Origin of the sequence: Aeromicrobium sp. CF4.19, from assembly GCF_051262555.1 — a bacterium.
In the GTDB taxonomy this organism is placed as follows: Bacteria; Actinomycetota; Actinomycetes; order Propionibacteriales; family Nocardioidaceae; genus Aeromicrobium.
In genome coordinates this window covers 1-55163 of sequence record NZ_JBIMEU010000008.1, presented here as the reverse complement: position 1 = coordinate 55163, position 55163 = coordinate 1, and the positions used below count along the sequence as shown (strand labels likewise).

Genomic DNA, 55163 nt, shown 5'->3' with positions numbered 1-55163 from the left:
CGATGGTCTCGCCGTTGAACCCGACGATGTCGTCGCCCGGCTGGAGCCCCGCGAGCCGGGCCGGGGTGACGGGGTCCTCGTCGGTGCATGTCCGGCCCACCTCGGCGTCGGTGATGGCACAGTCGGAGACCGCCGCGACGGTGGTGGTCGGCTGCAGCATGCCGAAGCCCATGAGCACGACGGCGAACAGCACCACCGCGATGGCGACGTTGACCATGGGCCCGCCCGCCATCACGATGACCTTCTTCCACCACGGGAGCTTGTAGAAGAGCCGGTCGCGGTCCTGCTCGGTCACCGTCTCGTACTCGGCGTGCCGGGCGTCGGCCACGAGCTGGGTGAACAGGCCCGTGTTGGTGTCACGCACGACGGCCGGGTCCTGCTCCTTGGCCGGCGGCAGCATCCCGACGAGCTTGACGTACCCGCCGAGGGGTATCGCCTTGAGCCCGTACTCGGTCTCACCTCGGCGGGTGGACCACAGGGTGTTGCCGAACCCCACGAAGTACTGCGTCACCTTCACGCCGAACTTCTTGGCCGGGTAGAGGTGACCGACCTCGTGCAGGGCGATCGAGAGAATCACGCCGAGCACGAAGACGACGACACCGAGGGTGTAGATCACGGCGCCACCTCCGTCGAGGAGGAGCAAAGATACGGACGCGGCGCCGTGAGTCCCTGATGGCTCTCTCGCTGGCGCTCGCTCACTGCTGTCATCGCTGCTCCACGAGGTCTCGGGCGCGCCCACGGGCGCGGTCGTCGGCGGCCAGGACGGCCTCCAGCGACATCTGGGTGCGGGCGACGTCTGCGTCCGCCACGTGCTCGGCGAGGACGTCACCCACGACGTCGACTATGCCGAGGAAGTCCAAGTCGCCGTCGACGAAGGCCTCGACACAGACCTCGTTGGCGGCGTTGAAGACCGCCGGGGCGGTGAGCCCGAACTCCCCCGCCTGCCGCGCGAGCCGGATGGCCGGGAACGCCTCGTCGTCGAGCGGGGAGAACTCCCAGGCCGTCGGGGCGGACCAGTCACAGGGTGGGCAGGCGCCCGGGACGCGCTCGGGCCAGGCCAGCCCGAGGGCGATCGGCAGCCGCATGTCAGGCGGCGAGGCCTGCACCATCGTGGAGCCGTCCACGAGCTCGACCATGGAGTGCACGACGGACGTGGGGTGGACCACCACCTCGATGCGGTCGAAGCCGATCTCGAACAGCAGGTGAGCCTCGATGACCTCCAGGCCCTTGTTGACCAGCGTGGAGGAGTTGATCGTGATGACGGGCCCCATGGCCCAGGTCGGGTGCGCCATCGCCTGCTCGGGCGTGACGTCGACGAGCTCGGCGCGGGTACGGCCGCGGAACGGTCCGCCGCTGGCCGTCACCACGAGCCTGGCGACGTCCTCGCTGCGCTCCCCACGCAGTGCCTGGGCGATCGCCGAGTGCTCGGAGTCGACCGGGACCAGCTGACCGGGCGCGGCCGCGTCGGTGACCAGCGACCCGCCCATGATGAGCGACTCCTTGTTGGCCAGGGCCAGGGTCGCGCCCGTCCCCAGGGCCGCCAGCGTCGGTCGGAGACCGACGGCGCCGGTCATCCCGTTGAGCACGACGTCACTCGGCGCGCGGGCCGCCTCGCAGGCGGCGTCCGGGCCGGCGACGAGCCGCGGGATCCGATGGTCTCCCTCGGACCAGCCCCGGCGCTGGGCCTGGGCGTACAGCGCCAGCTGCACGTCCTGCGCAGCCGTCGCCCGTGCCACCGCGACGAGCGGCACGGCGTGGTCGATGGCCTGCTGGGCGAGGGTCCCGGGGTCCGAGCCGCCGGCGGCCAGCGCCGTCACCTCGAACCGGTCGGGGTTGGCCGCCACGACGTCGAGAGCCTGGGTACCGATGGACCCCGTTGAACCGAGGATGGCGACACGCTTTCGCATGCCGCCATCCTCTCTCATCGGGGTCGGATGAGTGTCCCGCCCACTGACCCCGAGCCTGTGGGGTGCTACTTCACCTCGGAGCGGAGCAGTCGCCAGATGCCGAAGGCGAGCGGCAGCACGAGCCAGAGGAAGCCGCTCGTGGCGATCTGGCCCCACTCCTCACCCGTCGGGCTGAAGTCACCGGTGAACAGTGGCGTCTGCGCCGTGTTGAACTCGATCCAGGGCGCGAGGTCGCCGAACCAGTCCACGAGCGAGCCGACGATGCCCACGACGATCGGCAGCACGAGCGAGTAGACGAAGTACGCCACGATCGCCGCCGCGGTGTTCATCAGCAGCATCGCGAAGGCGAAACCGATGAGGACCACGATCACGTTGGTCACGAAGAACGTGAACATCATCTTCCCGTCGAGGGACCAGGAGACGTCGGCCCCGCGCACGGACCCGGCCAGGATCGTCCCGAGAGCACCGAGGGCGAGCGCCAGGATCATCACCCCGATGGTGATGATCAGGCTGGCCACGAGCTTGGCCACCACGACGCGTGAGCGCCGGGGCTCCAGGGTGAACGTGACCAGGCCGGTGCGCTGTCCCCACTCCGACGTGACGAGCATGATGGCGATGATCGGCAGGAAGTAGCCCAGGGTGCCGCCCATGGCCGAGACGAAGAACTCGAAGTCCTGGGCCCCGTTTCCCGCAGGGACGAGGAAGGCGACGACCAGCATCACCAGGGCGCACAGGCCGAGGATGGAGAAGCTGAACCAGCGACCTGCGCGCGTGTCGAAGGACTTGCGGGTCTCGACGGCGATCAGTCGCGTCATCGGCACGCCGGGACGGTCGGTGTCGATGGTGGTGTGTGGAGTGGCGGTGGCGCTCATGCCACGCCTCCTTCCGGGGTCAGGGCGTCGCGTTGGGTGGTTGAGGTGAGGTTGAGGAACATCTCCTCCAGGCCTGCACCGTCGGCCGCGCGGAGCTCGACGAGGGCGACCCCCGCCGCAGCTGCTGCTCGTCCGACCTGTTCCGGCGTCGCCTCGGTGGCGAGTCCCTCACCCGAGGGCGTCGCCGTGATGCCGGCGGCCGTGAGGCTGTGGGCCAGGGCCGACGGGTCAGCGGCCCGGACGAAGGTGCCCGCGGAGGTGAGCAGCTCCTCCTTGGTGCCCTGCGCGACGATCTTGCCGTTGCCGATGACGATGATCTCGTCGGCGATGATCTGGATCTCGTGCAGCAGGTGCGAGGACAGCAGCACGGTGCCGCCGCGGTTGGCGTACTCGCGCAGCAGGCTTCGCATCCAGTGGATGCCGGCCGGGTCGAGACCGTTGGCCGGCTCGTCGAGGACGAGGATCTTGGGGTCGCCGAGCAGCGCGTGGGCGATGCCCAGGCGCTGGCGCATGCCGAGCGAGTAGTTGCGCACCCGTCGCCTGGACTCCTTGTCCGAGAGGCTGACGAGATTGAGCATGTCCTCCACGCGTGAGGCCGGCAGACCCATCGTCTTCTGGCCGATGGTCAGGATCTCCCGACCGGTGCGGCCGGCGTGCTGGGCGGAGGCGTCGAGCAGGACGCCGACCTGGGTGCCGGGGTTGGGGACGTCGCGGTAGTCGACCCCGCCGATGGTGGCGGTCCCGGACGACGCGATGGTCAGTCCGGCGATGACGCGCATCGTCGTGGACTTGCCCGCGCCGTTGGGTCCGAGGAAGCCGGTGACCGTTCCCGGTCGGCAGGTGAAGGTGACGTCGTCGACGGCGCGGAAGCCGCCGTACGACTTGGAAAGGTGTTCGACCTGGATCATGGCTCCAGCCTGCCGCAGGTGGGCCGGTTGCACATCCACCCGGCGTCGGTGTTTCGTCAGCCGAAAGAATGATCTTCCAGCGTCCTTCGGGCGAGGACAGGGTGGCGACCCTCCCCCTACGCTGACGGCGTGCCTCCCACCGCGCCACCGCCATTGACCCCGTGGGGGACCACGTGGCGCTACCTCCTGACGCTCGTCATCGCGGCCATCGCCTGGTCCGAGCTGGTGGTCTGGCAGTGGTCGGAGCACCGGTGGTGGTTCTGGCTCGACCTGGTTCTCGGCCTCACCGGCTTCGTCCTCATGTGGTGGCGCCGCAGCCACCCGATCGCGGTCACGACGGTCGTCACCATGCTCACCGCCGTCTCCGGCTCGGCGGGGGGTCCGGCCACGCTCGTGCTGTTCTCCCTCGCCACCCGGCGCCGCTGGCGCGAGATCCTGCCGATGGCCGTCCTGGGCTTCGTGTGCGGTCTGGCTCTCCTGCGGGCCGGTCAGACGGACGAGCCCGAGGTCATCATCGTGACGACGCTGGCGGCCGTCATCGGCGTGACCGTCGGTTGGGGCATGTACGTCGGGTCGCGCCGGGAGCTCCTGACCACGCTGCGCGAGCGCGCCCTGACGGCCGAGACGGAGCAGGCCTCCCGAGTGGCCCAGGCGCGGACGACCGAGCGCTCGCGCATCGCCCGGGAGATGCATGACGTGCTGGCGCACCGCATCTCGCTGGTCACGATGCACGCAGGGGCCCTGACGTACCGCAAGGACCTCTCGTCGGAGCAGGTGCAGGAGACCGCCGGCGTCATCCGCGACAACGCCCACGAGGCGCTGACCGAGCTGCGCGAGGTGCTCGGCGTGCTGCGCGAGGACGCCGGTGACGCCCGGCCCGAGCTTCCCCAGCCGGACGCGTCGGACCTGACCTGCTTGGTCTCGGAGGCCGAGGACAGTGGCATGCACCTGCAGGTCTCGATCGAGATCGACCTGGACGAGGTGCCGCCCGGGGTCGGGAGGACCGTCTACCGCGTCGTCCAGGAGGGACTCACCAACGCCCGCAAGCACGCCCCCGACACCTTGGTCTCGGTGCGCCTGTCCGGCTCCGCCGGCGATGCCCTCGTCGCGGAGGTCCGCAATCCCCTCCCCATCGGCGCCTCGCTCGGTGCGCCGGCGTCCGGCCTGGGGCTGGTGGGACTGCGCGAGCGAGCCGAGCTGGCCGGCGGGCGCCTGCACCACCAGGTCGACGCCGGCGAGTCCTTCGTCCTGCGGGTCTGGCTACCGTGGCTGCCATGACACGCGTCCTGATCTGTGACGACGACGCGCTCGTGCGCGCCGGGCTGGGGCTCATGCTCGGCGGCGAGACCGACATCGAGGTCGTCGGAGAGGTCGGGGACGGGCGCGCTGCGCTCGACGGCGTGCTCGCAGGGGGCGTGGACCTCGTCCTCATGGACCTGCGCATGCCCGTCATGGACGGCATCGAGGCCACGCGCGCGATCGTCGACATGGACGTGGACGTCAAGATCATCGTGCTGACGACCTTCGACGCCGACGAGTACGTCGTCCGGGCCCTGGCGGCCGGAGCCCACGGCTTCCTGCTGAAGGACACCGCGCCCCAGCAGATCGTGGCCTCGATCCGCACCGTGGTGGCCGGGGAGCCGGCGCTGTCGCCGGAGATCACCCGGCGACTCATCGAGCAGGTCACCGACGCCTCGGACGTCGACGACCCCCGGGCGCAGCGTGCGAGCGCGCTCGTCACGACCCTCACCGACCGTGAGCGTGAGGTCGCCCTGGCCATCGGGCGTGGTGCGTCCAACGCCGAGATCGCGGCCGCCCTGCACCTCAGCCTCGCCACGGTCAAGGCACACATCTCCCACCTGTTCACCAAGCTCGGGACGACCAACCGGGTCCAGGTCGCGATCTGCATGCACGAGGCCGGCCTGCTCTGAGCACCGATGCGACCTACCGTGGTGGCATGACCTCCCCCGCACTCGACGTCCTCGACACCGTCCTCGACAAGGCCGTGCTGCCGGGGTACTCCGCCGTCGGCATCCGGCTGCGCCAGCGCTGGTGGCCGGCCGACCCGCCCGAGGATGCCCTCGTGGGCCGTCGCGTGGTCGTCACCGGTGCGAGCGGAGGGCTCGGTGAGGCCGCGGCCCTGGAGCTGGTGCGCCTCGGCGCAACGGTCCACCTCGTCGGTCGCACCGCGGAACGGCTCCGAGACGCCGCGGGCCGTCTGCGCGCTGCCGTCCCGGGTGCCGCCGTGCAGGAGGACGTCTGCGACGTCTCGGACCTGGCCGCGGTCCGCGCCTACGCCGAGCGTCTGCGCGGTGCCCACGAGACGCTCGACGGGCTCGTCCACGGGGCCGGGGTGATGCCTGCGGAGCGGACCGAGTCCGCCCAGGGGCACGAGGCGACACTGGCCACGCACGTCCTCGGTCCGCTGCTCCTGACCCGAGAGCTGGCACCGCTGCTGGAGCGCTCGGACGACGCCCGAGTCGTCGTGGTGTCCTCCGGCGGCATGTACACCGCTCCCCTCGATGCGAAGATCGCCGACGACCTGCAGTACCGACAGGGCAGCTACGACGGCGTGCGGGCCTACGCCCGGACCAAGCGGCTGCAGGTCGTCCTGGCCGAGGAGCTCGCAGCCGAGCTCACCTCGGCGGGTGTCGCGGTGCACAGCATGCACCCCGGCTGGGCCGACACCCCCGGCATCACCGACTCCCTGCCGCGCTTCGCGCGACTGATCGGACCCGTCCTGCGCACCCCGGCCGAGGGTGCCGACACGATCGTGTGGCTCGTCGCAGCACCGGGACCGGGCCGGCGCACCGGTCTCTTCTGGTGTGATCGCCGGCCCCGACCCACCGCCTACCTACCGGGCCGAGGCGAGGATCGGGACGCCCGCCGGCGCGCCTGGGCCGCCTGCGACGCGGCGGTGCGCACCGGGTCGTGACGGGTGGGTCGTGAGGCTCAGTCGAAGGTGACGGGACGTCCGGCCAGCAGGGGGACCACCACCTGACCGTGGCGCTCCTGCGCCGCGGCACGGAAGCCGGGCTCGTCATCGGCCAGGGCGCCCGCCGGGTCGGAGCCACCGGCGCGTCGCAGGGTGGCGAGGTCGAGCGGCTCCTGGCCCTCGATCGTGACGGTGACGACGCCGTCCACGACGATCACTCCCAGGGGCCCGCTGCCACCAGGGACCGCCCCCAGCCGCAGGCAGGCGCAGACGACGGTGACGAGATCCGGGCTCGGCGGCAGGTCGACGGCGACGCGTCCCCCGACAGCGAGGCCGAGCACCTGCAGGCCACCGGCCACCGCGGCGGTGCGCTCCAGGAGTCGTGCGAACGTCATCGTGGCACCGCCGACGTCGACGGCCGGTGCGTCGGCGCGTCCTGCGACGACGTGCTGATCCAGCATCGCGAAGCCCAGGGACGGCATCAGCGGCCCTTGAACACGGGCGCACGCTTCTCGGCGCGGGCTGCCGCTCCCTCGCGCACGTCCTCACTCGCCCAGACCGCCTCGAAGCTCGCGGCGATGGCCTCATCGTCCTCGCGCGAGCCGTTGAGCACCAGCTTGTTGTGGGCCAGGGTCAACGGGGCGAGCTCGGCGATCTCGTGCGCCCAGGCCAGCGCGTCGTCGAGAGACCCCGGACGATCGGCGAGACCGCAGGCCAACGCCTCCTCGCGGCCCAGCATCTGCGCGGCCAGCATCATCCGACGGGCAGGACCGGCCCCGGCGAGCTTTCCCAGCGTCCGGATCGTCCAGGCGTCGACGGCCATGCCGTTCCGGGCCGTCGGGACGCCGAACCGGGCGGTCTCGTCGGCCACCCGGAGGTCGCAGGCGATGGCCAGCTGCGTCCCGGCGCCGATGGCGGGGCCGTTGACGGCGGCGACGACCGGCACCGGCACCCGGGTGAGGTGGTGCAGCATCCCGTAGAGCGCCTCGAGGAATCCCCCACTCGCAGAGCTCGCGGGAGGTGCCCCCACGGTCGCGTAGACGCCACCGAGGTCGGCGCCGGAGCAGAAGGCCGAGCCCTGGCCGGTGACGACGACCGCCCGAGCACCGTCCTCGACGACGCCATCGACGGCTGCGTGGATCTCCCGGCAGAGCTCCAGGTCCAACGCGTTGCGGCGCTCCTCACGCCGGAGCTCCAGCAGGGCCACCGCGCCGTCGCGCCTCACGTCGAGCATCCGCCCAACCTATCGGGCCGATCGACTGCGTGACCCAGGTCACCCATCCTCGTTGGAGAGGCATGCCGCTCTCTCGCCGCGCCCTGCTGCAGACCGGAGCGGCCGTCGGCGGTGCCACCGCCCTCGGCCTCGTCCCGTCCGTCAGCCTCGCCTCCCCCACGTCGGCCGCCGGGACGACCCTCACCACTCGCCTGGTGCGCGGGGCGCCGGGGTCCTTGGGCTACCGGCCGATCGTCACGGCCGCCGGTGAGCCGCACGTGGTGCGAGCCGACCTCGGCGGGGTGGCCGACGCCGCCCGCACGACCACCCGACAGGCGCTGATGGGCTTCACGCACCTCACCGACATCCACATCATCGACGCCCAGTCGCCCCTGCGCGTGGAGTTCCTGGACCGGCTCGAGGACCAGTACGACCCCGCCGACCCCACGCTGGGGGGCCTGCTGACATCGAGCTATCGACCCCAGGAGATGCTCTCCGCGCAGATCAGCGACGCGATGGTGCAGGCGGTGAACCAGGTGCGCCATGGCCCGGTCACGGGGGCGCCCCTAGCCTTCGCGATCCAGACCGGCGACAACTCCGACAACTGCCAGTACAACGAGGTGCGCTGGAACATCGACGTCCTCGACGGCCGTGAGGTCCGGCCGGACTCCGGCAGCCGGAGCCGCTGGGAGGGCGTGCATGACAACCGGACCCGCGACAGCCACTACTGGCACCCCGAGGGCACCGGCAACGACACCTACCGCAGCCGGTTCGGCTTCCCGCGGGTCGAGGGGCTGCTCGACGCCGCACGTCGACCGTTCACCCCCCAGGGCCTGGACGTCCCGTGGTACTCGGTGTTCGGCAACCACGACGGTCTCGTGCAGGGCAACTTCCCCCAGACGCTGGCCCTGGGGTTCCTGGGGACCGGACCGCTCAAGGCCACCACCCTGCCGCCTGGGCTCTCCCAGGCCGACGTCCTCGCCACGCTGCGAGCGGCCGACCCGACGCTGCTCCTGGCCTCGGCGACGTTGCTCGCGGGCCGGCTGGTCACCACGGACCGGGACCGCCGCAGCCTGTCGCGCAAGCAGGTCGTCGAGGAGCACTTCCGCTCCGTCGGCGCTCCTCTGGGCCACGGGTTCACGGCGGAGAACCGCACGCGCGGCACTGCCTACTACACCTTCGACTCCGGGCCGGTGCGCTGTGTCGTGATGGACAGCGTGAACCCCAACGGCTACGCGGACGGCTCGTTGGACGCCACCCAGTTCGGGTGGCTCGAGGACGTCCTCGAGCGCTCGAGCGACAGGTACGTCATGGTGTTCAGCCACCACACGTCCGGCACGATGTCGAACCCGCTCGTCGCCACCGGCCTGGACCTGGACCCTCGCGTCCTGGGGCCGGACGTCGTCGAGCTCCTGCTCGCCCACCCCCAGGTCGTGGCGTGGGTCAACGGCCACACGCACAAGAACGCGATCACGCCACACCGCTCGGCCGACGGCGCGAGCGGCTTCTGGGAGATCAACTCGGCCTCTCACATCGACTTCCCGCAGCAGGCGAGGCTCATCGAGCTGGCGGACAACCGCGACGGCACGATCTCGATCTTCACCACGATGGTCGACCATGCCGCACCGGCGTCGCACGGCGGCTCGACCGGCACACCGGCCGCCCTGGCCTCGCTCGCCCGCGAGCTCGCCGCCAACGACCCACAGTCCGGTGCCACCTACAGCGGCACCACCGCGGACCGCAACACCGAGCTGCTCCTGCCCAACCCCCTCTAGACCGGGGCCGTCACCTGCTCCAGGACCGCGGCCACTCCGTCGTCGTCGTTGGAGGCGATCACCTCGTCGGCAGCGGCGAGGACCGTCGTGTGGGCGTTGGCGACGGCGAGCGAACGTCCGGCCCACTCGAGCATGGGCAGGTCGTTGGGCATGTCACCGCACGCCCAGACCTCCTCGGCACCGATCCCCCGCTCCTCGCACCAGGCGGCCAGGCCGGAGGCCTTGGTGACACCCGCCGCGGTGAGCTCGGCCAGACCGACGGCACCGGAGAACCCCAGCTCGGCCCGGCCGGCCACGACCTCGGTGACCCGCTCCAGGAAGGCGTCGTGGTCCAGGTCCGCTGCCCGCGCCAGGAGCTTGCCGGCAGCCGCGCCGTACAGCTCGCCAGTGGCGTACTCGTCCTCGTACCGGTCGACGAAGTGCTCCTCGCGCCGCTCTCCGTCGGCGCACTCCACCGCGAAGGCGATCGAGGGTATGGCCGCTCGCAGGTCGGCGGTGATCTCGTGCAGGGCGGCGGCAGCGAACGGCCGTGCCTCGACGACGTGACGCCGGGCCACGTCGTAGACGAACGCCCCGTTGCCGCACAGGGCGACGCCATGACCGCCCACGGCGTCGGCCAGGTCGTGCAGCCAGCGCGGCGGGCGCGCCGTGACGAAGACGACGTCCAGACCGGCCTCGTCCGCGGCGGCGATCGCGGCGCGGGTGCGCGTCGAGAGCGAGCCGTCGCTGCGCAGCAAGGTGCCGTCGAGGTCCGTGGCGAGCAGCGCCGGACGCCTCATGCGTCAGTGGCCGCCAGCTGGCCGCAGGCGGCGTCGATCTCGTCACCTCGCGTGTCGCGGATGGTGGTGCTGATGCCCTTGGCCTCGAGGCGCCGCACGAACTCGTCGGTGTCGTCGTCGCGCGAGCGGGTGAACCGCGAGCCCGGCACCTCGTTGAGCGGGATCAGGTTGACGTGCACCCAGCCGCGTCCGCCGTGCTCGATGAGGACGTCGGCGAGCAGGTCGGCTCGCCACGCCTGGTCGTTGACGTCGCGCATCATCGCGTACTCGATGGACACCCGCCGTCCGGTGACGTCGAAGAAGTAGCGGGCGGCCGAGACGGCGTCCTCGACGCTGAAGCGCGTGTTGATGGGCACCAGCTCGTCGCGCAGCTCGTCGTCGGGCGCATGGAGCGAGAGGGCCAGCGTGACGGGCACGCCCTCGTCGGCCAGCTGACGCATGCGCGGGGCGAGGCCCACCGTGCTGACCGTGATGTTGCGCGCCGACATGCCGAGGCCGTCCGGTGCCGGCGAGGTCATGCGTCGCACCGCGTTGACGACGGAGCGGTAGTTGGCCAGCGGCTCGCCCATGCCCATGAACACGACGTTCGAGAGCCGGCCCGGGCCGCCGGCCACCTGACCGTTCGCCATCGCGGCGGCGGCATCGACGACCTGGTCGACGATCTCGCCGGTGCTCATGTTGCGTTGCAGGCCCCCCTGGCCGGTGGCGCAGAAGGGGCAGGCCATGCCGCAGCCGGCCTGGCTCGACACGCACACCGTGGCCCGCTCGGAGTAGCGCATCAGCACCGACTCCACGAGGGCACCGTCGAAGAGCCGCCACAGCGTCTTGCGGGTGGTACCGCGGTCGGCCTGCTGCGTGCGCACCTCGTCCAGCAGGGTGGGCAGCAGCTCGGCGGCGATGGCGTCACGAGTGGCCGTGGGCAGGTCCGTCATGTTGGCGGGGTCGCGCTCGAGGCGCGCGAAGTAGTGGTGGGCGACCTGCTTGACCCGGTAGGCCGGCTGGCCGAGCGCCGTGGCGACCTCGGCACGCTCCTCGGCCGAGAGGTCGGCGAGGTGGCGCGGGGGCTTCTTGCGCCCGCGTGGCTGCTCGAAGACCAGCGGCAGGGTCGTGCGGGCGTCCTCAGTCATCCCGCCAGTCTCCCAGACACCGCCACGAACCCCCGCATCCTGCAAGCACGGTCAGGGCCGGGGCGGGAGGGAGGCGACGAACTCCAGCTTGTCCAGCACCGGGTCGGGGATCACGAACGGGTACAGGTCGTCTGCGCCCATCGCCCGGTTGATCTGGTTGAGCGCCGTCGACAGCGGCACCCAGACCCCCCTCACGAGGTCGCGAAAGCTGCCGAAGGCGTCGGGGTCCACCGTGAGCAGCCCCTGGGCCCGAGCGGTGTCGATCGTCTCGGAGATGTGCATCCAGTGCGCGAACGTCTCGGCGAAGTCCTCGAAGGGGTGCATCGTGGCGTAGGTGCTGATGTAGGAGTTCTCCCAGCCGTCGGGAGGTCCCTGCGCGTAGTGCCGATCGATCTCGCCTGAGTAGCTGACGGTCTCGTCGCCGAAGAGCTCACGCGCCTGCTCGATGCGCTCGCCCGTCACCATCATCAGCTCCGCGTAGTGACCGACCTCGTGGCGGAAGTGGCCCAGCATCGTGCGGTAGGGCTCGTCGAGCTGCACCTGGACCTTGGCCCGGTGCGCCTGGTCCTCCTCGGCGAGGTCGATCGTGATGACGCCGTTCTCGTGACCGATCACGACGTTCTCGTGGACGCTGGAGAGCAGGTCGAAGCACAGGCCGGTCTCCCTGTCCTCCCAGCGCGGCGTGATCGGGACACGACGCGCGTCGAGCTCCATGACGAGCCGACGCTTGGCCGCCTCCGCGCCAGGGAACAACGAGAGGCCGAGCAGGTCGGCATCGGCGGGCCGGGTCCGGGTGAGGTCACAGCTGAAGCACTGGCCGCCCTCGCGCGGCGCGAGCCAGGTGCAGGCCGACAACAGGACGTTGACACACCGGTGCCAGGTGACGCCCCCGGCGTCGACGTAGGTTCCATCGGGGCCGAGGGGGACGATGTCGTGCTCGGCACGGGAGTAGCCGAGCTGGGTGCCGCAGGACACGCAGCGCGAGTTCTCGACGTAGAGCTGCTGGTCGCACACACGGCAGGAGAAGGCCTTCACCGGTGCAGTCTCACAGCCCGCCGCAACCGTCGCACGCCCAGCCTCAGAGCGGGACGACGTCGACACCGACCGACAGCGTCGAGCTCTCGGCCTCGGTGACGATCACACCCTTGACGGGCGGGACGTCCTTGTAGTCGCGCCCCCACGCCACGGTCACGTAGTGATCGTCGACGAGCTGGTCGTTCGTCGGATCGATCGCGAGCCAGCCGTCGTCGGGCACCCACACCGCCAGCCAGGCGTGCGAGGCGTCGGCCCCCACGAGCCGTTCGCGTCCCGGCGGCGGCTGCGTGAGGAGGTAGCCGCTGACGTAGCGCGCGGCCAGGCCGTGGGACCGCAGACCGGACAGCATCAGGTGCGCGAAGTCCTGGCAGACGCCCGCCCGAGCGGCCAGGACGTCATCGACCGACGACGACACGCTGGTGGCGCCGGGACGGTAGGCGAAGTCCTGGTGGATGCGGTGGGAGACCTCGTGCACCACCTCGCCCAGGGGCCGCCCGGGCTCGAGCGACGAGGCGACGTAGGCGTGGGCTCCCTCGGACAGGGCGACAGCCGGTGACGCCAGCACGTGGCCCTGCGCACGCCAGGCCTCCTCCACGTCCGGACGAGCAGCCGGCCTGGCCTGCTCCCACGCCACAGACAGCGCCGCGTCGTCGTGGACGGGACGTTCGACCTCCACGGTGCTGCGGGCGTCGACGGTGAGCTCGAGGTGCGGCTGGTCGACCTGGAACCAGGTGGTGATGTTGCCCTCGTGATCGACGTCGTGGGCGACGTCGCTCGGCTCCGGCCGGACCATCACCGACCAGCGCTCGACCCGTTGCCACGGCAGCTCCCTGGGGACGACGTGGGCCAGGCCGTGGCTCTCGGAGACCGCGGCGTCGTAGGTGTAGGTGGTGCGGTGGCGGACGTCGTACCTCATCAGCGCCCCACCCCCGACAGCCCGAAGGCCCGGATCGCCGGGCCGCTGCTCAGGTGCAGCTCACGGGCGGCCTCGACGAGCCGGTCCACCTGCCCGATCACCAGATCCAGGTGCCTGACCAGGTGTGGGCGTCCACCATCGTCCTCCTGCATCGACAACGCCTCCGCGTCGGCCCGCTCGATCTCCAGGAGCAGGTCCGCCAGCAGTCGCTCGGGCCGGGTCGAGCCCGTCGATCGGGGCATCGCCGCGAGGTGTGAGTCCACGGCAGCGAGGTTGAAGGCCACCGAGCGCGGGTTCTCTCCGTCGGAGACGAGCAGGTCGAGCAGGCTGGACAGGCGTACCGAGCCCCGGTACCGCCGTCGGTGGGTGACCGCGCTCTCGGCAGCGAGCAGGACCATCTGGTGAACGTGCCGGTCGACGTCGTCACCATGGCTCCTGCTGACCGTGGACCGCAGCAGCTGGCACACCTGCAGGACGCGCTCCGTCGCGCGGCCCGCCTGCAGGCTGTGCCAACCGTGGTCGCGGACCATGTTGTCGGTGACGCCGTGCAGGGCCAGCAGGCCGGTGAGCGTCCGCTCCGCGCCTTCGGTGGTGGCGATCTCCTCCTCGCCGTCCAGCAGGAGCGCGGCCCGGTCGATCACCCCGAGGGCACGCCAGACGTCGGCCGAGAGCTGGTCGCGGACTCCTTGCGCGGCGCCGCGCAGGCCGGCGACGACGTGGGCCACCGAGCCCGGTCGCGACGCATCGACGAGCACCGAGCGCAGCTCCTCCTCGATGCCGGCCGCCTCCCCACCGGGGACTGCCTCCTCCATCGCCCCGCGGGCCACCAGGAGGGCACGACCGCCGGGGCTCTGCGGCCCGGCACGGTCGTCGCCGATGAGTCCCTGCACGGCGAGCGTCAGACGGACCAGACCCTCGGCCCGCTCGGCGTGCCGTCCCAGCGCGAACATCGTCTGCAGGATGCGCGGCACCGCTGCGGACGCGGCCCCGGTGATCGCCGGCGCGGAGAGCTCCACGAGGCCCTGGTCGCCGTCTCCCGGGTCTGCCTTGAGCACCCACACGTCCTTGCTGGCCCGCCTCCCGTCGTCGAGGCGTACCGATGCCAATCCACCCACCAGGGGCCGGTAGGCGCCGCCATGGTGCGTCGTGAAGGTGCGCAGTCGAACGGGCCGGGGCCACAGTCCGTGGCTCTCCAGGTGGGGCGCCTGCGAGAGCACGGGCCGCTCTTGCGCCACGAACCCCTCCGGGCGTCGCGAGACCACGTCCCACCGGCGACCCGGGTCCAGCGTGGCCAGGTCGACGCTGCCGTCGATGCTGCGCAGGACCACCTCGTCGCCGCGCTCACCCGCACGCTGCAGCGCGTCCGGATCGCTCAGCCAGGTGGTCTGGACCGACGGGAGCCGCAGGGGCTCGTCGAGCAGCAGCTCACAGGCCTGCGCGAGGAAGGGCAGGAGCCCGGGGTTCTCCAGCACGCCCGAGCCGAGTCCGTTCACGACGCGGACCGTGCCTCGACGCACCGCCTCGACCAGCCCCGGGACCCCGTGGCGCGAGTCGCCACGCAGCTCGAGAGGGTCGCTCGCCGTCCCGCCGATCCGGCGCAGGATGACGTCAACGCGCTCCAGCCGGTCGTGCACCCGGAGCCGGACCAGGCCGCCGGCGACCACCAGGTCGCTCCCTTGGACGAGCGGGAAGCCCAGGTTCGAGGCGAGGAAGGCCTCGTCGTAGGCCGACGGGGACGAGGAACCCTCGGTCAGCACGACGACCCTCGGGTCGTCGCCCCCCGCTGGTGCGGACTCCATCAGGGCCGTCCGCAGCATCTGCAGGTAGGGCGCCATCGCGTGCACCCCGGCGTCGCGGTACGCCGCCGGGAGCACACGGGCCACGACCCGACGGTTCTCCATCGCGTACCCGATGCCCGACGGTGCGTCCGTGCGGTCGGCCAGGACCTGCCACTCCCCCGACTCGGTCCGTCCGAGGTCGGCCGCCCCGAGCATCAACGGCCGCTCGTCGGCGACGGAAGGGCGCGCGAGGGCACGCACGAAGCCTCGATGGCCGAGCACCACGGCAGCCGGGACGACACCCTCCCGCAGCAGCCGAGCTGGTCCCTGCAGGTCCACGAGGACGGCGTTCATCAGCTCCGTGCGCTGGGCCAGGCCGACGTCCAGCCGGCTCCACTCCGCAGAGTCCAGCACGAGCGGGACGGGGTCCAGGTGCCAGGGCGTGGCCGCCCCGGCAGCCCGGGCAGCCACGACGCCGTCGTCCACCAGCAGTCGCTCGATGTCGCTGCGCGCGCGTCTCAGCTCGACGCCGCCCAGCCCGAGGGCGTTGGCCGACGAGCGCCACGCGGGACGCAGGCTGCCGTCAGCCGCGACGACCTCGTCGAAGGGTCCCTCGGCGTCCGCAAGGGTCGGTTGTGCGATCCGGGACGTGTAGTCCTGCAGGGTCGTCACGGGGACACCTTGGCAGACGTCGTCAGGCGACCGGCACGAGGTAGTACAGGATGAGCCACGCCACCGGCGCCACCGCGATGAGCGAGTCGAGCCGGTCCATCAGGCCACCGTGTCCGGGCAGCAGGTCGCCCATGTCCTTGATGCCGAGGTCGCGCTTGATCAGCGACTCCGAGAGGTCGCCGAGCGTTGCCATCACCACGGCTGCCACGCCGAGCACGACGCCCACCCACCACGATCCGTCCAGGGCGAGGACGACCAGGAGCACTCCGGCGACGACGCCGAACAGCAGCGACCCGCCGAAGCCCTCCCAGGACTTCTTGGGGCTGATCGACGGCGCCATCGGGTGGCGGCCGAGCAGAACGCCGGCGATGTATCCACCGGTGTCGGAGCAGATGGTCACGACGATGAAGGCCACGATCCGCAGGGGCCCGTCGTCCTCCACCAGCATGAGCAGCACGAAGACGCCCATGAGGTGCAGGTAGGCCAGGCTGAAGATGCCGGCGCTGGAGTCCCGCACGAAGCCGTTGGCGCCGTCGGACAGACGCCACACGAGCGTGCCGATGACCGTCAGCGCCATCGCGACGGCCGCGGTCTCCATGCCGCCGTAGAAGCCGCCGACGAGCATGAGCGTCCCACCCGTGACGACGGGGATGAAGGGGACGCGGATGCCGGCCGTGCGCAGCCCACGGGACAGCTCCCACAGCCCCACCCCGAGGGCGAGCACGACGACCAGGACGAAGAGGTCCTTGAGCAGGAACAGCGAGGCCAGGACCGTGGCCCCGAGGGCGAGACCCACCCCGATGGCGGCGGGCAGGTTCCGGCCCGCTCGGCTCTGCTTCTGCGCGACTGCCGGGTCGGACTCCCCTGCGGGGCCGTCCGTCGGGGCGTCAGACGGCAAGGAGCTCGGCTTCCTTGTTCTTGAGCATCTCGTCGATCACCTCGACGTGCTTCTTGGTCTGGGCGTCGAGCCGCTTCTCGGCACCAGTGTTCTCGTCCTTGGAGATCTCGGAGTCCTTCTCGGCCTTGTCGAGCGCCTGCTTGGCGCCGCGGCGCACACCGCGGACCGCGACGCGGCCGTCCTCGGCCTTGCTGCGCGCAAGCTTGATGTACTCCTTGCGACGCTCCTCGGTCAGCTCGGGCAACGAGACGCGCAGCACCTTGCCGTCGTCAGTGGGGTTCACGCCGAGGTCGGAGTCGCGGATGGCTCGCTCGATCGCGGGCTTGGCGGAGTCGTCGAACGGGCTGATGATGACCGTGCGGGGCTCGGGCACCTGGAAACCCGCGAGCTGCTGCAGCGGGGTCGGGGTGCCGTAGTACTCCGCCGTGATCTGGGCGAACATCGCGGGGTGGGCGCGCCCCGTGCGGATGGCCGCGAACTCCTCGCGGGTGTGCTCGACGGCCTTGTCCATCTTGGTGTCGGCCTCACGCAGGGTCTGGTCGATCACGGTGCAACTCCTGTACTCGTCTCAGGCCCGGCATGGACCAGCGTCCCGATCCTCTCACCCCGCAGGACGCGGGCGATGTTCCCCTCGCCCTCCATCCCGAAGACGATCATCGGCAGCTCGTTCTCCATGCAGAGGGCGAAGGCGGCCGCGTCGACGACCTTCAGACCCAGCCGCAGGGCGTCCTCGAAGGTGACCTCGTCCAGAAGGCGGGCGTCGGGATGGACGCGGGGGTCGGCGGTGTAGACACCGTCCACCCCGTTCTTGCTCATCAGGACGGCGTCGGCCTTGATCTCCAGAGCACGCTGCGCCGAGACGGTGTCGGTGCTGAAGTAGGGCATGCCCGCACCCGCGCCGAAGATGACGACGCGGCCCTTCTCCAGGTGCCGGATGGCGCGCCGCGGGATGTAGGGCTCGGCCACCTGGCCCATGGTGATGGCCGACTGCACCCGGGTCTCGATGCCCTGCTTCTCGCAGAAGTCTTGCAGGGCGAGGCAGTTCATGACGGTGCCGAGCATGCCGATGTAGTCGGCCCGCGAGCGCTCCATGCCCCGCTGGCTGAGCTCGGCGCCGCGGAAGAAGTTGCCGCCGCCGACGACGATCGCCACCTGGACGCCCGCGTGGGCCGCCTCGGCGATCTGCCGGGCGATCCCGTTGACGACGTCGGGGTCGATGCCCAGGCTCCCGCCACCGAGGACCTCGCCGGAGAGCTTGAGCAGGACCCGCTTGACCGCGGGCTCAGGGACCGGGTCGACGCTGGTGATCTCGTCCATGGCCTGTCGGGTCCCTTCGTCGGTGCGTTGCCTCGGGCGAGCGCCTCAGGCGCCGATCTCGATGTGCGCGAAGCGGGTCACGGTGACACCGGCCGCATCGAGCACGGCCTTGACCGTCTTCTTGTTGTCCTGGACCGACGGCTGCTCCAGCAGCGCGACGTCCTTGAAGAAGCCGTTGACGCGGCCCTCGATGATCTTGGGCAGTGCCTGCTCGGGCTTGCCCTGCTCGCGTGCGGTGGCCTCGGCGATCTCGCGCTCCTTGGCGACGACGTCGGCCGGGACCTCCTCGCGGACCAGGTAGCGCGGGCGCATCGCCGCGACCTGCATCGCGGCGCCGCGGGCGGCGTCGAGGTCGTCGCCGGTGTACTCCACGAGCACGCCGACGGCGGGGGGTAGGTCGCTGGCCCGGCGGTGCAGGTACGTGGCGACCTGACCGTCGAACGCGGCAACGCGGCCGAGCTCGAGCTTCTCGCCGATCACGGCGGCCAGGGCCGAGATGGCCTCGGCGACCGTCTGCCCGTTGTCGAGCGACTGCTCCGCGAACTCCTCGGCGGAGCCGGGCCGGGACGCGTCGGCCTTGGCGGCGAGCTCGTTGGCCAGGCTGATGAACTGCTCGTTCTTGGCAACGAAGTCCGTCTCGGAGTTGAGCTCGACGATCGCACCGCCGGAGCTGGCGACGAGACCGGCGGACGCCTCGCGCTCCGCACCCCGCTTCGCCGCCTTGGCGGCACCGGAGATGCGCAGCAGCTCGACGGCGCGGTCGTAGTCACCGTCGGCCTCGGTGAGCGCGTTCTTGGCGTCCATCATGCCCGCGCCCGTGGCGTCGCGGAGCTTCTTGACGTCTGCGGCTGCAATGGCCATGTCGTGATTACCTCAGATCTTGGTGTGGGGTCGTCAGGAGGTCTGGCCGGCGGCGGTGAAGCCGGCCTTCTCGGCCGCCTCGGTCGAGTCGAACCAGACCTCGGCCACGGTCTTGTCGAACCAGGGGCTCTCGGCGGTGTGGTACTTCTTCGAGCTGGCGTTGCCCTTGATCGTGAAGCCCTCGGGCGCCTCACCGTTCTCGAGCGCGGCGTGCGAGCCGGGGCCGTGCGGCGCCTCGGCAGCAGCAGCCTCAGGAGCGGCAGCCTCAGGAGCAGCCGCCTCAGCAGCAGCGGCCTCGGGAGCGGCCGCCTCGGGAGCGGCCTCGGCGGCGGCAGCCTCGACGGAGGCCTCCTCGGGCTTGGGCTCGGGGGCAGCCTCAGCGGCGGCCGGACCGACAGGGCCGGTCTGCTCCGCACCCTTGGACTCCAGCAGCTCGCGCTCCCACTCCGCCATCGGCTCCTCGGTGCCGAGCTCGGCACCGGCCTCGGCGTCGGCGGACTTGGCGCCGCTGCGAGCGATCAGGCCCTCGGCGACGGCATCGGCGACGACGCGCGTCAGCAGGCTGACCGAACGGATCGCGTCGTCGTTGCCCGGGATCGGGTAGTCGACGTCGTCGGGGTCGCAGTTGGTGTCCAGGATCGCGACGATCGGGATGCCCAGCTTCTTGGCCTCGTCGACCGCGAGGTGCTCCTTCTTGGTGTCGACGATCCAGACTGCGGACGGCGTCCGGCCCATGTCGCGCACACCACCGAGGGTGCGGTTGAGCTTGTCGTACTCGCGACGCATCTGCAGGAGCTCCTTCTTCGTGCGGCCGGAGCCGGCCACGTCGTCGAAGTCGATCTCCTCGAGCTCCTTCATGCGCTGGAGCCGCTGGTGCATCGTCTGGAAGTTGGTGAGCATGCCGCCGAGCCAACGCTGGTTGACGTAGGGCATGCCGACGCGCTTGGCCTGCTCCTGCACGGGCTCCTGCGCCTGGCGCTTGGTGCCGACGAACAGGATCGTCCCGCCACGGGCGACGGTGCTGCGGACGTACTCATAGCCCGCATCGATGTAGGCGAGCGACTGCTGCAGGTCGATGATGTAGATGCCGTTGCGCTCGGTCATGATGAAGCGCTTCATCTTGGGGTTCCAGCGGCGGGTCTGGTGCCCGAAGTGGACACCGCTCTCGAGCAGCTGGCGCATGGTGACGACGGCCATGGTCGGATCTCCTTGATGGGCACGCACGTGCCCGGTTCCTGGTTGTCGCGCCGTCGGTCGACGGCGCCCTGACGCCGGCGCTGCGCGGACCAACCCCAAGGGGACCAGGACCGTGCCCGTGTTCGGCTTGCGCGTCATCACGGAGGCAGGCGTGCGAATTTCGCGTCCGAGGACGCGATGTCCCCATCCTAGGCCAGTCGACGGGGAAAGCGGAAATCACGTCTCGTCCACAGCCGTCCCCGCCTCGACGTCCTGTCCACAGATCCGCCAGCAGGGCCTTCTTGGACCGGCCCTGCGCCGGTTGGCTGGGGCGCATGGTCTCGCTGCGCACCCGATCCGCCCCGCCCCTGCTCGCCGTCCTGATCGCGCTCGCCCTGGTGGCCGGCGGGATCGGGCCGGCCGCCGCGGCCGACGATGCGACGTGGTCGTGGCCGCTTGGAGAGCGCGACGTCGCCCGCGACTTCGACCCACCGGACACTCCCTACGGCCCGGGGCACCGGGGCATCGACCTGCCCGGGACGGTCGATGACGAGGTGCGGGCCGTGGCGCCGGGGCGGGTCACCTTCTCGGGCGTGGTCGCCGGGGTCGGAGTCGTGACGGTGTCCCACGGTGCGGAGCGCTCCACCTACCAGCCGGTCGTGGATCGCCGGGTCCGAGAGGGCGACGCAGTCGAACGCGGTGAGGTGATGGGCAGGCTGGACGGGCCGGGCTCTCACTGCGCGACCGCCTGCCTGCACCTGGGCCGCCTCCAGGACGAGGAGTACCTCGACCCTCGCGAGCGCCTCGGGGGCGACTCCCGGTTCCGTCTGGTCGATCCCGACGGGCCCCTCCCCCGCCCGGTCACCCACGGCGACGGCTCGTTGACACGCCCTGTCGGGGGGCCGGTGACCTCCGCGTTCGGGACGCGTGTCCACCCCGTCACGGGGGTTCGCAAGCTCCACGACGGCACCGACTTCGGGGCAGCGTGCGGCACCCCCGTGCGCGCCGCGGCGGAGGGCACCGTGATCGAGCGGTCCTCCCATGCCGCGTACGGTCTGCGGGTGGTGCTGGAGCACGACGACCGGATGCGCACGGCCTACACGCACCTCTCCGCCCAGTCCGTGCAGCCCGGCCAGCAGGTGAGTGCCGGTCAGGTGCTCGGCCAGGTGGGCACCACGGGCCTGTCCACAGGCTGCCACCTGCACTTCATGGTGGAGCGTGACGGCCGGCCCGTCGACCCGATGACGATGCTGTGACGCGTCGGCTCGCCGTCAGGCGCGGGGATGGGCCTGACGGTAGGCGGCTCGGAGCCGTTCGTTGGTGACGTGGGTGTAGATCTGCGTCGTCCCGAGCGAGGCGTGGCCGAGGATCTCCTGCACGCTGCGCAGGTCCGCTCCACCCTCCAGCAGGTGCGTCGCCGCGGTGTGTCGCAGGCCGTGCGGGCCGAGGTCGGGCGCACCCTCGACCACGGCCAGCCGCTCGTGGACCACGCGCCGCGCCGCCCGCTGGTCCAGTCGTGCGCCGCGGACCCCGAGCCACAGGGCCGGCCCACTCGCGTCGTGCACGAGCGCGGGTCGACCGATGGTCAGCCAGTCCTGCAGTGCCCGCGCGGCCGGGGACCCGAAGGGCACCGCCCGTTCCTTGCGACCCTTGCCCATGACGCGCACGAGCCGTCGCTCACCGTCGACGTCGTCGACGTCCAGCCCGCACAGCTCGCCGACGCGGATCCCGGTCGCGTACAGCATCTCCAGCAGTGCCAGGTCCCGTCGGGCGACGGGCCCGTCGTCGACGATGGCGGCGGTCGTGGCCGCCAGGAGGGCTCGCACGTCCTCGTGGCCGAGGGCGGAGGGCAGCTCTCGGTGCGCCTTCGGGTTGGCCAGCAGGGCGCCGACATCGACCTCGGCGCGGCCGGTACGGGCCAACCAGGCGGTGAAGACGCGGGTGGAGGTGGCCCGCCGCGCCAGTGTCGTGCGGGCGCGGCCCAGCGTCTGCTGCGTCGCGAGGTGGCTGCGCAGGGACCGCAGCGTCAGGGCTGACGGGTCGTTGATCCCCAGTCGCGCACCGTGGGCGGCGAGGCCGGTCAGGTCGGTCAGGTAGGCGCGGACCGAGTGCTCCGACAGGCCGCGCTCGTGCCGCAGGTGCTCCTCGAAGGCCGCCAGCACCCCGGCCCAGGCCTCGCTCACGTCCTCCACGAGCCCACTGTGCCCCTCGGGAGACCTCAGGCGAGGTCGGCACGCCGCGCAAGGAACCATCCGGTGTCGCTCGGCACGGCGAGTCCGCGGCGTTGCAGCAGGGCGAGCGCCCTGGCCGTCTCACGCCGGGCGAGGCGAGCCCGGCTCGCCACCTCCGCCGGGGTGGCGGCGATGCTCCACGTGAGCGTGTCCAGGACCAGTCGGGCCTCGGCCGGCAACCGGTCGAACTCCGTCCCGGCTCCGCCGGGCAGGGGCTCGGCCACGAGCCCGAGGCCGGCGAGCTCGGCGAGCACGTCCCGGCCCTGTGTCACCAGCACGGCCTTGCCCTCCCGCACGGCCCGGTGGGTCCCGGCGGACTGCTGCGACGAGACCGGGCCGGGGACCGCCATGGAGGCCCGGCCGAGCGCGTCGGCCCAGCGCAGCGTGTTGAGCGAGCCGCTGCGTTGGGCTGCTTCCACCACCACGGTGCCGCCGGCCAGGCCCGCGATGAGGCGGTTGCGGGACAGGAAGCGCGACTTGGTGGGCACCTGGCCCGGCGGCTGCTCGCTCACGACGAGCCCGTCCTCGACGATGCGCGAGAGCAGGGCGGCGTGGGCCTTGGGGTAGTCCAGGTCAGTCCCACAAGCCAGGACGGCCACGGTGGGTCGCCCGAGCGCGAGCGCTCCCCGATGGGCCGCGGCGTCGATGCCGAAGGCGGCACCGCTGATCACCGTGACCCCTGCGTCCGCTGCGTCGGCGGAGATCTCCGAGGCCACCTCGGCGCCGTAGGCCGTGCAGTCGCGGGCCCCCACCACGGCCACCGACCGCTCGCTCAGGCCGTCGAGCCGCCCGGCGCCCTTGACCCAGAGCCCGAGGGGAGCTCCGCCGGCGTCGTGGACCGGCTCGACATGGGCGAGGTCGTCGAGTGCTGCCGGCCACTCGCGCGACCCGGGCGTGACCCAGCGCAGCCCGTGCGTACGTGCCCTCGCCGTGGCCACGACGACCCGGTCCTCGACGTCGACCGAGCGCTCGCGCCAGGCCGGTGGCACCTCACTGCCGCCCCGCCTGATCGTGGCGAGCACCCTGCCGGGCTCCTGCGACTGCAGCAGCCGGTCCACGCGTGGATCGCCGGGCTCGACCACGAGGGAGAGGGCCAGGCGGTCGGTCCGTCCCGTCATGACGCCTCCTCCCCGAGGTCGCGCAGCCCACTGCCCAGGGGCGTGCCGCGGCGCAGGGCGAGGGCCAGCTCCACGTCGTCGGCCGACGGCCGCGCGTGGTCGCGCAGGTCCGCGATGCTCCACGCCACCCGCAGGATGCGATCAGCGGCGCGCGCCGAGAGCTTGCGGGCGGTGAGCTGGACCTCCACGAGGGAGCGTCCCTCGTCGCTCACCGGCCAGCGCTTGCGCAGCTCCACGCCGGGCACGTCGGTGTTGAGCGACCACGGGGTGTCCGCGAGCCGCTCTCGCTGACGCTCCCGGGCGAACGCGACGAGCGGGGCGAGCTCGGCGGTGGACCGGCTCGCACCGATGGCCTGGGCCAGGCCGGGGCGTGTGGGCGGGACGAGGGTGCGGTGGATGTCGATGCGATCACGCACGGGGCCGGAGATCCGGTCGCGGTAGCGCCGCCGCATGAGCGGTGTGCACTCGCACTGGTCCGCCACCGCTCCCCCGTTGCCGCACGGGCAGGGGTTGGCCGCGAGGACGAGCTGGAACCGCGCCGGGAACGCCGCCGTCTGTGCCGACCTCGAGACCACCACGTGCCCGCTCTCCAGCGGCTGGCGCAGGGCGTCGAGGACGTTGGAGGCGAACTCCGGGGCCTCGTCCAGGAACAGCACGCCCCGATGGGCCACGCTCAGTGCGCCCGGCTTGATGCCGCGCGTGCCACCTCCGACGATCGCGACGGCTGTCGCGGTGTGGTGGGGGTCCACGAACGGTGGCCTGGTCACCAACGGCGCGTCCGCCGGCAGCACCCCGGCCAGGGAGTGCACGGCGCTGACCTCCAGCGCCTGGGCGTGGTCCAGGTCCGGCAGCAGCCCGGGCATGCGCTGCGCCAGCATCGTCTTGCCGATCCCCGGGGGGCCGGTCATGAGCAGGTGGTGGCCGCCGGCCGCCGCCACGACGACGGCCGTCCGGCTGTCCTCCTGGCCGGCCACGTCGGCGAGGTCGAGGTCGCCGTGTCGACCCTCTCCGCCCCACGCGGCCGTGCCGGAGGAGTCGTCCAACGGCGGGACAGGCGGGTCGTCGGGCGCCGGCTCGCCCGTGAGCATCGCGAGGCAGTGCCTCAGCGACCGCGCACCGACGACGTCGATCCCGGGCACCAGCCGCGCCTCCGGTGCGTTCACCTCCGGCACGACGATCGTGCCGAAGCCGGCCTCGGCCGCCGCGAGCGTGGCAGGCAGCACGCCCCGGACGGCGCGCAGACGACCGTCCAGGGCGAGCTCCCCGACGTACGCCGCACCAGCCAGCAGGTCGCTGGAGATGACCCGCTTGGCGGCGAAGACGGCCAACGCCATCGCGAGGTCGTAGTGGGAGCCGCTCTTGGGCAGTGAGCTCGGTGCGAGGTTGATGGCGACCCGGTGGTCCGGCCAGGAGGTGCCGGAGTTGATGACGGCCGCCCGGACCCGCTCACGGGCCTCGCTCACGATCGTGTCGCCCAGACCCACGACGATCGTCCCGGGCATGCCGGAGCTGACATCGACCTCCACCTCGACCGCCCGGCCCACCAAGCCCTCGAGCGCCACGGAGTGCGCGATGCCGGCCATCAGGCGACCCCGCTGATGCGCTCGACGCAGGCGGCCCCGCGTCGTGGGACGGTCACCGCGACGACGTCGATCCTCAGGGCCGGCGGGGCGAGGTCGTGCACCTCGAGCCAGTGCGCCGCGAGCCGGCGCAGCCGCGCCGCCTTGCGCGGGGTCACCGCCTCCAGCGGGGTGCCGTGCGAGCGACCCGTGCGGGTCTTGACCTCGCAGACCACGAGCGTCGCACCCTCACGGGCGATGATGTCGATCTCGCCGTAGCGGCTGGTCCAGTTCCGCTCGATCACGGTCATGCCGAGGGACTCCAGGTGCGCCGCGGCGACCTGCTCCCCGTAGCGACCGAGGGCGTGGTTGCGTGCGTAGGTCATGCCCTCGAGCGTGCTCGTCGCGGCGCCCGGCCGACAGGGGCGAACGGCGAGGCTGTGGACAGCCCCGATCGGCCACCTCGCCTGTGGACGTCAGTCCGAGGAGCCCTGGGGCACCTTGACGTCGGAGTCGGCCAGCTCCTCGACGTTCACGTCCTTGAAGGTGAGCACCTTGACGTTCTTGGCGAAGCGCGCGGGCCGGTAGATGTCCCAGACCCAGGCGTCGGTCATGGTGACCTCGAAGTAGGCGTCACCGGTCTCCGAGCGCACCTTCACGTCGACCGCGTTGCACAGGTAGAACCGTCGGTCGGTCTCCACGACGTACTTGAAGATCTTCACGACGTCGCGGTACTCGCGGTACAACGCGAGCTCCTGCTCGGACTCGTAGCGCTCGAGGTCCTCTGAGCTCATCGCTGTCGTTCCTCCATGACTGTTCGGACGTTGACGTAGCGGAAGCGGTGCTCCGCGCACGGACCATGCTCCACGAGCGCGGCCTGGTGCGCACTCGTGTTGTATCCCTTGTGGGTCGCGAAGTCGTACTCGGGGTGGCGCTCGTGCAGGTCGGCCATCAGGCGGTCCCGGGTCACCTTGGCCACGACGGACGCCGCCGCGATGGAGGCGGCGACCCGGTCGCCCTTCCAGACCGCCAGTCCCGGGACGCCCAGCCCGTCCACCGGGAAGCCGTCGGTGAGCACGTAGCCGGGCCGGACCTGCAGCTTCCACAGGGCGCGGCGCAGCGCCGCGATGTTGGCCTTGTGCAGACCCGCCCGGTCACACTCCTGCGGCGAGACGATGACGACAGAGACGTCGACGGCACGCTCGTGGATGAGGCCGAAGCACTCCTCGCGCCGCTTCGGCGACAGGAGCTTGGAGTCCGCCAGTCCCGGCACGGGGCGCTCCAGCACCACCGCCGCGGCAACGAGCGGCCCGGCGCAGGCCCCCCGGCCGGCCTCGTCGACGCCGGCCACAGGATGCAGGCCACGGCGCTCCAGGGCTCGCTCGTAGCCGTACAGGCCGGCGTCGCGACGGACCGTGCGGCCGGGAGCGAGCCGTGTCACGGACTCGGGACGGACTCGAAGGAGTCGGGGCTGCGCTGGAAGCCGATCCGCTTCCACGGCCAGACCCGCAGCCACGCCTTGCCGACCACCGACTCCACGGGGATGAAGCCACCGCCGGGGTCGCCCTGGTGCACGCGGGAGTCCGCCGAGTTGCCCCGGTTGTCCCCCTGCACCCACAGGTATCCCTCGGGAACCTCGACGTCGAACTCCAGGTCGGCGTTGGCCGATGGGTCCAGCAGGTAGCGCTCGTCGATGGACTCGCCGTTGACCTGCAGGCGCCCTTCCTGGTCGCAGCACTCGACGCTGTCGCCCCCGACCCCGACGACCCTCTTGATGAGGTGCCCGCCGGTGGGGAACAGGCCGATGAGCTCCAGACCGCGCTGCACCGGGTTGGACGCGGACGGGGTCTGGGTGTCGTTCAGCCAGCCGCCCGGGTCGTCGAACACGACGACATCGCCGCGGTCCGGATCTCCGCCACCCCAGTAGGAGACCTTCTGCACCAGGATCTTGTCGTCGACGAGCATCGTGGGCTCCATCGACTCCGACGGGATGTAGAAGGCCTGCACGAAGAACGCCTTGACGACGACCGCCATGACCAGGGCCGTGACGATCAGCAGGATCGATTCCTGCCAGACGGGAAGCTGGCGCTTCTTGGCAGTCTCGCTCACCCGTGGAGCCTAGCCGCAGACACCCCAGGCGTCAGAGGAGACATGCGCGCGATGCCGAGGAGAAGCCTCAGACCTCGCGCTTCTCCTTGATCTTGGCGGCCTTGCCGCGCAGCGAGCGGAGGTAGTAGAGCTTGGCGCGTCGCACGTCACCGCGCGTGGCCACCTCGATCTTGTCGATGACCGGCGTGTGGACCGGGAAGGTGCGCTCGACGCCGACGCCGAAGCTGACCTTGCGGACGGTGAAGGTGCGCCCGACACCGGAGCCCTGGACCTTCAGGCAGACACCCTGGAAGACCTGGACGCGCGAACGGCTGCCCTCGACCACCTTGACGTGGACCTTGAGGGTGTCACCGGCGCGGAAGGCCGGGATGTCGTCGCGCAGCGCACCGGCCGCGATCTGGTCGACCACGTTGGTCATGATTGCTCCTCGCCGGTGCCACAGGTCACCCAACGGATGTCAGAAGTGTGTGAGGTGTTGGCGTCACGGGACCGTTCCCCTGTGGCAGAGCAGTCCGGCGCCAAGGAGCAAGTTTGCCACACGCGGGCACGGCCGACGAAATCGGCGCAGGCCCCGAACGCGCCGGAGGGGCACCCGCCCGAGCGGGTGCCCCTCCGGTGGTGCGGCGTCGACTCAGTCGAAGGCGTAGGCACTGCCGCCGTGGAGCGCGGAGTCCAGTCCGGCAACCTCCTCGTCCTCCTTGACCCGGAAGCCGATCGTCACGTCGATCACCTTGGCGATGACGAAGCTGACCGTGAAGGAGTAGACCGCGACCGCGACGACAGGGATCGCCTGGACGATGACCTGGTCGAAGTTCCCGCCGGTGAACAGACCGGTGTCGATGGCGAAGAAGCCGAGGAACATCGTGCCGATGACGCCGGCGACCAGGTGCAGGCCGACCACGTCGAGCGAGTCGTCGTAGCCGAACTTGTACTTCAGGTCGATGGCGAAGGCGCAGACGGCACCGGCCAGGAGGCCGAGCACGAGGGCCCACATGGGCGTCAGGGCGACGCACGCCGGGGTGATGGCCACCAGGCCGGCGACGGCACCGGAGGCGGCACCCACCGCGGTGGCCTTGCCGTCCTTGAAGTGCTCGACGACGATGAAGCCGATGATCGCGGCCGCGGGGCAGACGATCGTGTTGAGGAAGATCAGCGAGCCGGGGCCGATGTCGGTGGCGGCACCGGTGTTGAAGCCGAACCAGCCGAACCACAGGATCGAGGCGCCGATGAGCACCAGCGGCACGTTGTGCGGGACGGCCTCCTCCTTGGTGAAGCCCTCCGAGCGACGGCCGAGGACGATCGCCAGGGCCAGGGCTGCGGCGCCGGCGTTGATGTGGACCGCCGTGCCTCCGGCGAAGTCGATCACCGAGGCGCTGGAGCCGATGAGCTCACCGAGGTTGCCGATCCAGCCCGTCATGCCCTCGTCGTCGAAGGAGAAGACCCAGCCGGCGACCGGGAAGTAGACGAAGGTCGAGAACAGGCCCGCGAACAGCAGCCAGGGGAAGAAGCGTGCGCGGTCGGCGATGGCGCCGGAGATGAGCGCCGTGGTGATGATGGCGAAGGTCGCGCCGAAGGCGGTCGCGGTGAGCACGTTCGCGGCATCGACCGCTCCCTCACCACCGGCGAAGGCCACGGCAGCCGCGTCGGACTGACCGAAGTCGGAGAACGGGTTGCCGATGACGCGCGGCAGCCAGTCCTCCGAGCCACCGGTGAGCGTGGCCACGTTGGCGCCGTAGAGCACCCAAAGGACGGCGACGAGGCCGATGGCGCCGAAGCTGAGCATCATCATGGAGACGACGCTCTTGGCCTTGACGAGTCCTCCGTAGAAGAACGCCAGGCCGGGCGTCATGAAGAGAACAAGGGCTGCGCAGATGAGCAACCAAATGATGTCGGGGGTCATGAGAACCTCTCTGGAGTGACTGACGTGCGGCTCCGCCACGCTGCGGGCCGGGCGACTGCGCCGAGTCTGTCCGCGCGAGGTTCCCAGTGCCTTGCCGTCCGATCACGAACGCGTTACGCCCGACGAGGTCCTGTTAAAACGGTGTTACGCAAGCGTGGTCACTCATCATCGAGCAGGTCGGGGCGTCGCTGCGCCGTGCGCTCACGGGCCTGGTGGTGGCGCCAGCGGGCGATCGCGCCGTGGTCGCCGGAACGCAGGACCTCGGGGACCTCGAGCCCACGCCAGCTCGACGGCTTGGTGTAGACGGGGTACTCCAGCAGTCCGTCGGGGCCGTGGGACTCCTCGGTCAGCGACTCCGGGTTCCCCATGAATCCGGGGACGAGCCGCACGACGGCCTCGATGATGGCGAGCGCCGCGACCTCTCCCCCGTTGAGCACGAAGTCGCCGAGCGAGACCTCCTGCACCCGCCAGCGGCCTGCTGCATGGTCGATGACCCGCTGGTCGATGCCCTCGTAGCGTCCACAGGCGACCACCAGGTGGGACTCACCGGCCAGCTGCTCGGCGTCCCGCTGGGTGAAGGGGCGACCCGACGGGGTGGGCACGATGAGGACGGCGTCCTCACTCATGACGGCGTCCAGGGCGTCGCCCCACGGCTCGGGACGCATCACCATGCCGGCACCCCCGCCGTAGGGCGTGTCGTCCACGGTGCGGTGCCGATCGTGGGTGAAGTCGCGCAGGTCGTGCGTCGCGACGTCGATCAGGCCGCTCTGGCGGGCGCGTCCGGCCAGCGAGAGGTCCAGGACGTCGAGGTACTGCGGGAAGATCGAGACGACGTCGATGCGCAGCGTCATGGCCGCACCGTCACTGTGCCGTCTCGGCGCCGTCGGGATCGAGCAGGCCGGGCACGTCCGCCACGGTCAGCGTGCCGCCCGCCAGGTCCACCGCGGGCACGAGGGCGGAGACGAACGGCACCAGGACCTCCCGCCCGTCGGCGTCGACCGCGAGCAGGTCCTGCGCCGGCAGGTGGGTGATGGACCGGACGGTCCCGACCGGTTCGCCGGAGGTTCGCACGACCCGCAGCCCGATCAGCTGGTGGTCGTAGAACTCCTCCTCGCCGCTCGGCTCGTCGGCCTCGTCGACCTCCGCCTGCAGCACCAGCCCCGTGAGCTGCTCGGCGGCCGTGCGGTCATCGACGCCGTCGAACCGCACGACGAGCCGGCCGGAGTGCTGGCGACTGGTGACCACTCCCAGACGGCGGCCGTCCTCACCGACGAGCGACGAGCCCGGCGCGAACCTGCGCTCGGGCTCGTCGGTCCGGATCTCGACGGCGAGGTCTCCCTTGATGCCGTGGGCACGGCCGATGCGGCCGACGACGACCAGCACGAGCGTCTCAGCGCTGGCGGTCGACGTCGACGAAGTCGATCCGCGCCGGCTCGGTGGTGCCGGCGATGGCACTGGCAACCGTGCGGATCGCCGTGGCCGTGCGGCCCTGGCGCCCGATGACCTTGCCGAGGTCACCGGGATTGACGCGCACCTCGTAGAGATCGCCGCGGCGCGTCTGCTTGGTGCGGACGTCGACCTCGTCGGGGTTGTCGACGATGCCGGAGACGAGGTGCTCGATGACGTCCTGCGTCTGGGACGACACCGTCAGGCCTTGGCCTCGTCGGCCTTCGGCTCCTCAGCCTTGGACTCCTCAGCCTTGGGCTCCTCAGCCTTCTCGGCCTTGGGCTCCTCAGCCTTCTCGGCCTTGGGCTCCTCAGCCTTCTCGGCCTTGGGCTCCTCAGCCTTCGGCTCCTCCACCTTGTCGGCCTTCTTGGCCTTCTTGGTGGTGGCCGCCGCCTTGGGCTCGGCGTGGATCTCCTTCAGGGCGGCGTCGAAGAGCTCGGCCTTGGGAGTCTTGGCCTCGGGCTGCCTCAGGGTGGAGGTGCCACCGATGTCGCCGGTGATCTTCAGCAGCGCCGCGACGGCCTCGGTCGGCTGGGCGCCGACGCCGAGCCAGTACTGGGCGCGCTCGGAGACGACGTGGATCGTCGACGGCTCGGTCTTGGGGTTGTACGTGCCGATCTCCTCGATCACGCGACCGTCGCGCTTGGTGCGCGAGTCGGCGATGACGATGCGGTAGAACGGGGTGCGGATCTTGCCCATCCGCTTGAGGCGAATCTTGACGGCCACGAGTGTGGTGTCTCCTTGGTGCTCGTTGGTGATGACGCTCCGCTCCGCGTGGGGACACGGAACGGGCTGAGTCGCTGGGCCGGGCGCGTGTGGGTGAGAGGGTCCTCACGGGCTCCGGACGCAATGCGCCATTGTGCCAGAGGGCGACCGTTCCCTCCAACCCGGCGCCGTGATCACCTGGCCGTCGTGGCGACAGGTCAGAAGGAGCCGTGCCGTCCGGCTCCCGCGACGAAGCGCTCGGCGCCTCCCGCACCTTCCGCCGCGACGACCGGGACGCCCGCTCTCCCCTCCGCCCGAAGCGCCTCGCGCAGGGAGTGGTCCCACTGGGAGAGCGCAGAGGCACGGTCGACCCGCAGGCACTGCTGGGGGAACGCCGCGAGCTGCTCGGCGAGCGCGTGCGCGACCGCGAGGGAGTCCCCGATCGGCACGACCCGGTTCGCCAGTCCCATCTGCTGTGCCTCGTGCGCACCGACGGGGCGGCCGGTCAGGATCATGTCCAGGGCGTGCCCCTGCCCCACGATGCGAGGCAGCCGCACCGTGCCGCCGTCGATGAGGGGCACGCCCCAGCGGCGGCAGAACACGCCGAGGACGGCGTCCTCCTCGACGACCCTGAGGTCGGCCGTCAGCGCCAGCTCCAGCCCACCTGCCACGGCGTGACCCGCGATCGCCGCGATCACCGGCTTGCTCGGCTCGAGCCGCGTGGGCCCCATCGGCCCGGCTCCCCCGCCGTCGGGGTCGAGCTCGTGACGACGCGCCGGGTCGGACACGGCGGAGAGGTCCGCCCCTGCGCAGAACGTCCCGCCGGCCCCGTGCAGGACGGCCACGGACAGGGTGTCGTCGGCCTCGAAGGACTCGAATGCCTCCCGCAGCTCGGCCGCCATGGGTCCGTCCACCGCGTTGCGGACGTCCGGCCGGTCGAGCGTGATGGTGACGACGTCGTCGTCGACGTCGTAGTGCACGTGACTCATGGCCCCAGCCAAGCATGCGACGCGTTCCGCCGGGTGCCGACCGCTGCGTTCGAAGCACCCCTGCCCACTTCGCGGTCGTAGGCTGGATGGATGGGGACCGCGCGATGATCGCCGACCGGTGGGGTGTCACCGACGCCGAGGTGGCGCGTCCGTATCCGTGCGACGACCTGGTGCGGCGGCCGACCGTGCAGGCCTGGCGGGGGGTGACAGTGCATGCGTCGCCCGAGCAGGTGTGGCCCTGGGTGGCCCAGGTCCAGCTGGCGCCGTACTCCTACGACTGGCTCGACAACCTCGGCCGACGCTCCCCCGCAACGCTGCAGGGACTACCCGACCCGGCGGTGGGCGAACACTTCTCTCGCGCAGCCGGCAGGCCGGTGGGAAGAGTGCTGGCGGTCGAACCGGGCCACCACCTCACCGGACGGGTCGTCGGAGCCGGCATGTCCTACGTGCTGGTCGCCGACGGTGCCCGTACCCGGCTGCTGCTGAAGGTCGTGGCCGGTGGACCGCGGTGGACGGCGCCGCTGCTGTCCGTCGGCGACCTGGTGATGGCGCGCCGCCAGCTGCTCAACTTCGCCCGCCTGGCCGAGGCCCCAATCCCGGGCACCCGCAGTTCGTGACGCCGTGCGTCACCACGAACGCGTCGCAACGACGCATTCTTGAATCACCTGGAGGGCTTCCGACGTTGAGCGCCTTCTTGGCCGCGGCGATCGAGTGCTCGAGGCTCTGGAGCCTCAGGTGGTGGCGCCGGCGAACTGGGCGGCGTAGAGCCGGGCGTACGTCCCCCCGGCGGCCAAGAGGCTCTCGTGGGTGCCCTGCTCGACGATCCGACCGGCATCCATGACCACGATGAGGTCGGCCTCACGGATCGTCGACAACCGGTGCGCGATGACGAACGACGTCCGTCCGCGTCGCAGTCCGGCCATGGCCTCCTGCACCAGGGCCTCGGTGCGGGTGTCGACCGAGCTCGTCGCCTCGTCCAGGACGAGGATCGGCGGGTCGGCGTGGAAGGCGCGGGCGATCGTCAGCAGCTGCCGTTGGCCGGCGCTGACGCCTGAGCCGCCCTCCTCCACGAGGGTGTCGTAGCCGTCGGGCAGCGTGCGGACGAGGTGGTCGACGAGCGCAGCCTCGGCGGCGCGCACCACCGACGCCGGAGGCCCGTCGGCATCGTCGCCGGACCCGGTCGTCGTCAGCTCGTGGTCGGAGCCGTAGGCGATGTTCTCGCTGATGGTGCCCTTGAAGAGCCACGCATCCTGCAGCACGACGCCGAAGCACCCGCGAAGGTCGGCCCGGCTCATCGTGGCGACGTCGACGCCGTCGAGGGTGATGCGTCCGCCGTCGAGCTCGTAGAACCTCAGCAGCAGGTTGACGAGCGTGGTCTTGCCAGCGCCGGTGGGCCCGACGATCGCGACGGTGGAGCCGGGCTCCGCCGCGAGGTCGAGACCCTCGATGAGCGGCGCTTGCGTGTAGGAGAAGCTCACGCTCTCGAACGCCACCCGGCCGCGGACGTCGCCGGGTCGTGGCGGATCGATCGGGTCCGGCGACTGCTCCGGCTGGTCGAGCAGCGCGAGCACGCGTTCGGCCGAGGCGAGACCCGACTGCAACAGCGTGACCATGGACGCGATCTGCGTCAGTGGCTGGGTGAACTGCCGGGAGTACTGGATGAACGCCTGCACCTCGCCGATCGTCAGGCTGCCCGAGGCCACCCTGACCGAGCCGAGGACGGCGACGGCGACGTAGTTGAGGTTGGAGACGAGCATCATCAGCGGCTGGACGATGCCGGAGATGAACTGCGCCTTGAAGGCCGCCGTGAACAGTGCGTGGTTGCGGCGCTCGAACTCCTCGCGCACGTCGGCCTGACGTCCGAAGACCTTGACGATCTCGTGACCGGTGAAGACCTCCTCGACATGGCCGTTGAGTCGACCTGTCGCTCCCCACTGCGCCATGAACTGCGGCTGTGACCGCTTCATGACGGCCTTCGTCAGCACGAACGCGACCGGGATCGTCACCACCGCCACCAGGGCGAGGACCGGCGAGATCCAGACCATCATGGCGAGCGTGCCGAGGACCATGAGCAGGGACGTGACCAGCTGGCTGATCGTCTGCTGCATCGACTGCCCGATGTTGTCGATGTCGTTGGTGGTCCGCGACATGAGCTCCCCGCGCTCCTCGCCATCGACGAAGGACAACGGCAGCCGGTGCAACGTCGCCTCCACGTCGGTGCGCAGTCCGCCGACCATGCGCTGCACGACGAAGGTGGTCAGGCGTCCCTGCCACAGCATGAACGCCGAGCCGACCACGTAGAGCGCCACGGCGCCCAGGAGCACCAGGACGAGGGCGGAGTAGTCCATGCCCGCGCCGGGCGTGACGTCCGCTCCGGCCACGACGTCGGCCATCCGGTCCTGGCCGTCCGCGCGCAGCCCGGCCACGACCTCCTCCTGCGAGGCGCCCTCGGGCAGACGCGAGGAGAGGTAGCCGCGGAACACGATGTCGGTCGCGACTCCGAGGATGCGAGGCCCGGCGACGGACAGCGCCGTGCCCACGATGCCGAGGACGAGGATCGTCCAGACCGCCACCCGGTCACGCAGCAATCGGTGCGTGATGCGGCGCAGCGTTCCGCGGAAGTCACTCGGTGCCTGCGGTGGCGCCATGGCGGCCGCGGGTCCGCGCGCGCTCATCGAGCCTCCTCCTCGCTCAGCTGGGAGAGGACGATCTCGCGGTAGACCTCGCACGCGTCCATCAGCTCCGCGTGGGTCCCGGTGCCGACGATCTCGCCCGCCTCGAGCACGAGGATGCGATCGGCGTGACGGATGGTGGCGACCCGCTGCGCGACGGTGATGACCGCGGCGTCGCGGGTGATCGGCCGCAGCGCGGAGCGCAGGGCCGCGTCGGTGGCGTAGTCGAGTGCGGAGAAGGAGTCGTCGAACAGGTAGACCAGAGGCCGCTTCACCACGGCCCGCGCGATCGCGAGGCGCTGGCGCTGTCCGCCGGAGAAGTTCACCCCGCCCTGCGAGACCGGGGCGTCCAGTCCCTCCGGCAGCGTCTCGACGACGTCCCGGGCCTGGGCGACCTCCAGGGCCTCCCACAGCTCGCCGTCAGTCGCGTCCGGGCGTCCGTACCGCAGGTTGGAGGCCACCGTGCCGGAGAACAGGAACGCGTTCTGCGGCACCAGCCCGACCGCCTGCCAGACCGTCTCCGGCGCCATGGACCGGACGTCACGGCCGTCCAGAAGGACATCGCCCCCCGTGACGTCGAACAGTCTCGGCACGAGGCTGAGCAGCGTGCTCTTGCCACTGCCCGTGGAACCGATGACGGCCGTGGTCCCACCCGGCTCGGCCAGGAGGTCGACGCCGTGCAGAACGTCCTCCTCTGCCCCCGGGTAGGCGAACGTCGCGTCGCGGATCTCCACGACGCCGCGGGCGATCGGTGCGTCGTCGGCGTCGAGAGGGCGGCTGATGCTGGGCTCGGTGCGCACGACCTCGGTGATGCGCTCGGCCGCCACCTCGGCCCGGGGCCAGATCATCAGCAGGAAGGTCGCCATCATCACCGACATCAGGATGAGGACGAGATAGTTCTGGAAGGCGGTGAGCGTGCCGACCTGCAGGTCGCCCGTGCCCACGAAGTAGCCCCCCAGGCCGGTGGCCAGCACCACGGAGACGTTCATGATCAGCATGACCGTGGGGAACATCAGGGCCATCACCTTCCCGGCTGCGACGGCGACGTCGACGTAGGCCTGGTTGGCGCGGTCGAACCGGTCCATCTCGCGCTGCTCGGTGACGAACGCGCGGATGACCCGGATGCCCTGGATCTGCTCGCGCATGACGTCGTTGAGGTCGTCGATGCGCTCCTGCATGGACCGGAACAGCGGACGCAGGGCGCGCACGATGAACCCGACGCTCACGACGAGCACCGGCAGCACGAGCACGATGAGCCCGGAGAGCGTCACGTCCTGGCGCAACGCCATGACCACGCCGCCCACGGCCATGATCGGGGAGGTCACGAGGAACGTCAGCCCGAGGAAGGTCAGCAGCTGGACCTGCTGGACGTCGTTGGTGGCGCGGGTGATGAGCGTCGGTGCCCCGAAGTGGGCCAGCTCCTGGGCGGCGAAGCCCTCGACGGCGTCGAAGACGCGGGCACGCAGGTCCCGGCCGAGCGACATCGCGACCTTGGCCCCGATGTAGACCGCGACGATCGTGCAGATCGCCTGCACCAGCGTCACGAGCACCATGACGCCACCGGTCCGCCAGATCAGGGCGACGTCGCCCTTGACGACGCCGTCATCGATGATGTCGGCGTTCAGGCCAGGAAGGTAGAGACTCGCGACGCTCTGCGCCAGCTGGAAGAGCACGACGAGAGCGAGCGCCCCCCGATAGGGCGCCAGGTGTCGCCGCAGGAGCGGGATCAGCACCAGGACAGGCTACGTTGCGTTGCGCAACGACCGACGAGGCTCAGAGCAGGTCCCGGAGCTCCTTGGGGAGCTCGAAGTCGTCGGCCTTCTCCTCGAAGCCGAACGCCCCGGCGCCGGCGGCCTGCCCGCCCGACGCGCGCGCCTCGGCGGCCTCGCGCTCCTGCTGGGCGCGCTTGGCCGGGTTGCCCGAGCCCTTGCGGCCCTTCTTCTTCTTGGGCTGGGGCTTCTGCCGGGCGCCGGCCCGCTTGCCGGCGCCGCCGGGCATCCCGGGCATGCCGGGCATGCCACCCGCGCCGGGCATGCCGCCGCTCTTGGCCATCTGCTGCATCATCTTGCTGGCGTCGAAGAACCGGGTGATGAGCTGGTTGACGCCCTGGACCGTGGTGCCGGAGCCGGCACTGATGCGCTTGCGCCGCGATCCGTCGATCACCTTGGGGTTGTCCCGCTCGGTGGGCGTCATCGACAGGATCATCGCCTTGATCTTGTCGACCTCGCGCTCGTCGAAGTTGGCCAGCTGCTCCTTGTACTGACCCATGCCCGGAAGCATGCCCATGAGCTTGGACATCGAGCCCATCTTGGCCATGGCTTCCATCTGCTGCAGGAAGTCCGCCAGCGTGAACTGCCCACCCATGAGGCGTGCGGCGTCGGCCTCGGCCTGCTCGGTGTCGTAGACCTTCTCGGCCTGCTCGATCAGGGTGAGCATGTCGCCCATGTCGAGGATGCGCGAGGCCATCCGGTCGGGGTGGAAGACCTCGAAGTCCTTCAGCTGCTCACCGGTGGAGGCGAACATGATCGGACGACCGGTCACCTCTCGGACGCTGAGCGCAGCACCGCCGCGCGCGTCGCCGTCGAGCTTGGTCAGCACGACGCCGGTGAAGTCGACACCCTCGGCGAACGCCTCGGCCACCTGCACGGCGTCCTGGCCGATCATCGCGTCGATGACGAAGAGGACCTCGTCCGGATCGACCGCGTCACGGATGTCCGAGGCCTGCTGCATGAGCACCTCGTCGATGCCCAGCCGGCCGGCGGTGTCCACGATGACGACGTCGTGCAGCGTGCGGCGCGCCTCGGCCACGGCGTTGCGGGCGACCGCGACGGGATCGCCGAAGGTGCCCTCCTCGACGCCGCTGGTGTTGCCGGGCTCGGGAGCGAAGACGGTGACGCCGGCGCGGTCACCGACCACCTGCAGCTGCGTGACGGCGTTGGGGCGCTGGAGGTCGGCGGCCACCAGCATCGGGCTGTTGCCCTCCTCCTTCAGCCAGTGCGCGAGCTTGCCGGCCAGCGTCGTCTTGCCCGCGCCCTGCAGGCCGGCGAGCATGATGACGGTCGGCGGGTTCTTGGCGAAGCGGACACGACGGGTCTCGCCACCGAGGATGCCGATGAGCTCCTCGTTGACGATCTTGATGACCTGCTGGGCCGGGTTGAGGGCGCCACTGACCTCGACACCGGCAGCGCGGTCCTTGATCCGGCCGACGAAGGCACGAACGACGGGGACGGCGACGTCGGCGTCGAGCAGCGCGAGCCGGATCTCGCGGGCCGTCGCGTCGATGTCGGCCTCGCTGAGCCGGCCCTTGCCGCGCAGGTTCTTGAACGCCGACTGAAGTCGGTCTTGCAGGCTGTCGAACATGCGGAAAGGTACTCCGGGGCAGTCGTCGGATGGGCGTGTCCACCCTAGCCGGGCGGCGAAGCAGCCGGGCCCGGTGGATCAGGCCAGGAGCGCGTCGACGAACTCGTCAGCGTCGAACGGGGCCAGGTCGTCGGCACCCTCGCCGAGCCCGACGAACTTCACCGGGACGCCCAGCTCTCGCTGCACCGCGACGACGATGCCGCCCTTGGCGGTGCCGTCGAGCTTGGTCAGGACGACACCGGTGACGTCGACGACCTCGGCGAAGACCTGGGCCTGGCGCAGACCGTTCTGTCCCGTGGTCGCGTCGATGACGAGCAGCACCTCGGTGATCGGCGCCTGCTTCTCCGCGACGCGCTTGACCTTGCCGAGCTCGTCCATGAGCCCAGCCTTGGTGTGCAGGCGCCCGGCGGTGTCCACCAGGACGGTGTCCAGGCCCTCGCTGACGCCACGCTGGACGGCCTCGAATCCGACGCTCGCAGGGTCGCCGCCCTCGGGTCCGCGCACCGTGGGCACGCCGACGCGCTCGCCCCAGGTCTGGAGCTGGTCGGCGGCCGCGGCCCGGAACGTGTCCGCGGCCCCGAGCACGACGGATCGGTCCTCGGCCACGAGGACCCGCGCCAGCCGGCCGACGGTGGTGGTCTTGCCGGTGCCGTTCACGCCCACGACGAGCACGACGCCGGGCTTGCCGGCGTCACCGGTGGCCCTGAGCGTGCGGTCCATCGACGGACCGACGAGTGCCACCAGCTCCTCGCGGAGCGCGGCCTTGGCACGCTCGGGGTCGTCGATGCCCTCGACGCGCACCCGCGTGCGCAGGCTCTCGACCAGCTCGGTGGTGGGCCCCACCCCCACGTCGGCGGCGAGCAGGGTGTCCTCGAGCTCCTCCCACGCGGCGTCGTCGAGGTCGGCTCGACCGATGACCGCGAGCAGGCCCCGGCCGAGCGAGGAGTTGGAACGCGCCAGGCGGCCGCGCAGGCGGACGAGGCGTCCCCGGGGCGCCTCCGGCCGCTCGAGCGTCGTGGTGCCGGCCGGGCGAGGGTCCCCGTCCTCGTCAGCCCCGTCCTTGTCAGCCCCGTCCCGCTCGTCCGCGGGGGTCTCCTCGAACGGTGGCTCCTCGCCCTCGGAGTCCAGCTGGGGCTCGGGGTCCTCCGGATGGTCGAGGTATTCCTCGGTGATCTCGTCGAGCTCGCCGGGCGGCGGGAGCTCGGCCCGGCCGCTGCGTCGCACGAGCAGGGCACCACCGCCTCCCAGGACGACGACGGCGAGGGCGATGAGGGCGACGAGGAGCTCGGTGGTCACCCGACCACCCTAGGCACCCGGCGGCGGGCTCGCGAGGAGGTGCCCCGACGGCTCGCCGATGGGCAGGCGCCGCGCTCCGGCGAAGTGCGCCACGACGGAGGGTTGGTGGGTGATGACCACGAGCGAGTGCGACGGCACCAGTGCCGCCAGGTCCTCCAGCAGTGCGCTCGCCGTGGGCTCGTCGAGGTGCTCCGTGGGCTCGTCGAGGACGAGGACGTCGTGGTCGGCCAGCAGCATCCGGGCGAGGGCGAGGCGCTGACGCTCTCCCCCGGAGAGGCGGGAACCGCCCTCACCGACGGACGTGTCCAGCCCGTCGGGCAGGGAGTCGACCAGGGTGAGCAGACCCGCCCGCCCCAGCGCCGACCGGACCTCGGCCTCGGTCGCGGCGGGATCGGCGATCCGCAGGTTCTCGCGGAGCGTGGTGTCGAAGACCGGCTCGTCCTGGCCGAGGAGCCCGACGCGTCGACGGACGTCGACCCCAGCCATCGCCCTCAGGTCGGTGCCGCCGAGCAGGACCCGACCCGCGACGGGCTCGAGGAGCCGGGTGAGGGTGGCGGCGAGCGTGCTCTTGCCGGCCCCGCTCGGCCCGGTGACCAGCAGGACCCCACCGCTCGGGACCCGCGCCCGCAGGTTCGTCGCCACGGGCTCACCGCCCCAGCCGACCGCCAGGTCCTCGAGCACGAGGTCGGTCTGCGTGGGTGGCTGCGCGGGTCGGGCGGGCTCCACGACGGGCGCGTCGAGCTGGTCGAGTGCGGCCAGGCGCTGCTCCGCGTCCTCGACGGCCGGCCGGTGACGCTCCGCCTCGACGAGGTTCTCCAGCACCTCGGCCAGCCCGATGGGCGCGAGCACGAGCACGCCCAGCACCGGCGCCGGGACGTCGGAGGCCGCCGCCAGCAGGACGACCACGACCAGGCTCGCGGCGGTGCCCAGGAGGACCACGACCGTGCCGGCGCCCTGCGTCCAGGCATCGTGCCTGCTGCGCCGGGCGATGCCGTCGATGGCCCCGTGTGCCTGCTCGGCCCGCCCGCGGGACGTGCCGTAGGCCAGCAGGTCCGGGGCCACCCGGGCCAGCTCCGTGACGCCCGCGGCGAGCGTCGTGGGGCTCGCGACACGACGCACGAGCCGCGGCACGAGCCAGCGCACCACCAGCGCGACCACCAGGCACTGCACGGCGAGGACCAGGCCCACCACGGGCAGCAGCCACGACGTCACCCCCACCACGACGATCGCCGTGGCCGACCCGGAGACCCACGGGAGCTGCACCCGCAGCAGCCGGTCCTGGGTCCGCTCCACGTCGTGCACGACGCGCTGCACGACGTCCCCGTGGCGTGCCCCGGCGAGGCCCGCCGGCGCCGCACGGTCCAGCGAGCGGTACGCCGCGACCCGCGTCCGGATCGCGCGCTCCAGGGCGACGTCGTGGGTGACGAGCCGCTCGGCGTAGCGCAGCACCGCGCGGGTCACGCCAAACATGCGTACCGACGTCACGGCCACGAGAAGGTAGAGCACCGGGGGCTGCTCCGCCGCCCGGACCACGAGCCAGCCCGAGGTCAGCAGCAGCGCGAGGGAGCTCACCTGGGCACCCGCCGCGAGCCCTGCGCCCAGGAGCAGCCGGCGTGTCATGCGGGCACCTCCCCAGGAACATCGAGCACCGGGAGGTCGAGCACCGGGACCGCGAGCCGGATCTCCCGCTCGGCAACGTGCACGGCCTCCGGCCGGTGGGAGACCACCACCACCGTGACGTCGAGCCCGCACAGGACGCCCAGCACGGCGCTCTCCCGGCGGGCGTCGAGGCCGGCGGTGGGTTCATCGAGGAGCAGCAGGTGCGCACGTCCCGTCCGGACCCGCAGCAGCGCCCGCGCGATGCCGACGCGTCGCCGCTCCCCCGCCGACAGGCTGCTCCCCGCCTCGTCGACGACTCGACCCGGCGCGAGGGAGCTCACCTGGGCACCCGCCGCGAGCCCTGCGCCCAGGAGCAGCCGGCGTGTCATGCGGGCACCTCCCCAGGAACATCGAGCACCGGGAGGTCGAGCACCGGGACCGCGAGCCGGATCTCCCGCTCGGCAACGTGCACGGCCTCCGGCCGGTGGGAGACCACCACCACCGTGACGTCGAGCCCGCACAGGACGCCCAGCACGGCGCTCTCCCGGCGGGCGTCGAGGCCGGCGGTGGGTTCATCGAGGAGCAGCAGGTGCGCACGTCCCGTCCGGACCCGCAGCAGCGCCCGCGCGATGCCGACGCGTCGCCGCTCCCCCGCCGACAGGCTGCTCCCCGCCTCGTCGACGACTCGACCCGGCGCGAGGTCGCTCGCCCCGGCGTCGGCCAGCGCCGCGCGGACGGCCTCGTCGTCGGCCTCCGGGTCCCCCAGCAGCACGTTGTCCGCGATGGTGCCGGCCAGCAGGCCGGGGCGCTGCGGGACCCACGCGATGCCGCGCCGCCACGCCTCGACGTCGATCTGGTCCAGCTCCCACGCCCCGATCCGTACGTGCCCGCTCGTCGGGAGCACGAAGCCGAGCAGGACGTCCAGCAGCGTCGACTTGCCCGCACCCGACGCCCCGGTGACGGCCACGAACTCACCGGGCCGGATGACCTCCTCCTGCACGCGGAGCGAGGGTCGTGTGCGTCCGGGGTGGAGCACCTCGAGACGGTCCAGCACGATGTCAGCGCCCACGGGCACCGGACCCCAGCCGCTGGTCCGGCCGCCCTCGAGCAGGTTCAGGGCCTCCTGGGCCGCCGTGGCGCCGTCGACGCTGTCGTGGAAGCTGGCGCCGAGTCGTCGAAGCGGCAGGTAGGCCTCGGGGGCCAGCACCAGCACGAAGAGCCCCGTCTGCAGCGAGAGGTCGCCCTGCACGAGCCGTAGGCCGGTCGTCACCGCGACGATGGCCACCGACAGCGTCGAGAAGAGCTCGAGCACCAACGAGGAGAGGAAGGCCGTGCGCAGCGACTCCAGGGTCGCCCGACGATGCCGTTCCCCCGTCTCCCGCAGCCCACGCTCCTGGTCGCGGCCGAAGACCTTCAGCACCACGATGCCGTCGAGCACGTCGGAGAAGTGCCGTCCGAGCCGGCCGAGCTCGCCCCAGCGACGATCCAGCCGGTCGCGCGTCACCAGTCCGACGAGGACCAGGAAGACGACGACGAGCGGCACCGTCAGCACGACGATGACGGCCGAGAGCACGTCCACGACGGCGAGGGCCGCCACGACGACGACGGGCACGATGCCGACGAGCGCCAGCTGGGGCAGGAAACGGGCGACGTAGCCGTCCAGCTTCTCCAGTCCGTCACCGAGCAGTGCGCTGAACCGTGAGCTCTGCGGCGCCTGCCCCACCCGCCGAGGGTCCAGGAGGCGGTCGAGCAGGTCGTGCCGCAGGCCGGTCCGCACGGCGACGGCGGCACGGGCCGAGGTCACCGAGGCCCCCCAGGACAGCAGGCCTCGTGCAGCCACCACGCCACCGAGCAGGAGCGTCGCGGTGACGACCGGCGTCTGGGAGAACAACCCGGCCACGACCACCGCCACCAGCCAGGCCTGCGCCACGAGGAGGCCGGCCGTCGCCACGCCCAGCAGGACGCAGGCGAGCAGGAAGGCGCGCACGGCGCGGGAGCGGCGCAGCAGGCGCGGGTCGAGGGGTCTCATCGTCGCCCCGACTCGACCAGCACGTCATCGGGGATGTGGTGCGTCCCGATGCGCTTGCGGAACACCCAGTAGGACCAGGCCTGGTAGCCGATGACGACGGGCAGGAAGATCACGCCGGCCCACGACATGATCGTCAGCGTGTAGTCCGTGGACGACGCGTTCTGCGTCGTGAGGCTCCACGCCGGGTCGAGCGAGGAGACCATGACGTCGGGGAACAGGGCCCCGAAGAGCATGACCGTGACGGCCGCGATCGACAGCGCCGTGCCCGTGAACGCCCAGCCCTCGCGCCGGAACCATACGCACACCAAGCCCATGACGAACGCCACCGCGGCGGTGGCGCCTGCCGCCCACACCAGCGGCTCGCCGTCGCGCGCTGCGGTCCAGGTGATGAACCCGGTGACGATCAGGGCGGCCGGCACACCGGCGCGCAACGCCAGGACCCGGCTGCGGACCCTGATGTCGCCCACCGTCTTGAGGCCGACGAAGACGGCGCCGTGCACGAGGAACACCGTCAGCGTCGTGGCGCCGCCCAGCAGGGCGTAGGGGTGCAGCAGGTCGAGCAGGCTGCCGACGAACTCCTTGTCGGCGTCGATCGGCACGCCCCGCACCATGCTCGCCAGCGCCACACCCCACAGCAGCGCCGGGACGAGGGAACCGATCCAGATGGCACGGTCCCAGCGCTGCTTCCAGGCGACCTCGGGCCGCTTGACGCGATACTCCAGGCCGACGGCCCGCACGATGAGGGCGATCAGGATGAGGAACAGCGGCAGGTAGAACCCGCTGAACAGCGTGGCGTACCACTCCGGGAAGGCGGCGAACATCGCACCTGCGGCGGTGATCAGCCACACCTCGTTGCCGTCCCACACCGGTCCGATCGTGTTGATGAGGACCCGGCGCTCCTTCTCGTCGCGCGCCAGGACGCGGGTGAGCATGCCGACGCCGAAGTCGAACCCCTCCAGCACGAGGTAGCCCGTCCACAGGACGGCGATGGCGATGAACCAGACAGTCGTGAGCTCCATGGCGTGCTCCTAGTAGGCGTACGCCAACGGGGCGTCGGCGTCGTCGGGGATCTCGGGCGGGTCGGCATCGGGCAGGCCCTTGCGGACGTAGGTGATGAGCAGGCGCACCTCCACCACGGCGAGCGCGCCGTAGATGGCCGTGAAGCCGATGAGGGTGGTCGCGACCTCGGCCGTCGTGGTACCGGGCGAGACCCCCGCAGAGGTCGGCAGCAGGCCGAAGACGACCCACGGCTGGCGGCCCATCTCGGTGAAGATCCACCCGAAGGAGTTGGCCGCGAGCGGCAGCAGCGGCAGCACGAGTGCCGTGCGCAGCAGCCACCGTCCGCCGCGCGCCTGCAGCGACGGGACCCGCCCTCGCCGGGTGGCCCACAGCATCCAGGCGCCGCCGAGCATCGCCAGGCCGCCGGCGGTGATCATCATCCGGAAGGTCCAGTACGTGATGGGGATGTTCGGCGAGTAGTCGCCCGGGCCGTAGAGCTCGGTGTACTCGGCCTGCAGCGAGTCGATGCCGCGCACCTCGCCGTCCCACGTGCCGGTGCCGAGGTAGGAGAGCAGGTGGGGGACCTTCACCTCCATGATCGGCTCGCTGCCGTCCAGGGTTCCCACCGTGAGGAGCGAGAAGGGGGCCGGCCGGGCGTCCTCGTAGAGTCCCTCTGCCGCGGCCATCTTCATCGGCTGGACCTCGGTCATGACCTTGCCCTGGAAGTCGCCGCTGATCATGGTGCCGAGGCCCGCGACCAGCAGGACGACCGCGCCCAGCCGGGTGGAGGTACGAAAGGCGTCGGTGTCCTCAGCGGGAGCGTCCGGGCGCCTCAGCAGGTGCCACATCGAGATGCCTGCGATGAATGCGCCGCCCACCATGAAGCACGCGAACATCGTGTGCGGGAACGTCACGAGCACGACGTCGTTGGTGAGGACGGCCCAGAAGTCTGTGAGCTCGGCGCGCCCGGACTCGGTGTTCATCCGGTAGCCGACGGGGTTCTGCATGAAGGAGTTGGCGGCGAGGATGAAGTACGCCGAGAGCGCGGTGCCGATCGCCGCCAGCCAGATGGACGCCAGGTGCAGGGACGGCTTGAGCCGGTCCCAGCCGAAGATCCACAGGCCCAGGAACGTCGACTCCAGGAAGAAGGCGAGCAGGCCCTCGATGGCGAGCGGGGCTCCGAAGACGTCACCGACGAAGCGGGAGTAGTCGCTCCAGTTCATCCCGAACTGGAACTCCTGCACGATGCCGGTCACGAGCCCGAGCGCGAAGTTGATCAGGAAGAGCTTGCCGAAGCAGCGGGTGAGCCGCAGGTACTTCTCCTTGCCCGTGCGGTGCCACGCGGTCTGCAGCCCCGCGACGCCGAAGGCGAGCCCGATCGTGACCGGCACGAAGAAGAAGTGGTAGACGGTCGTGATGCCGAACTGCCACCGGGCGAGGTCGAGTGCTTCCATCGGACGCTCCTTCTACTACCTGAAGTAGTATCTACTACCGAGTGTAGGAGATGCCGACGGTCAATGCCACCGAGTCCTACATCACGTAGTAGATTGGTTCCATGACCAAGAGCTCCACGCCCAGGCACTCGACCCCCAGGCTCGGGGACCTCGAGCGCGCCGTGATGAACGTCCTGTGGGAGGCCCACGCACCCCTGTCGGTGCGCAACGTGCTCGACGCCCTGGCCGGCGAGCTCGCCTACACGACCGTCATGACGGTGCTCGATCGGCTCGGCGGCAAGGAGATGGTGGTGCGCGAGCGCGATGGGCGTGCCTTCCGGTACCTGCCGGCCCAGACGCGTGAGCAGGCGACCGCCGAGGTCCTCAACGCCGCGCTCGACGAGGCCGGGGGCGACCGCACGTCCGCCCTCGTGCACTTTGCCCGCAGCGTGGGCGCCGACGAGGCGGCCGCCCTGCGCGCCGCTCTCGAGGAGATCGAGGGTCGCCCCCCAGGTCACCACCCCGGGTCATGACCCCCGTCGCGCTCGGACTCATCGGCATCGCGCTGGCACTGCCCGTCCCGGCGCTGCTCGCCCGAGCACGGTGGCCGCTGCTCTCCCCCGCGGCCGGCATCGTCATGTGGCAGTCCCTGGCGCTCGCAGCCATCCTCGCGATGTCTGGCGCAGGGTTGTCCACGGCGCTGTGGCTGGTGAGCGACACCGAGCCGAGCCCGTGGCACATCGCCGCCCACGCGGCGGTGCTCGCCGTCGGCGTCCTGGTGTGGGCGCGCTTCTGGTGGGCGGCCTGGATGGTGTGGCGCGAGACGGCCCGACGCCGAGCCCGGCACCGCGAGCTCGTCGACCTGCTGAGCCAGCCGCACGGCGCCCTGCCGGCCGTGCGCATCATGGCGGCCGAGACGCCCGTGGCCTACTGCATCCCCAGCCACAAGGACTCACGGGTCGTCGTCTCCCAGGGAACCCTCGACGCCCTCGACGACGACTCGCTGCAGGCCGTGCTCGAGCACGAGCGGGCCCACGTCCGGACCCGGCACGACCTCGTCCTCGAGGCGTTCGGCGTGCTGCACCGCGCCTACCCCCGCGTCCTGCGGACCGACGCCCCACTGCGGCAGAGCCAGGTGCTCGTGGAGCTGATGGCCGACGACGCCGCCCGCCGCATCACGGGCGGTCCTCCCCTGGCCCGCGCCATCGTCGCCCTGGCCGGCAGCCGCACCCCGTCGGGGGCGCTCGGCGCCGGCGGGGAGGCGCTCGTGCGGCTGGAGCGCCTGGGCCAGCCGGATCGCACCACGTGGTGGGCGACAGCCTCGGCCCTCGCCATCTCGGCCGTCGTGCTCGTCGTCCCGACGGTCGCGCTCGCGGTCCCGTGGATGGTCCACGCGATCGACGTGCTCCTCGGCGGTTGACGGGCGTTCCCTAGGAAGCCGGCTCGGGGCCAGGCAGGTGCATCGGCGCCAGGCGGGCCGGGTGCAGCAAGGAGACGATCCCGATCATCCGACCGTCCTGCACGGTGCAGGCCATCACGCTGACCGGCTTGCCGCTGACCCAGGCCAGGATGCCGGGCTCGCCGTTGACCAGCACGCGTCGAGCGACGACCTTCGTCCTGTCTCCGCGACGCACCGCGTCGACAACGCCGGCAGCCCCGGTCTCCACCCGTATCCCGTGCGGGGTGTGCAGCTGCCACGTCAGGTCCGGGTGCAACACGTCCAGCAGAGCCTCGAAGTCGCCGTCACGTGCCGCAGCGAGGAAGGCGTCGACGACGGCGCCCTGCTCCTGGTGCCCGCCGGTCGGGCGGGGCACCCCCTGAACCTTCTGACGGGCACGGCTGGCGAGCATCTTGGAGGCGTCCGCGGACCTGCCGAGGATCTCGGCGATCTCGGCGAAGGTCACGGCGAAGACGTCGTGCAGCACGAACGCCAGTCGCTCGTCCGGGCGCAGGGAGCCCAGCACGACCAGCAACGCCACACCGACCGAGTCCGTCAGCTCCGCGCTGGCCTCGGGCGTCACGTCGTCCTCCGTCACCACGACGTCGGCGAACACGTCGCCGTAGGACGTCTCGGCCTTGGCACTTCGCGAGCGCAGCGCATCGATGCAGATGCGTCCCACGACGGTCGTCAACCAGCCCGCGACGTTGTCGATCGCGGCGACGTCCTGCCGGGACAGGCGCACCCAGGTCTCCTGCACGGCGTCCTCGGCGTCGGCGCGCGACCCGAGCACACGTGTCGCGATCGCGGTCAAGCGCTCGCGGTGCGCCTGGAAGACCTCGACCAAGGAGAGCTCGTCGGCCATCGAAGTTACCTTTCGCCGCGGTGGTCCGTCATGAGTATGACGAGCCCGCAGGGGCTGAGGTAACCACGCAGGAGCAGCCGTGAACATCACTCTCTGGATCATCGCCGCATTCATCGCCGTCGCCTTCACCGCCGGCGCCTCGAGCCAGATCCTGATGACGAAGGAGACGTACCGGTCCCTCGGAGCGAGCCAGCACTGGGTCGACGACTTCGAGCCGGGCCAGATCACGACGATCGCGGTGATCAAGCTCCTCGGGTGCGCCGGCCTGATCCTGCCAGGCGCGCTCGACAACGCTCCGGTCCTCGTGCCGATCGCTGCGTGCTGCCTGATGCTGGTGATGGCCGGCGCCGCGACCACGCGCTTTCGTCGCAAGGAGTGGAGGTACCTGCCCGGCGACCTCTTCTACCTGGGCCTGCTCGCGTTCCTCGCCTGGGGGCGCTTCGAGCTGCATCCGTTCTGACGAGCACCAGCCACAACGGCGGACCTGCCGCCTCGGCACACTGCGGCGGCTGACTTCTCAGTCCGACTCGATGACGCCCTTGATGGCCGCGAGAGTGGCGGGGATGCCTTCCCGGGCGAGCTGGGTCCGGTTCTCGATCTCGCCTGGAGCATCGTCGCCGAAGCGCTCGTGGAAGTAGGACTGCCCGGCCGCCGTGAACTCCCACGTCTCCGTGAGCTGAGTCGAGGAGCCATCGGGGCCGACAGGCTCGAGCACGTATCCCCACTGCACTCGCCCGGGCCCGACCGACCAGGCGAATCGCCGCCTCGGTTCCGCTGCGATGACCTGGGAGCGCGTCTCCCAGGTGCGATCCGGAAGCACGTTGCGACCGGTGAAGTGCGCCCCGACTCGAGGCCCGTCGCCCTCGTCCCACCAGCACTCCTGGCAGATCGGCGACCACTCGCCGGTGCGGGTCACGTCCGAGACCACCGCGTACACCGTGTCCGGGTCGGCCGCGATGACGATGCTGTCCGAGTACGTCCGAGGCGTGTGTTCCATGGCTTCATCGTGGCAGAGGAGTCGCCCCGCCCTGCGGAGACGTGCGCTCCTTGGTGGCGTGGTTAGCGTGGACTGGAGGACGTCACGAGCCCACCCACGGCACCGGAGGCAGACATGTCAGACCGACAGTTCCCGACGATCGACCCCTTCACCGAGGACGTCATCGAGACCTACGCCTACATGTCCGACGCAGAGGCGACGGCGGTCGTCGACGCGAGCCAGGCCGCCTTCCTCGACTGGCGCCTGCGCAGCCTGCAGGAACGTGCCGAGGTCATCGGCCGGATCGGTCAGGAGCTGCGCGCCTCGAAGGAGGAGTTCGCGCGGCTCATGTCGCGCGAGGTCGGCAAGCTGGTCGGCGACGGTGAGGACGAGGTCGAGCTGTGCGCCGCGATCTGCGACTACACCGCCGAGCAGGGCCCGCAGGTCCTCGCCGACCAGACGCGTGATCTGCCCGGTGCCGAGGGCCTGGTCACGCACGCGCCCATGGGCCTGATCTACGGGATCCAGCCCTGGAACTTCCCCGCCTACCAGGCCGTCCGCTACTCGATCGCCAGCCTGATGGCCGGCAACGGCGTGCTGCTGAAGCACGCCGAGAGCTGCACGGGGAGCGGCCTGTTCCTGCGCGACGTGTTCGAGCGTGCGGGACTGCCCCAGGGGCTGTTCGGCGTGCTCGTCATCGACCACGACCAGTCGGACACGATCATCGAGAACGACGACGTTCGGGGAGTCACGCTCACCGGCAGCAACGGCGCGGGCCAGGTCGTCGGCGCCAAGGCCGCGTCGGTGGCGAAGAAGTCGGTCCTCGAGCTCGGGTCCAACGACGCGTACGTGGTGCTCGACGACGCAGACCTCGACGTCGCCGTGGAGGCCTGCGTCGCGGGACGCCTGTACAACAACGGCGAGACCTGCGTGAACGCGAAGCGCTTCATCGTCACCGAGGCGAACTACGACGCGTTCGTGCAGGGCTACCGCGATCGCTTTGCGGCCGTCCGGATGGGCGACCCCAGCGAGGACGGGACCCACCTCGGACCACTCGTGACGCGCACCCAGCGTGACGAGGTCCACCAGCAGGTGGAGCAGAGCGTGTCGAAGGGCGCCCGCGTGCTGGTCGGCGGCGAGATCCCCGATCGCACCGGCTGGTTCTACCCGGCCACGGTCCTCGTCGACGTTGCGCCCGGACAACCCGCCTACGACGACGAGCTGTTCGGCCCGGTGGCCTCGATCATCCGCGCCACCGACGACGAGGACGCCATGCGTCTGGCCAACGACAGCCGGTTCGGCCTCGGTGGTGGCATCTTCAGCCGGGACACCGAGCGGGCCCGCGAGCTGGCAGCGAAGCACTTCGACACCGGCATGGTCTACATCAACACCTTCGACATCGCCAAGCCGAACATGCCGTTCGGTGGCGTCAAGGCGTCGGGCTACGGCCGCGAGCACGGCCCGGAGGGCCTGAAGGAGTGGGTCAACATCAAGTCCGTGGTCGTGGCCGCACCGGGCTCGTCCGAGTAGGCCACCTCGAATGGGGGTGCCGGGGGAAGGGAAGGCCAGTCCCCCGCCCTCAGAAGGCCGCGCGAACGACGAGGAACACCCCCGCCGCGATGCACGCCACCGCCACGATCCGCCTCAGCCCCTCGGGCTGGATGCGGGTGGCCACCACCGCACCGGCCACGACGCCGAGCGCGGCGAGACAGCCGAGAATCGCGCCGAGGCGTAGGTCGACCAGCCCCGTCTGCAGGTAGCCGATCGAGCCGGAGACGACGACGGGCAGCTGCACCGCCTGGCTCACCGCGATCGCTCGCAACGGCCCCACCCCGAACGCCAGCAGCACCGGCACCAGCAGGACCGGCCCTCCGGTCCCGGTGAGCGCGGAGCCGAACCCGACGAAGACACCGATCAGGATCAACACCCACGTACCCGGCTCGTCGCGCACCTCTCGAGCGGTCCGTGGAAGCAGCTGGTGCACACCCACGAACAGCGTCAGCATCGCGAGACCGAGGAGCACGACGGACGCGGGCAGCTGCGCGTTGACGAGCGCGCCGAGGAATGCTGCAGGCACGACACCAAGGGTGAGTCGCGCGAGCATTCCCCACGGCACGACCCCACGCCAGGCGTAGGCGACCGTGCCGACCACACCGGTGAAGACGAAGGCCCACGTGCTCGTCGCCGTGGCCTCGTTGGCGCTCAGGGAGCCGAGCGCGACGAGACCCGGCGGGAGCAGGACGCCTCCGACACCCACCATGCCGATGAGCACGCCGACGACGACCGCAAGCACGGCCAAGGCCACTGCCATAGGGCGACCTCCAGAAGACGACAGTGCTAGGAGGCTAGCCGTACCCGGATGAGACGTTCATGCCGATCCGATCACGGTGCTTCGACGCGGATCGCACGATGGTGTGCCTGATCGGACTGCCCGGGCGACCCTCGTCCTCGCGCCAGACACGGGAACGCGCGAAGATGGCCGAGTGACGGTGCACCTCGAGATCACGACCCGCTCAATGCTCTCCCCCACCGAGCTCATGGAGCGCTCTCTGAGCGTTGAGCTGCACCTGTCCTCCATGGAAGGCTCGAAAGAGTCAGCCCTCGGCGACGGAGTGACCTCAGGCAGCCTCGCGCTCGGCGAAGAGGTCACGTGGCGAGCACGCCACTTCGGGATCTGGTGGACCATGACCGCGAAAGTGACCGAGCTCCAGCCCGGCCGAAGGTTCGTCGATGAACAGGTGCGAGGGCCGTTCCGACGCTTTCGCCACGAGCACGTCTTCGATGCCACCGACAACGGAACGGTGATGACCGACCGCATCGACTTCGACGCCCCACTCGGACCCATCGGGGACCTCACCGAACGGCTCCTCCTACGCCGTCACATGCATGACCTCATCGTCACCCGCAACGCCCACCTCGCCGCACCCGCAGAACCGGGCTGACCGCCGGCGTCGCCCCGCCAGCGCGAAAGCGGCGAATGACACCTGAACAGCCCAGCCGTTGACCAACAGGTTGCCATGCCAACCAGCACGGGTGCGTTCACGGCCCGGCAGGCGTCATCAGTCGTTGGAGGACCCCGACCAGCGCTGCTGAGCCATCACCACGAGCCAGCCGTCATCTCCGGGAGACTGGTCGGTCCACTCCGGCTCGAGCCCCGCCCCACTCAGCGCGTCGAGGAACTCGGCCTTGGTTCGAAGCGCGCGGTAGTAGCGTCTGCCCGACTCACCGACCTCCCAACTGGCGCCCTCCCCCCGGGGTATCGACACCAGGAACCAGGCACCCGGACGCAGAGCGTCGGCGACCTTGCGCAGCACCGTGGATAGGTCCTTCGGCTCAACGTGCTGGAGGACGTGCAGCATGACCACGGCATCGTAGGGACCACCAAGATCGTCGCTGATCGCGTCAAGCCGATCGACGTCCTTTCCGCGCGCACGCTGCAGGTCGATGAACGCCTGGGTGATGTCGGTGCGGCGAACCGGCAGCCCGGCGTCCTCGAGACGGTCGGCATCCCAGCCCGGACCGGAGCCGATCTCGAGGGCCTGACCTGCTGGGACCGCCTCAGCCAGGCGCGTCAGTGCCTCGGCCAGGACCCCACTGCCGGACGTCTCACGGGCGTAGTCGGCTGCAATCTCTTCGTACGATTGAACCGTGCGGGCATTCGGTGAAGCCTCCATGACGCGAGCCTAGGCAAGACTCACCGTTCGAGGGGCGATGCCGTGTCCACGAGATGCTCCCTGTTCGACGGCGATCCCGTCAGCCCGAGCCGAGCCACACCGCTCACAGGAGCGAACGAGAGCCCTTCCTCGTCCGACCGAGATGCTTGTCTCGATGACGCAGCGTGGTCTGGCTCCAGTTCGCTAGGTTCGAGTGATGGGTCGTTCGGGGGGACCACTGGGCAGCCGCTTTCTCGTGCTGCTCACGGCTTCGGCGAGCTCGAACCTGGCCGACGGTGTCGTCAAGGCAGCACCGCCGTTGATCGCTGTGCGGTGGACCGACTCCCCCGCCCTCGTGAGTGGCATCCTCGCCGTGCTGACGTTGCCTTGGCTCCTGTTCGCCCTGCCTGCTGGGCTGCTCGTCGACACGCTCGATCGGAGACGATCGATGATCGTCGCCAACACGCTGAGAGCCCTCACCGTGGCGATCGTGGCCGTGGCGATCGTCGCCGGAAGCGAGTCCATCTGGATGCTCTACCTGGCGGCGTTCGCCCTCGGAACCGCCGAGACCGTGCACGACACCGCCGCACAGTCCCTTCTTCCGGCCATCGTGGACAGTGCGGTCCTCGAACGGGCGAACGGGCGCCTGACCGCAGCGGAGGTCACGACCAACACCTTCATCGGGCCTCCGCTCGGCGGATTCCTGGTCGCGAGCGCCGTGGCCCTCGGTGTCGCAGGTCCGGCGGGTCTGTGGGTGCTCGCGGTCATCGTGATGTTCATGCTGCGCGTCGAGCGAGCCCCCCGCTCCCAAGGGCGGTCGCCGTGGCGGGCCGAGCTGGCCGGCGGGATCCACTTCGTCTGGTCGAACACCCTGTTGCGCTCCATGGCCCTCATGGTGGGACTCTGCAACCTCGCCACCAGCGCATTTCTCGCGACCTTCGTCCTCTACACCGTCGGCCCCTCCTCGACGCTGCAGGCCTCGGAAGTCCAGTACGGGGCGCTCCTGGCGGTGGCCGGCGCCGGCAGCCTGCTCGGGGCACTCGGCACCGCCAGAGCGGCTGCGGCCCTCGGACGAGGCAGGTTGCTCGCCGCCATCTTCCTGGGCATGGCGCTCTTCATCGCCGCACCCAGCGTCATCGAGACACTGCCCCTGCTCGTGGCGACCTTCCTCATCGGTGGTGCCACCGTGTCCGCCTGGAACGTCATCAGCGTCTCCTTCCGTCAGCGGATCACTCCTGACCACCTCCTCGGGAGGGTGAACAGCGTCAACCGGCTGCTCGCCTGGGGCACCATCCCCCTGGGAGCGCTGATCGGCGGAGCCGTCGCAGAGCTGGTCGGCCTGCAGACCATGTTCGCCATCGCAGCCGTCATCGCCACCCTCCCCCTCATCGGACTCCTCTGGGTCAACGAGACCACCATGAACCGCGCGGAGGGGGTCCGATAGCGACATCGCGGCGATTAGATGATGGCCGCTCGCGATAAGGAACGAGGGGCCAACGTGCGGCCTGTCGATACCTAGACGGGTGGCGGCGGCTACTCCGCCGGACGGGCAGCCGCGTACAGGAGCAAGGCTCGACGCTGACCGGCGATCGTCTGGTGACTGCGCAGCAGACCTTCCTGGACGTATCCGGCCCGGTCTGCCGTTCGTGCCGAGTGAACGTTCCACGGTTCGATGTGCAGGGCGATGCGGAAGAGTCCCGGCACACTCCACGCGAACTCCGTGAGCGCCACGAGCGCGTCAGTGGCAAGTTCGCGACCGCGAGCAGAAGGAATGACCGCGTAGCCCGCGGTGGAGCGGCCCTCGTCCAGCTCCTTGAGCCAGAGCCCACAGTGCCCGACCGCTCTATCCGTGGGTGCATGCACGATCGTCGAGGGCCAAGGAGGTAGATCGAACCAGACCGTCTCTCCAGTGTGGACTCAAGCCACGAGACACGCCGGAGCCCCGCGTCAAGGTGGAGCCGGTTGGACTCCCCTGACCAGCGTCCTGAGACCGGGATCGGTTATCGAACAGAGTGTCGGAGGTCGGGTCTAGTGTGGGGTTCATGGACGAGCTGGAGTACACCTTCGAGGACACGTCGCTCGACGTGCCCTCACCCGCTCGCCCGATGGGTGCGGCGGTGGTCGATCGCATCGGAGTACGGGCCCGGGCGATCAATGCGCTGGAGGCCGAACAGCTGGTCGACATGCTCGACTTCGTGGATTCAGCACGGGCCGAGGCCGCTCGGATCGCGCCCGGGCTCGCGACCGGTGCCGGGCAGGCCGCCGTGCACGACCTCTCCCTGACCCTGAGCCTGGCACCCGGCGTGGCGAGCACCCGCCTGGCAATGGCACGCCGCATCCGCGGCCTGCTGCCCGCCGTGTGGCGCTCCTTCCTGGCCGGTTCGATCAGCAGCTGGCACCTCACCAAGATCGACACCCAGGTCCGCCGCCTCACCCGACCCGACTCCCCCACCGAGCTCGACGAGCCGACTGCGACCTACGCCGCCGAGCACACCCCCACCCAGACCTCCCGATGGCTCGCCCGCCAGGTCGAACGACTCGAGGCCGACGCCGCCGCCCAACGCCACCAGCGCGCCAAGGCCGACCGCCACGTCCGCGTCACCGACGCCGGCGATGG

Annotated in this window: 57 protein-coding genes and 1 pseudogene (1 of these 58 running past the window's edge); 13 read left to right on the top strand and 45 right to left on the bottom strand. The window is 71.0% G+C overall.

The window, feature by feature from the left end; all coding sequences use genetic code 11:
* From ACHAAC_RS15200 to ACHAAC_RS15185, 4 genes are all read right to left on the bottom strand, one after another.
* Positions 1-616, bottom strand: the start of a protein-coding gene (locus tag ACHAAC_RS15200; RefSeq protein WP_435717151.1) for a M50 family metallopeptidase. Its footprint begins 674 nt before the window's first position; the window shows 616 of its 1290 coding nt (coding positions 1-616); its start codon is at positions 614-616; the stop codon falls past the left edge of the window.
* Positions 617-704: 88 nt separating this feature from the next.
* Entirely contained in the window at positions 705-1907 is a 1203-nt protein-coding gene (gene dxr, locus ACHAAC_RS15195) for a 1-deoxy-D-xylulose-5-phosphate reductoisomerase (protein ID WP_435717150.1), read from the bottom strand.
* A 65-nt stretch (positions 1908-1972) separates the two neighbouring features.
* A complete protein-coding gene (locus ACHAAC_RS15190; protein ID WP_435717149.1) occupies positions 1973-2779 on the bottom strand; it encodes an ABC transporter permease in 807 nt (268 codons plus the stop codon).
* A complete protein-coding gene (locus ACHAAC_RS15185) occupies positions 2776-3687 on the bottom strand; it encodes an ABC transporter ATP-binding protein (protein ID WP_435717148.1) in 912 nt (303 codons plus the stop codon). The genes ACHAAC_RS15190 and ACHAAC_RS15185 overlap by 4 nt, the downstream gene beginning before the upstream one ends.
* A gap of 129 nt (positions 3688-3816) precedes the next feature.
* On the opposite strand from ACHAAC_RS15185, the gene ACHAAC_RS15180 reads away from it, so the two are divergent.
* From ACHAAC_RS15180 to ACHAAC_RS15170, 3 genes are read left to right on the top strand one after another with little or no spacing between them, the layout of a single operon-like run.
* Positions 3817-4965, top strand: a complete 1149-nt coding sequence (locus tag ACHAAC_RS15180; RefSeq protein ID WP_435717147.1) for a histidine kinase — start codon at positions 3817-3819, stop codon at positions 4963-4965.
* Complete coding sequence (locus tag ACHAAC_RS15175) at positions 4962-5618, top strand: response regulator (protein ID WP_435717146.1); 657 nt, start codon at positions 4962-4964, stop codon at positions 5616-5618. The genes ACHAAC_RS15180 and ACHAAC_RS15175 overlap by 4 nt, the downstream gene beginning before the upstream one ends.
* A gap of 26 nt (positions 5619-5644) precedes the next feature.
* Entirely contained in the window at positions 5645-6622 is a 978-nt protein-coding gene (locus ACHAAC_RS15170; RefSeq protein ID WP_435717145.1) for an SDR family NAD(P)-dependent oxidoreductase, read from the top strand.
* Positions 6623-6639: 17 nt separating this feature from the next.
* Here the strand turns inward: ACHAAC_RS15170 and ACHAAC_RS15165 are convergent, their stop codons facing one another.
* Positions 6640-7104 (bottom strand): AMP-binding protein, encoded by a 465-nt coding sequence (locus ACHAAC_RS15165; protein WP_435717144.1) that lies wholly within the window; start codon positions 7102-7104, stop codon positions 6640-6642.
* Positions 7104-7856, bottom strand: coding sequence for an enoyl-CoA hydratase (locus ACHAAC_RS15160; protein WP_435717143.1), 753 nt, complete (start codon positions 7854-7856; stop codon positions 7104-7106). Before ACHAAC_RS15160 ends, ACHAAC_RS15165 begins: the two co-directional genes overlap by 1 nt.
* 62 nt (positions 7857-7918) lie before the next feature.
* Here ACHAAC_RS15160 and ACHAAC_RS15155 point away from each other — a divergent pair, with 62 nt between their 5' ends.
* Positions 7919-9610 (top strand): TIGR03767 family metallophosphoesterase, encoded by a 1692-nt coding sequence (locus ACHAAC_RS15155; protein WP_435717142.1) that lies wholly within the window; start codon positions 7919-7921, stop codon positions 9608-9610.
* Here ACHAAC_RS15155 and ACHAAC_RS15150 read toward each other — a convergent pair.
* The 11 genes and pseudogenes from ACHAAC_RS15150 to rpsB all read right to left on the bottom strand — a co-directional run.
* Positions 9607-10389 (bottom strand): HAD family hydrolase, encoded by a 783-nt coding sequence (locus ACHAAC_RS15150; RefSeq protein ID WP_435717141.1) that lies wholly within the window; start codon positions 10387-10389, stop codon positions 9607-9609. The two genes, ACHAAC_RS15155 and ACHAAC_RS15150, sit on opposite strands and share 4 nt — an antisense overlap.
* Positions 10386-11516, bottom strand: a complete 1131-nt coding sequence (gene rlmN, locus ACHAAC_RS15145; RefSeq protein WP_435717140.1) for a 23S rRNA (adenine(2503)-C(2))-methyltransferase RlmN — start codon at positions 11514-11516, stop codon at positions 10386-10388. The genes ACHAAC_RS15150 and rlmN overlap by 4 nt, the downstream gene beginning before the upstream one ends.
* Positions 11517-11567: 51 nt before the next feature.
* On the bottom strand, positions 11568-12551 hold the full coding sequence (locus ACHAAC_RS15140) for a zinc-binding metallopeptidase family protein (protein WP_435717139.1): 984 nt from the start codon (positions 12549-12551) through the stop codon (positions 11568-11570).
* Positions 12552-12594: 43 nt separating this feature from the next.
* Positions 12595-13467 (bottom strand): transglutaminase family protein, encoded by an 873-nt coding sequence (locus tag ACHAAC_RS15135; protein WP_435717138.1) that lies wholly within the window; start codon positions 13465-13467, stop codon positions 12595-12597.
* Positions 13467-15917 (bottom strand): circularly permuted type 2 ATP-grasp protein, encoded by a 2451-nt coding sequence (locus ACHAAC_RS15130; RefSeq protein ID WP_435717137.1) that lies wholly within the window; start codon positions 15915-15917, stop codon positions 13467-13469. The genes ACHAAC_RS15135 and ACHAAC_RS15130 overlap by 1 nt, the downstream gene beginning before the upstream one ends.
* 22 nt (positions 15918-15939) lie before the next feature.
* Positions 15940-16815: a phosphatidate cytidylyltransferase gene (locus tag ACHAAC_RS15125; RefSeq protein ID WP_435717136.1), complete on the bottom strand. Its 876-nt coding sequence runs from the start codon at positions 16813-16815 to the stop codon at positions 15940-15942.
* The gene (gene frr, locus ACHAAC_RS15120) at positions 16805-17326 is read right to left on the bottom strand and encodes a ribosome recycling factor (protein ID WP_435717247.1); all 522 of its coding nucleotides are present in this window, start codon (positions 17324-17326) and stop codon (positions 16805-16807) included. Before frr ends, ACHAAC_RS15125 begins: the two co-directional genes overlap by 11 nt.
* A gap of 32 nt (positions 17327-17358) precedes the next feature.
* Positions 17359-18132: a UMP kinase gene (pyrH, locus tag ACHAAC_RS15115; protein WP_435717135.1), complete on the bottom strand. Its 774-nt coding sequence runs from the start codon at positions 18130-18132 to the stop codon at positions 17359-17361.
* A gap of 45 nt (positions 18133-18177) precedes the next feature.
* Positions 18178-18993, bottom strand: a complete 816-nt coding sequence (gene tsf / locus ACHAAC_RS15110; protein ID WP_435717134.1) for a translation elongation factor Ts — start codon at positions 18991-18993, stop codon at positions 18178-18180.
* A gap of 33 nt (positions 18994-19026) precedes the next feature.
* The gene (locus ACHAAC_RS15105; RefSeq protein ID WP_435717246.1) at positions 19027-19164 is read right to left on the bottom strand and encodes a sunset domain-containing protein; all 138 of its coding nucleotides are present in this window, start codon (positions 19162-19164) and stop codon (positions 19027-19029) included.
* Between the two features lie 105 nt (positions 19165-19269).
* Positions 19270-20190: pseudogene (rpsB, locus tag ACHAAC_RS15100) on the bottom strand (30S ribosomal protein S2); the annotation flags it as partial.
* 314 nt (positions 20191-20504) lie between these two features.
* Between rpsB and ACHAAC_RS15095 the strand changes: the two are divergent.
* Positions 20505-21425: a peptidoglycan DD-metalloendopeptidase family protein gene (locus tag ACHAAC_RS15095; protein ID WP_435717133.1), complete on the top strand. Its 921-nt coding sequence runs from the start codon at positions 20505-20507 to the stop codon at positions 21423-21425.
* A gap of 15 nt (positions 21426-21440) precedes the next feature.
* On the opposite strand, the gene ACHAAC_RS15090 is transcribed toward ACHAAC_RS15095, so the two are convergent.
* From ACHAAC_RS15090 to ACHAAC_RS15025, 14 genes are all read right to left on the bottom strand, one after another.
* Complete coding sequence (locus ACHAAC_RS15090; protein WP_435717132.1) at positions 21441-22361, bottom strand: tyrosine recombinase XerC; 921 nt, start codon at positions 22359-22361, stop codon at positions 21441-21443.
* A gap of 26 nt (positions 22362-22387) precedes the next feature.
* Positions 22388-23518, bottom strand: a complete 1131-nt coding sequence (gene dprA / locus ACHAAC_RS15085; protein ID WP_435717131.1) for a DNA-processing protein DprA — start codon at positions 23516-23518, stop codon at positions 22388-22390.
* The gene (locus ACHAAC_RS15080) at positions 23515-25101 is read right to left on the bottom strand and encodes a YifB family Mg chelatase-like AAA ATPase (protein ID WP_435717130.1); all 1587 of its coding nucleotides are present in this window, start codon (positions 25099-25101) and stop codon (positions 23515-23517) included. Before ACHAAC_RS15080 ends, dprA begins: the two co-directional genes overlap by 4 nt.
* Positions 25101-25463: a YraN family protein gene (locus ACHAAC_RS15075; protein ID WP_435717129.1), complete on the bottom strand. Its 363-nt coding sequence runs from the start codon at positions 25461-25463 to the stop codon at positions 25101-25103. The genes ACHAAC_RS15080 and ACHAAC_RS15075 overlap by 1 nt, the downstream gene beginning before the upstream one ends.
* Positions 25464-25553: 90 nt before the next feature.
* Positions 25554-25871 carry a DUF2469 domain-containing protein gene (locus tag ACHAAC_RS15070; protein WP_435717128.1) on the bottom strand — a complete coding sequence of 106 codons (318 nt, stop codon included), beginning with the start codon at positions 25869-25871 and terminating at the stop codon, positions 25554-25556.
* Positions 25868-26518, bottom strand: coding sequence for a ribonuclease HII (locus ACHAAC_RS15065; protein ID WP_435717127.1), 651 nt, complete (start codon positions 26516-26518; stop codon positions 25868-25870). Before ACHAAC_RS15065 ends, ACHAAC_RS15070 begins: the two co-directional genes overlap by 4 nt.
* Positions 26515-27186, bottom strand: coding sequence for a signal peptidase I (gene lepB / locus ACHAAC_RS15060; RefSeq protein ID WP_435717126.1), 672 nt, complete (start codon positions 27184-27186; stop codon positions 26515-26517). Before lepB ends, ACHAAC_RS15065 begins: the two co-directional genes overlap by 4 nt.
* Before the next feature lie 67 nt (positions 27187-27253).
* Positions 27254-27604 carry a 50S ribosomal protein L19 gene (gene rplS, locus ACHAAC_RS15055; RefSeq protein WP_435717125.1) on the bottom strand — a complete coding sequence of 117 codons (351 nt, stop codon included), beginning with the start codon at positions 27602-27604 and terminating at the stop codon, positions 27254-27256.
* 213 nt (positions 27605-27817) lie between these two features.
* Complete coding sequence (locus tag ACHAAC_RS15050) at positions 27818-29086, bottom strand: ammonium transporter (protein ID WP_435717124.1); 1269 nt, start codon at positions 29084-29086, stop codon at positions 27818-27820.
* 158 nt (positions 29087-29244) lie between these two features.
* Positions 29245-29931: a tRNA (guanosine(37)-N1)-methyltransferase TrmD gene (gene trmD, locus ACHAAC_RS15045; RefSeq protein WP_435717245.1), complete on the bottom strand. Its 687-nt coding sequence runs from the start codon at positions 29929-29931 to the stop codon at positions 29245-29247.
* Between the two features lie 16 nt (positions 29932-29947).
* Positions 29948-30469, bottom strand: coding sequence for a ribosome maturation factor RimM (gene rimM, locus ACHAAC_RS15040; protein WP_435717123.1), 522 nt, complete (start codon positions 30467-30469; stop codon positions 29948-29950).
* Between the two features lie 7 nt (positions 30470-30476).
* Entirely contained in the window at positions 30477-30731 is a 255-nt protein-coding gene (locus ACHAAC_RS15035; protein WP_435717122.1) for an RNA-binding protein, read from the bottom strand.
* 2 nt (positions 30732-30733) lie between these two features.
* Entirely contained in the window at positions 30734-31258 is a 525-nt protein-coding gene (gene rpsP / locus ACHAAC_RS15030; RefSeq protein ID WP_435717121.1) for a 30S ribosomal protein S16, read from the bottom strand.
* Between the two features lie 197 nt (positions 31259-31455).
* On the bottom strand, positions 31456-32226 hold the full coding sequence (locus ACHAAC_RS15025; protein ID WP_435717120.1) for a crotonase/enoyl-CoA hydratase family protein: 771 nt from the start codon (positions 32224-32226) through the stop codon (positions 31456-31458).
* Positions 32227-32312: 86 nt separating this feature from the next.
* Between ACHAAC_RS15025 and ACHAAC_RS15020 the strand changes: the two genes are divergently transcribed.
* Positions 32313-32843, top strand: a complete 531-nt coding sequence (locus ACHAAC_RS15020) for a hypothetical protein (RefSeq protein ID WP_435717119.1) — start codon at positions 32313-32315, stop codon at positions 32841-32843.
* A 114-nt stretch (positions 32844-32957) separates the two neighbouring features.
* Here ACHAAC_RS15020 and ACHAAC_RS15015 read toward each other — a convergent pair whose 3' ends face one another.
* The 9 genes from ACHAAC_RS15015 to ACHAAC_RS14975 form a co-directional block, all read right to left on the bottom strand.
* Positions 32958-34901, bottom strand: a complete 1944-nt coding sequence (locus ACHAAC_RS15015) for an ABC transporter ATP-binding protein (protein WP_435717118.1) — start codon at positions 34899-34901, stop codon at positions 32958-32960.
* Complete coding sequence (locus ACHAAC_RS15010) at positions 34898-36631, bottom strand: ABC transporter ATP-binding protein (RefSeq protein ID WP_435717116.1); 1734 nt, start codon at positions 36629-36631, stop codon at positions 34898-34900. Before ACHAAC_RS15010 ends, ACHAAC_RS15015 begins: the two co-directional genes overlap by 4 nt.
* A gap of 40 nt (positions 36632-36671) precedes the next feature.
* Positions 36672-38258, bottom strand: coding sequence for a signal recognition particle protein (ffh, locus tag ACHAAC_RS15005; protein WP_435717115.1), 1587 nt, complete (start codon positions 38256-38258; stop codon positions 36672-36674).
* Between the two features lie 78 nt (positions 38259-38336).
* Complete coding sequence (gene ftsY, locus ACHAAC_RS15000; protein WP_435717113.1) at positions 38337-39554, bottom strand: signal recognition particle-docking protein FtsY; 1218 nt, start codon at positions 39552-39554, stop codon at positions 38337-38339.
* Between the two features lie 9 nt (positions 39555-39563).
* On the bottom strand, positions 39564-41174 hold the full coding sequence (gene cydC, locus ACHAAC_RS14995) for a thiol reductant ABC exporter subunit CydC (RefSeq protein ID WP_435717111.1): 1611 nt from the start codon (positions 41172-41174) through the stop codon (positions 39564-39566).
* Positions 41171-41542, bottom strand: coding sequence for an ATP-binding cassette domain-containing protein (locus tag ACHAAC_RS14990; RefSeq protein ID WP_435717109.1), 372 nt, complete (start codon positions 41540-41542; stop codon positions 41171-41173). Before ACHAAC_RS14990 ends, cydC begins: the two co-directional genes overlap by 4 nt.
* Entirely contained in the window at positions 41539-43182 is a 1644-nt protein-coding gene (gene cydD / locus ACHAAC_RS14985) for a thiol reductant ABC exporter subunit CydD (protein ID WP_435717108.1), read from the bottom strand. The genes ACHAAC_RS14990 and cydD overlap by 4 nt, the downstream gene beginning before the upstream one ends.
* A complete protein-coding gene (gene cydB, locus ACHAAC_RS14980; protein WP_435717106.1) occupies positions 43179-44201 on the bottom strand; it encodes a cytochrome d ubiquinol oxidase subunit II in 1023 nt (340 codons plus the stop codon). The genes cydD and cydB overlap by 4 nt, the downstream gene beginning before the upstream one ends.
* A 9-nt stretch (positions 44202-44210) precedes the next feature.
* The gene (locus tag ACHAAC_RS14975; protein WP_435717105.1) at positions 44211-45635 is read right to left on the bottom strand and encodes a cytochrome ubiquinol oxidase subunit I; all 1425 of its coding nucleotides are present in this window, start codon (positions 45633-45635) and stop codon (positions 44211-44213) included.
* 101 nt (positions 45636-45736) lie between these two features.
* Here ACHAAC_RS14975 and ACHAAC_RS14970 point away from each other — a divergent pair, with 101 nt between their 5' ends.
* On the top strand, positions 45737-46147 hold the full coding sequence (locus ACHAAC_RS14970; RefSeq protein WP_435717104.1) for a BlaI/MecI/CopY family transcriptional regulator: 411 nt from the start codon (positions 45737-45739) through the stop codon (positions 46145-46147).
* Complete coding sequence (locus ACHAAC_RS14965; protein ID WP_435717103.1) at positions 46144-47034, top strand: M56 family metallopeptidase; 891 nt, start codon at positions 46144-46146, stop codon at positions 47032-47034. Before ACHAAC_RS14970 ends, ACHAAC_RS14965 begins: the two co-directional genes overlap by 4 nt.
* 10 nt (positions 47035-47044) lie before the next feature.
* Here the strand turns inward: ACHAAC_RS14965 and ACHAAC_RS14960 are convergent, their stop codons facing one another.
* A complete protein-coding gene (locus ACHAAC_RS14960; protein ID WP_435717102.1) occupies positions 47045-47917 on the bottom strand; it encodes a sigma-70 family RNA polymerase sigma factor in 873 nt (290 codons plus the stop codon).
* 79 nt (positions 47918-47996) lie between these two features.
* Here ACHAAC_RS14960 and ACHAAC_RS14955 point away from each other — a divergent pair, with 79 nt between their 5' ends.
* The gene (locus ACHAAC_RS14955) at positions 47997-48377 is read left to right on the top strand and encodes a DoxX family protein (protein WP_435717101.1); all 381 of its coding nucleotides are present in this window, start codon (positions 47997-47999) and stop codon (positions 48375-48377) included.
* A gap of 57 nt (positions 48378-48434) precedes the next feature.
* On the opposite strand, the gene ACHAAC_RS14950 is transcribed toward ACHAAC_RS14955, so the two are convergent.
* On the bottom strand, positions 48435-48914 hold the full coding sequence (locus ACHAAC_RS14950; protein WP_435717099.1) for an SRPBCC family protein: 480 nt from the start codon (positions 48912-48914) through the stop codon (positions 48435-48437).
* Positions 48915-49028: 114 nt separating this feature from the next.
* On the opposite strand from ACHAAC_RS14950, the gene ACHAAC_RS14945 reads away from it, so the two are divergent.
* The gene (locus ACHAAC_RS14945; RefSeq protein WP_435717098.1) at positions 49029-50423 is read left to right on the top strand and encodes an NAD-dependent succinate-semialdehyde dehydrogenase; all 1395 of its coding nucleotides are present in this window, start codon (positions 49029-49031) and stop codon (positions 50421-50423) included.
* A gap of 49 nt (positions 50424-50472) precedes the next feature.
* On the opposite strand, the gene ACHAAC_RS14940 is transcribed toward ACHAAC_RS14945, so the two are convergent.
* Positions 50473-51204 (bottom strand): sulfite exporter TauE/SafE family protein, encoded by a 732-nt coding sequence (locus tag ACHAAC_RS14940; RefSeq protein WP_435717097.1) that lies wholly within the window; start codon positions 51202-51204, stop codon positions 50473-50475.
* Between the two features lie 205 nt (positions 51205-51409).
* Between ACHAAC_RS14940 and ACHAAC_RS14935 the strand changes: the two genes are divergently transcribed.
* Positions 51410-51835: an SRPBCC family protein gene (locus tag ACHAAC_RS14935; RefSeq protein WP_435717244.1), complete on the top strand. Its 426-nt coding sequence runs from the start codon at positions 51410-51412 to the stop codon at positions 51833-51835.
* Positions 51836-51952: 117 nt separating this feature from the next.
* On the opposite strand, the gene ACHAAC_RS14930 is transcribed toward ACHAAC_RS14935, so the two are convergent.
* The gene (locus ACHAAC_RS14930) at positions 51953-52567 is read right to left on the bottom strand and encodes a class I SAM-dependent DNA methyltransferase (RefSeq protein ID WP_435717095.1); all 615 of its coding nucleotides are present in this window, start codon (positions 52565-52567) and stop codon (positions 51953-51955) included.
* A gap of 196 nt (positions 52568-52763) precedes the next feature.
* Between ACHAAC_RS14930 and ACHAAC_RS14925 the strand changes: the two genes are divergently transcribed.
* Positions 52764-53990, top strand: coding sequence for an MFS transporter (locus ACHAAC_RS14925; protein ID WP_435717093.1), 1227 nt, complete (start codon positions 52764-52766; stop codon positions 53988-53990).
* Positions 53991-54079: 89 nt separating this feature from the next.
* Here ACHAAC_RS14925 and ACHAAC_RS14920 read toward each other — a convergent pair whose 3' ends face one another.
* On the bottom strand, positions 54080-54409 hold the full coding sequence (locus ACHAAC_RS14920) for a GNAT family N-acetyltransferase (RefSeq protein WP_435717092.1): 330 nt from the start codon (positions 54407-54409) through the stop codon (positions 54080-54082).
* A 179-nt stretch (positions 54410-54588) separates the two neighbouring features.
* Here ACHAAC_RS14920 and ACHAAC_RS14915 point away from each other — a divergent pair.
* On the top strand, positions 54589-55163 hold a 575-nt coding region (locus ACHAAC_RS14915; protein WP_435717090.1), incomplete at its 3' end, for a DUF222 domain-containing protein.

Excerpts from the sequence above, each read along its gene's own strand:
- ACHAAC_RS14925 (WP_435717093.1), top strand. The coding sequence starts at position 52,764 with ATGGGTCGTTCGGGGGGACCACTGGGCAGCCGCTTTCTCGTGCTGCTC.
- ACHAAC_RS15170 (WP_435717145.1), top strand. The coding sequence starts at position 5,645 with ATGACCTCCCCCGCACTCGACGTCCTCGACACCGTCCTCGACAAGGCC.
- ACHAAC_RS14990 (WP_435717109.1), bottom strand. The coding sequence starts at position 41,542 with ATGACACGCCGGCTGCTCCTGGGCGCAGGGCTCGCGGCGGGTGCCCAG.
- ACHAAC_RS15025 (WP_435717120.1), bottom strand. The coding sequence starts at position 32,226 with ATGAGTCACGTGCACTACGACGTCGACGACGACGTCGTCACCATCACG.
- ACHAAC_RS15160 (WP_435717143.1), bottom strand. The coding sequence starts at position 7,856 with ATGCTCGACGTGAGGCGCGACGGCGCGGTGGCCCTGCTGGAGCTCCGG.
- ACHAAC_RS14930 (WP_435717095.1), bottom strand. The coding sequence starts at position 52,567 with ATGGAGGCTTCACCGAATGCCCGCACGGTTCAATCGTACGAAGAGATT.
- ffh (WP_435717115.1), bottom strand. The coding sequence starts at position 38,258 with ATGTTCGACAGCCTGCAAGACCGACTTCAGTCGGCGTTCAAGAACCTG.
- ACHAAC_RS15190 (WP_435717149.1), bottom strand. The coding sequence starts at position 2,779 with ATGAGCGCCACCGCCACTCCACACACCACCATCGACACCGACCGTCCC.
- ACHAAC_RS14940 (WP_435717097.1), bottom strand. The coding sequence starts at position 51,204 with ATGGCAGTGGCCTTGGCCGTGCTTGCGGTCGTCGTCGGCGTGCTCATC.
- ACHAAC_RS14970 (WP_435717104.1), top strand. The coding sequence starts at position 45,737 with ATGACCAAGAGCTCCACGCCCAGGCACTCGACCCCCAGGCTCGGGGAC.
- ACHAAC_RS15150 (WP_435717141.1), bottom strand. The coding sequence starts at position 10,389 with ATGAGGCGTCCGGCGCTGCTCGCCACGGACCTCGACGGCACCTTGCTG.
- rplS (WP_435717125.1), bottom strand. The coding sequence starts at position 27,604 with ATGACCAACGTGGTCGACCAGATCGCGGCCGGTGCGCTGCGCGACGAC.
- dprA (WP_435717131.1), bottom strand. The coding sequence starts at position 23,518 with ATGACGGGACGGACCGACCGCCTGGCCCTCTCCCTCGTGGTCGAGCCC.
- ACHAAC_RS15155 (WP_435717142.1), top strand. The coding sequence starts at position 7,919 with ATGCCGCTCTCTCGCCGCGCCCTGCTGCAGACCGGAGCGGCCGTCGGC.
- ACHAAC_RS15050 (WP_435717124.1), bottom strand. The coding sequence starts at position 29,086 with ATGACCCCCGACATCATTTGGTTGCTCATCTGCGCAGCCCTTGTTCTC.
- ACHAAC_RS15135 (WP_435717138.1), bottom strand. The coding sequence starts at position 13,467 with ATGAGGTACGACGTCCGCCACCGCACCACCTACACCTACGACGCCGCG.
- ACHAAC_RS14965 (WP_435717103.1), top strand. The coding sequence starts at position 46,144 with ATGACCCCCGTCGCGCTCGGACTCATCGGCATCGCGCTGGCACTGCCC.
- pyrH (WP_435717135.1), bottom strand. The coding sequence starts at position 18,132 with ATGGACGAGATCACCAGCGTCGACCCGGTCCCTGAGCCCGCGGTCAAG.
- ACHAAC_RS15165 (WP_435717144.1), bottom strand. The coding sequence starts at position 7,104 with ATGCCGTCCCTGGGCTTCGCGATGCTGGATCAGCACGTCGTCGCAGGA.
- ACHAAC_RS15080 (WP_435717130.1), bottom strand. The coding sequence starts at position 25,101 with ATGGCCGGCATCGCGCACTCCGTGGCGCTCGAGGGCTTGGTGGGCCGG.
- ACHAAC_RS15020 (WP_435717119.1), top strand. The coding sequence starts at position 32,313 with ATGGATGGGGACCGCGCGATGATCGCCGACCGGTGGGGTGTCACCGAC.
- frr (WP_435717247.1), bottom strand. The coding sequence starts at position 17,326 with ATGGACAAGGCCGTCGAGCACACCCGCGAGGAGTTCGCGGCCATCCGC.
- dxr (WP_435717150.1), bottom strand. The coding sequence starts at position 1,907 with ATGCGAAAGCGTGTCGCCATCCTCGGTTCAACGGGGTCCATCGGTACC.
- ACHAAC_RS15070 (WP_435717128.1), bottom strand. The coding sequence starts at position 25,871 with ATGAGCTCAGAGGACCTCGAGCGCTACGAGTCCGAGCAGGAGCTCGCG.
- cydC (WP_435717111.1), bottom strand. The coding sequence starts at position 41,174 with ATGACACGCCGGCTGCTCCTGGGCGCAGGGCTCGCGGCGGGTGCCCAG.
- ACHAAC_RS14975 (WP_435717105.1), bottom strand. The coding sequence starts at position 45,635 with ATGGAAGCACTCGACCTCGCCCGGTGGCAGTTCGGCATCACGACCGTC.
- rlmN (WP_435717140.1), bottom strand. The coding sequence starts at position 11,516 with ATGACTGAGGACGCCCGCACGACCCTGCCGCTGGTCTTCGAGCAGCCA.
- ACHAAC_RS15185 (WP_435717148.1), bottom strand. The coding sequence starts at position 3,687 with ATGATCCAGGTCGAACACCTTTCCAAGTCGTACGGCGGCTTCCGCGCC.
- cydB (WP_435717106.1), bottom strand. The coding sequence starts at position 44,201 with ATGGAGCTCACGACTGTCTGGTTCATCGCCATCGCCGTCCTGTGGACG.
- ACHAAC_RS15095 (WP_435717133.1), top strand. The coding sequence starts at position 20,505 with ATGGTCTCGCTGCGCACCCGATCCGCCCCGCCCCTGCTCGCCGTCCTG.
- ACHAAC_RS14960 (WP_435717102.1), bottom strand. The coding sequence starts at position 47,917 with ATGGCCGACGAGCTCTCCTTGGTCGAGGTCTTCCAGGCGCACCGCGAG.
- ACHAAC_RS14945 (WP_435717098.1), top strand. The coding sequence starts at position 49,029 with ATGTCAGACCGACAGTTCCCGACGATCGACCCCTTCACCGAGGACGTC.
- ACHAAC_RS14950 (WP_435717099.1), bottom strand. The coding sequence starts at position 48,914 with ATGGAACACACGCCTCGGACGTACTCGGACAGCATCGTCATCGCGGCC.
- tsf (WP_435717134.1), bottom strand. The coding sequence starts at position 18,993 with ATGGCCATTGCAGCCGCAGACGTCAAGAAGCTCCGCGACGCCACGGGC.
- ACHAAC_RS15175 (WP_435717146.1), top strand. The coding sequence starts at position 4,962 with ATGACACGCGTCCTGATCTGTGACGACGACGCGCTCGTGCGCGCCGGG.
- ACHAAC_RS15075 (WP_435717129.1), bottom strand. The coding sequence starts at position 25,463 with ATGACCTACGCACGCAACCACGCCCTCGGTCGCTACGGGGAGCAGGTC.
- ACHAAC_RS14935 (WP_435717244.1), top strand. The coding sequence starts at position 51,410 with ATGCTCTCCCCCACCGAGCTCATGGAGCGCTCTCTGAGCGTTGAGCTG.
- cydD (WP_435717108.1), bottom strand. The coding sequence starts at position 43,182 with ATGAGACCCCTCGACCCGCGCCTGCTGCGCCGCTCCCGCGCCGTGCGC.
- ACHAAC_RS15015 (WP_435717118.1), bottom strand. The coding sequence starts at position 34,901 with ATGAGCGCGCGCGGACCCGCGGCCGCCATGGCGCCACCGCAGGCACCG.